This is a genomic window from Cellulosilyticum sp. ST5 (genome assembly GCF_046529625.1).
Classification (GTDB): Bacteria; Bacillota; Clostridia; order Lachnospirales; family Cellulosilyticaceae; genus Cellulosilyticum; species Cellulosilyticum lentocellum.
Map to the genome: position 1 here is coordinate 3,655,001 of NZ_CP132338.1, position 57,671 is coordinate 3,712,671.

51 protein-coding genes, 4 tRNA genes, 2 rRNA genes, 1 pseudogene and 1 riboswitch (1 of these 59 cut by a window edge) are annotated in these 57,671 nt (G+C 32.7%); of the genes and pseudogenes, 12 read left to right on the forward strand and 46 right to left on the reverse strand.

What is annotated here, in order from left to right:
* Positions 1–189: 189 nt before the first annotated feature.
* The 3 genes from QTL86_RS17695 to recQ form a co-directional block, all read right to left on the reverse strand.
* A complete protein-coding gene (locus QTL86_RS17695; protein ID WP_190283474.1) occupies positions 190–1,257 on the reverse strand; it encodes a Rho termination factor N-terminal domain-containing protein in 1,068 nt (355 codons plus the stop codon).
* 133 nt (positions 1,258–1,390) lie between these two features.
* A complete protein-coding gene (locus QTL86_RS17700) occupies positions 1,391–1,636 on the reverse strand; it encodes a hypothetical protein (protein ID WP_013655159.1) in 246 nt (81 codons plus the stop codon).
* Positions 1,637–2,077: 441 nt separating this feature from the next.
* Entirely contained in the window at positions 2,078–4,279 is a 2,202-nt protein-coding gene (gene recQ, locus QTL86_RS17705) for a DNA helicase RecQ (protein ID WP_127065167.1), read from the reverse strand.
* Positions 4,280–4,774: 495 nt separating this feature from the next.
* Positions 4,775–4,874, forward strand: a riboswitch (SAM riboswitch).
* An 80-nt stretch (positions 4,875–4,954) separates the two neighbouring features.
* On the opposite strand from recQ, the gene QTL86_RS17710 reads away from it, so the two are divergent.
* The 3 genes from QTL86_RS17710 to QTL86_RS17720 all read left to right on the forward strand — a co-directional run bounded on the left by QTL86_RS17710 (position 4,955) and on the right by QTL86_RS17720 (position 8,195).
* The gene (locus tag QTL86_RS17710; RefSeq protein ID WP_127065166.1) at positions 4,955–5,515 is read left to right on the forward strand and encodes an ECF-type riboflavin transporter substrate-binding protein; all 561 of its coding nucleotides are present in this window, start codon (positions 4,955–4,957) and stop codon (positions 5,513–5,515) included.
* A gap of 146 nt (positions 5,516–5,661) precedes the next feature.
* On the forward strand, positions 5,662–7,377 hold the full coding sequence (locus QTL86_RS17715; RefSeq protein WP_127065165.1) for an ABC transporter ATP-binding protein: 1,716 nt from the start codon (positions 5,662–5,664) through the stop codon (positions 7,375–7,377).
* The gene (locus tag QTL86_RS17720) at positions 7,365–8,195 is read left to right on the forward strand and encodes an energy-coupling factor transporter transmembrane component T family protein (RefSeq protein WP_127065164.1); all 831 of its coding nucleotides are present in this window, start codon (positions 7,365–7,367) and stop codon (positions 8,193–8,195) included. Before QTL86_RS17715 ends, QTL86_RS17720 begins: the two co-directional genes overlap by 13 nt.
* A gap of 377 nt (positions 8,196–8,572) precedes the next feature.
* Here the strand turns inward: QTL86_RS17720 and QTL86_RS17725 are convergent, their stop codons facing one another.
* From QTL86_RS17725 to QTL86_RS17835, 23 genes and pseudogenes are all read right to left on the reverse strand, one after another.
* The gene (locus QTL86_RS17725) at positions 8,573–9,931 is read right to left on the reverse strand and encodes a radical SAM/SPASM domain-containing protein (RefSeq protein WP_127065163.1); all 1,359 of its coding nucleotides are present in this window, start codon (positions 9,929–9,931) and stop codon (positions 8,573–8,575) included.
* Between the two features lie 97 nt (positions 9,932–10,028).
* Entirely contained in the window at positions 10,029–10,187 is a 159-nt protein-coding gene (locus tag QTL86_RS17730; protein ID WP_013655153.1) for a hypothetical protein, read from the reverse strand.
* A gap of 52 nt (positions 10,188–10,239) precedes the next feature.
* On the reverse strand, positions 10,240–10,422 hold the full coding sequence (locus QTL86_RS17735; protein ID WP_127065162.1) for a hypothetical protein: 183 nt from the start codon (positions 10,420–10,422) through the stop codon (positions 10,240–10,242).
* 32 nt (positions 10,423–10,454) lie between these two features.
* A complete protein-coding gene (locus QTL86_RS17740; protein ID WP_190283473.1) occupies positions 10,455–10,628 on the reverse strand; it encodes a hypothetical protein in 174 nt (57 codons plus the stop codon).
* Between the two features lie 89 nt (positions 10,629–10,717).
* Positions 10,718–12,238: a radical SAM/SPASM domain-containing protein gene (locus QTL86_RS17745; RefSeq protein WP_127065161.1), complete on the reverse strand. Its 1,521-nt coding sequence runs from the start codon at positions 12,236–12,238 to the stop codon at positions 10,718–10,720.
* A 77-nt stretch (positions 12,239–12,315) separates the two neighbouring features.
* Positions 12,316–13,689 carry a TraB/GumN family protein gene (locus QTL86_RS17750; protein ID WP_410495642.1) on the reverse strand — a complete coding sequence of 458 codons (1,374 nt, stop codon included), beginning with the start codon at positions 13,687–13,689 and terminating at the stop codon, positions 12,316–12,318.
* Positions 13,690–13,791: 102 nt separating this feature from the next.
* On the reverse strand, positions 13,792–15,321 hold the full coding sequence (locus QTL86_RS17755; protein ID WP_127065159.1) for an HlyD family efflux transporter periplasmic adaptor subunit: 1,530 nt from the start codon (positions 15,319–15,321) through the stop codon (positions 13,792–13,794).
* A complete protein-coding gene (locus tag QTL86_RS17760; RefSeq protein WP_127065158.1) occupies positions 15,305–17,539 on the reverse strand; it encodes a peptidase domain-containing ABC transporter in 2,235 nt (744 codons plus the stop codon). The genes QTL86_RS17755 and QTL86_RS17760 overlap by 17 nt, the downstream gene beginning before the upstream one ends.
* 528 nt (positions 17,540–18,067) lie before the next feature.
* Positions 18,068–18,319, reverse strand: a complete 252-nt coding sequence (locus QTL86_RS17765) for a class IIb bacteriocin, lactobin A/cerein 7B family (protein ID WP_127065157.1) — start codon at positions 18,317–18,319, stop codon at positions 18,068–18,070.
* Between the two features lie 21 nt (positions 18,320–18,340).
* On the reverse strand, positions 18,341–18,568 hold the full coding sequence (locus tag QTL86_RS17770) for a class IIb bacteriocin, lactobin A/cerein 7B family (RefSeq protein ID WP_127065156.1): 228 nt from the start codon (positions 18,566–18,568) through the stop codon (positions 18,341–18,343).
* 74 nt (positions 18,569–18,642) lie between these two features.
* Positions 18,643–19,116, reverse strand: a complete 474-nt coding sequence (locus QTL86_RS17775) for an AraC family transcriptional regulator (RefSeq protein ID WP_127065155.1) — start codon at positions 19,114–19,116, stop codon at positions 18,643–18,645.
* A gap of 1,259 nt (positions 19,117–20,375) precedes the next feature.
* Positions 20,376–20,558 carry a bacteriocin gene (locus QTL86_RS17780; RefSeq protein ID WP_127065154.1) on the reverse strand — a complete coding sequence of 61 codons (183 nt, stop codon included), beginning with the start codon at positions 20,556–20,558 and terminating at the stop codon, positions 20,376–20,378.
* 45 nt (positions 20,559–20,603) lie between these two features.
* Positions 20,604–20,771: a class IIb bacteriocin, lactobin A/cerein 7B family gene (locus QTL86_RS17785; RefSeq protein ID WP_127065153.1), complete on the reverse strand. Its 168-nt coding sequence runs from the start codon at positions 20,769–20,771 to the stop codon at positions 20,604–20,606.
* A gap of 11 nt (positions 20,772–20,782) precedes the next feature.
* The gene (locus QTL86_RS17790; protein ID WP_127065152.1) at positions 20,783–20,968 is read right to left on the reverse strand and encodes a hypothetical protein; all 186 of its coding nucleotides are present in this window, start codon (positions 20,966–20,968) and stop codon (positions 20,783–20,785) included.
* A 391-nt stretch (positions 20,969–21,359) separates the two neighbouring features.
* Positions 21,360–21,542, reverse strand: a pseudogene (locus QTL86_RS17795) (TraB/GumN family protein); the annotation flags it as partial.
* A gap of 372 nt (positions 21,543–21,914) precedes the next feature.
* Positions 21,915–22,058 (reverse strand): transposase domain-containing protein, encoded by a 144-nt coding sequence (locus tag QTL86_RS17800; protein ID WP_127067964.1) that lies wholly within the window; start codon positions 22,056–22,058, stop codon positions 21,915–21,917.
* A gap of 499 nt (positions 22,059–22,557) precedes the next feature.
* Complete coding sequence (locus QTL86_RS17805; protein WP_190283472.1) at positions 22,558–22,707, reverse strand: hypothetical protein; 150 nt, start codon at positions 22,705–22,707, stop codon at positions 22,558–22,560.
* 136 nt (positions 22,708–22,843) lie between these two features.
* Positions 22,844–23,917, reverse strand: a complete 1,074-nt coding sequence (locus QTL86_RS17810) for a sensor histidine kinase (RefSeq protein ID WP_410495643.1) — start codon at positions 23,915–23,917, stop codon at positions 22,844–22,846.
* Between the two features lie 242 nt (positions 23,918–24,159).
* The gene (locus QTL86_RS17815) at positions 24,160–24,876 is read right to left on the reverse strand and encodes a LytR/AlgR family response regulator transcription factor (RefSeq protein ID WP_127065150.1); all 717 of its coding nucleotides are present in this window, start codon (positions 24,874–24,876) and stop codon (positions 24,160–24,162) included.
* Positions 24,877–25,252: 376 nt separating this feature from the next.
* Positions 25,253–25,777, reverse strand: coding sequence for a dihydrofolate reductase family protein (locus tag QTL86_RS17820; RefSeq protein WP_127065149.1), 525 nt, complete (start codon positions 25,775–25,777; stop codon positions 25,253–25,255).
* Positions 25,778–25,903: 126 nt separating this feature from the next.
* Complete coding sequence (locus QTL86_RS17825) at positions 25,904–29,263, reverse strand: SNF2 helicase associated domain-containing protein (RefSeq protein WP_410495644.1); 3,360 nt, start codon at positions 29,261–29,263, stop codon at positions 25,904–25,906.
* Between the two features lie 92 nt (positions 29,264–29,355).
* Complete coding sequence (locus tag QTL86_RS17830; RefSeq protein ID WP_127065147.1) at positions 29,356–29,778, reverse strand: NUDIX hydrolase; 423 nt, start codon at positions 29,776–29,778, stop codon at positions 29,356–29,358.
* A 187-nt stretch (positions 29,779–29,965) separates the two neighbouring features.
* Complete coding sequence (locus QTL86_RS17835) at positions 29,966–30,100, reverse strand: TipAS antibiotic-recognition domain-containing protein (RefSeq protein WP_334295401.1); 135 nt, start codon at positions 30,098–30,100, stop codon at positions 29,966–29,968.
* A 91-nt stretch (positions 30,101–30,191) separates the two neighbouring features.
* Here QTL86_RS17835 and QTL86_RS17840 point away from each other — a divergent pair, with 91 nt between their 5' ends.
* Both QTL86_RS17840 and QTL86_RS17845 read left to right on the forward strand, forming a co-directional pair.
* Positions 30,192–30,530, forward strand: coding sequence for a transposase (locus QTL86_RS17840; RefSeq protein ID WP_127065146.1), 339 nt, complete (start codon positions 30,192–30,194; stop codon positions 30,528–30,530).
* Between the two features lie 148 nt (positions 30,531–30,678).
* Positions 30,679–31,029 (forward strand): DDE-type integrase/transposase/recombinase, encoded by a 351-nt coding sequence (locus QTL86_RS17845; protein WP_330547613.1) that lies wholly within the window; start codon positions 30,679–30,681, stop codon positions 31,027–31,029.
* 430 nt (positions 31,030–31,459) lie between these two features.
* On the opposite strand, the gene QTL86_RS17850 is transcribed toward QTL86_RS17845, so the two are convergent.
* The 4 genes from QTL86_RS17850 to QTL86_RS17865 all read right to left on the reverse strand — a co-directional run bounded on the left by QTL86_RS17850 (position 31,460) and on the right by QTL86_RS17865 (position 33,051).
* Entirely contained in the window at positions 31,460–31,660 is a 201-nt protein-coding gene (locus tag QTL86_RS17850) for a cysteine peptidase family C39 domain-containing protein (RefSeq protein ID WP_127067962.1), read from the reverse strand.
* A gap of 137 nt (positions 31,661–31,797) precedes the next feature.
* Complete coding sequence (locus QTL86_RS17855) at positions 31,798–32,418, reverse strand: hypothetical protein (RefSeq protein WP_127065144.1); 621 nt, start codon at positions 32,416–32,418, stop codon at positions 31,798–31,800.
* Between the two features lie 237 nt (positions 32,419–32,655).
* Positions 32,656–32,817 carry a hypothetical protein gene (locus QTL86_RS17860; RefSeq protein ID WP_190283471.1) on the reverse strand — a complete coding sequence of 54 codons (162 nt, stop codon included), beginning with the start codon at positions 32,815–32,817 and terminating at the stop codon, positions 32,656–32,658.
* A 24-nt stretch (positions 32,818–32,841) separates the two neighbouring features.
* Positions 32,842–33,051: a hypothetical protein gene (locus QTL86_RS17865; RefSeq protein WP_410495645.1), complete on the reverse strand. Its 210-nt coding sequence runs from the start codon at positions 33,049–33,051 to the stop codon at positions 32,842–32,844.
* A gap of 1,127 nt (positions 33,052–34,178) precedes the next feature.
* On the opposite strand from QTL86_RS17865, the gene QTL86_RS17870 reads away from it, so the two are divergent.
* Entirely contained in the window at positions 34,179–34,391 is a 213-nt protein-coding gene (locus QTL86_RS17870; protein WP_127065143.1) for a hypothetical protein, read from the forward strand.
* Positions 34,392–34,813: 422 nt separating this feature from the next.
* On the opposite strand, the gene QTL86_RS17875 is transcribed toward QTL86_RS17870, so the two are convergent.
* The 4 genes from QTL86_RS17875 to QTL86_RS17890 all read right to left on the reverse strand — a co-directional run bounded on the left by QTL86_RS17875 (position 34,814) and on the right by QTL86_RS17890 (position 39,020).
* Positions 34,814–35,584 (reverse strand): MerR family transcriptional regulator, encoded by a 771-nt coding sequence (locus QTL86_RS17875; protein ID WP_410495646.1) that lies wholly within the window; start codon positions 35,582–35,584, stop codon positions 34,814–34,816.
* A 65-nt stretch (positions 35,585–35,649) separates the two neighbouring features.
* Positions 35,650–37,056, reverse strand: coding sequence for a DUF6179 domain-containing protein (locus QTL86_RS17880; protein WP_127065141.1), 1,407 nt, complete (start codon positions 37,054–37,056; stop codon positions 35,650–35,652).
* The gene (locus QTL86_RS17885; protein ID WP_127065140.1) at positions 37,049–37,534 is read right to left on the reverse strand and encodes a DUF6323 family protein; all 486 of its coding nucleotides are present in this window, start codon (positions 37,532–37,534) and stop codon (positions 37,049–37,051) included. The genes QTL86_RS17880 and QTL86_RS17885 overlap by 8 nt, the downstream gene beginning before the upstream one ends.
* A 385-nt stretch (positions 37,535–37,919) precedes the next feature.
* Positions 37,920–39,020: a zinc ribbon domain-containing protein gene (locus QTL86_RS17890; protein WP_127065139.1), complete on the reverse strand. Its 1,101-nt coding sequence runs from the start codon at positions 39,018–39,020 to the stop codon at positions 37,920–37,922.
* A 171-nt stretch (positions 39,021–39,191) separates the two neighbouring features.
* Here QTL86_RS17890 and QTL86_RS17895 point away from each other — a divergent pair, with 171 nt between their 5' ends.
* Positions 39,192–39,575, forward strand: a complete 384-nt coding sequence (locus QTL86_RS17895; protein WP_127065138.1) for a hypothetical protein — start codon at positions 39,192–39,194, stop codon at positions 39,573–39,575.
* On the opposite strand, the gene QTL86_RS17900 is transcribed toward QTL86_RS17895, so the two are convergent.
* The 5 genes from QTL86_RS17900 to QTL86_RS17920 form a co-directional block, all read right to left on the reverse strand.
* Positions 39,572–41,617, reverse strand: coding sequence for an ABC transporter permease subunit/CPBP intramembrane protease (locus tag QTL86_RS17900; RefSeq protein ID WP_410495647.1), 2,046 nt, complete (start codon positions 41,615–41,617; stop codon positions 39,572–39,574). The two genes, QTL86_RS17895 and QTL86_RS17900, sit on opposite strands and share 4 nt — an antisense overlap.
* A complete protein-coding gene (locus tag QTL86_RS17905) occupies positions 41,614–42,432 on the reverse strand; it encodes an ABC transporter ATP-binding protein (protein ID WP_127065136.1) in 819 nt (272 codons plus the stop codon). Before QTL86_RS17905 ends, QTL86_RS17900 begins: the two co-directional genes overlap by 4 nt.
* Positions 42,433–42,748: 316 nt before the next feature.
* Entirely contained in the window at positions 42,749–43,996 is a 1,248-nt protein-coding gene (locus tag QTL86_RS17910; protein ID WP_410495648.1) for a serine hydrolase, read from the reverse strand.
* A gap of 262 nt (positions 43,997–44,258) precedes the next feature.
* Positions 44,259–44,344 (reverse strand) — tRNA-Ser (locus tag QTL86_RS17915).
* A 13-nt stretch (positions 44,345–44,357) separates the two neighbouring features.
* Positions 44,358–44,441: transfer RNA gene (locus QTL86_RS17920), tRNA-Leu, on the reverse strand.
* Positions 44,442–44,655: 214 nt separating this feature from the next.
* Here QTL86_RS17920 and QTL86_RS17925 point away from each other — a divergent pair.
* Entirely contained in the window at positions 44,656–45,522 is an 867-nt protein-coding gene (locus QTL86_RS17925) for an MBL fold metallo-hydrolase (protein ID WP_013655128.1), read from the forward strand.
* A 124-nt stretch (positions 45,523–45,646) separates the two neighbouring features.
* Positions 45,647–46,546: a helix-turn-helix transcriptional regulator gene (locus QTL86_RS17930; protein WP_013655127.1), complete on the forward strand. Its 900-nt coding sequence runs from the start codon at positions 45,647–45,649 to the stop codon at positions 46,544–46,546.
* Positions 46,547–46,955: 409 nt separating this feature from the next.
* Here the strand turns inward: QTL86_RS17930 and QTL86_RS17935 are convergent.
* A tRNA-Gln gene (locus QTL86_RS17935) sits at positions 46,956–47,027 on the reverse strand.
* A gap of 212 nt (positions 47,028–47,239) precedes the next feature.
* Here QTL86_RS17935 and QTL86_RS17940 point away from each other — a divergent pair.
* Both QTL86_RS17940 and QTL86_RS17945 read left to right on the forward strand, forming a co-directional pair.
* Entirely contained in the window at positions 47,240–47,917 is a 678-nt protein-coding gene (locus QTL86_RS17940) for a hypothetical protein (RefSeq protein WP_013655126.1), read from the forward strand.
* A 101-nt stretch (positions 47,918–48,018) separates the two neighbouring features.
* Complete coding sequence (locus QTL86_RS17945; RefSeq protein ID WP_127065133.1) at positions 48,019–48,897, forward strand: hypothetical protein; 879 nt, start codon at positions 48,019–48,021, stop codon at positions 48,895–48,897.
* Positions 48,898–49,069: 172 nt separating this feature from the next.
* On the opposite strand, the gene QTL86_RS17950 is transcribed toward QTL86_RS17945, so the two are convergent.
* A tRNA-Gly gene (locus QTL86_RS17950) sits at positions 49,070–49,140 on the reverse strand.
* Between the two features lie 89 nt (positions 49,141–49,229).
* Positions 49,230–49,347, reverse strand: a 5S ribosomal RNA gene (rrf, locus tag QTL86_RS17955).
* 342 nt (positions 49,348–49,689) lie between these two features.
* Here rrf and QTL86_RS17960 point away from each other — a divergent pair.
* The gene (locus QTL86_RS17960; protein WP_127065132.1) at positions 49,690–51,702 is read left to right on the forward strand and encodes a vWA domain-containing protein; all 2,013 of its coding nucleotides are present in this window, start codon (positions 49,690–49,692) and stop codon (positions 51,700–51,702) included.
* Between the two features lie 212 nt (positions 51,703–51,914).
* On the opposite strand, the gene QTL86_RS17965 is transcribed toward QTL86_RS17960, so the two are convergent.
* From QTL86_RS17965 to QTL86_RS17980, 4 genes are all read right to left on the reverse strand, one after another.
* Entirely contained in the window at positions 51,915–53,603 is a 1,689-nt protein-coding gene (locus QTL86_RS17965) for a hypothetical protein (RefSeq protein ID WP_127065131.1), read from the reverse strand.
* Positions 53,604–53,629: 26 nt separating this feature from the next.
* Positions 53,630–55,699, reverse strand: coding sequence for an efflux RND transporter permease subunit (locus QTL86_RS17970; protein WP_127065130.1), 2,070 nt, complete (start codon positions 55,697–55,699; stop codon positions 53,630–53,632).
* A 182-nt stretch (positions 55,700–55,881) separates the two neighbouring features.
* Complete coding sequence (locus QTL86_RS17975; protein ID WP_127065129.1) at positions 55,882–56,490, reverse strand: TetR/AcrR family transcriptional regulator; 609 nt, start codon at positions 56,488–56,490, stop codon at positions 55,882–55,884.
* Positions 56,491–56,729: 239 nt separating this feature from the next.
* Positions 56,730–57,671 (reverse strand): 23S ribosomal RNA (locus QTL86_RS17980); it runs 1,961 nt beyond the window's last position.

Here is a 57,671-nt window from a genome sequence, read left to right on the forward strand (position 1 = left end):
TAACCCTGGATAAGTTAGGATATCTCTAAAAAAGTTTGAAAGCATTCCTCTCCTTAATATACGACCAACAAATCGATTATCTTCTATTCAGTCCATATCAATCAATAAACTGTGTTTTCTAATTAACTACTTCTTATATAAAATATGCAGATTATATATCTAGTTTATAATCTGCACATTTTATACCTATTATTTATTAGAACAACACTTCTTATACTTCTTCCCACTCCCACATGGACATGGTGCATTTCTTCCAATATCAATAACTTTGATTTTTTGCCCTGTCTTTTCATCAAATACATGAGGACTTAATTCTTGAGTCGTAAATCCTTTATTAATCCACTTTCTCGTTCCATTTACAACTGTTGTAATGTGTTTAACAATTTCATTGATTTCTGCTAAATTCTTAAACTCTACTCCTAGATTAGCAAGTTCTTCAAGGATAATTTCCATCGTCTGTCCACTACGATCACAATCAACCCTAGCAATCATTGTGACTGCTATGATTGCTTCTTCTATTAGAGTTTCTTCTATTATATAGGTCTTTTTCAGATAGGCTTTTAGCTTTTCTATAGGAATACTTGGCTCATAGTACCTTTCATCATACATCTTGTCTAATAATTCTTGAGAAGGTATATAGTATTCTTTATCTATAGTAGCCTCTATAAAATCTTTAAAATTAGTTTTGTCTAATGCATAAATTGTTTCCTCGACAATATAATCTTCTATGACTTTGCATTGACATACTAGTCGCATATCCTTCTTTACAAACTGTGCTAGTTCTAGCTCATTAATTACTTGTGCGTGGTTTCTATTATAAAGTTCTACAGCCCAATTTAATTTAACAACGCCATATAAGTTTAGTATGCTTATAATATGTCTTCTCATAGCGCTATTTAGTTTTATTTCTTCCATAATAGGAACCATATCTATCTTTTTATAAGCATCTTTAACTAAATCTGCTACTATTAACTGGCGCTTTTTATCAACCTCTATAAGTTGTACCAACTCTAATTCCATCAAGTTGTAATAGCATTCTAATTCATCTTCATTATCTATTACCTTATTTTCATTAAAAAGTGCTTCGAAATTTTTAATATCTATTTCATCTAACATAGGTAGAATCTCTGGCATCTTTTGAGGAATTGCTTCAAGTAAAGCTTCTATTAATTCCGCTTTTTTTAATTTGTATGCTCCTTTGATTCCATATAATTTAGCTATTTGTTCTAGCTCCTTTTTTCCATATGATAATTCCATTACTATCTCCTCTTTAAATCCTACAATTTCACAAAGTATTTTCATTCTAACATATTATATCTCTATAATCAAAAATCCCTTATAGGATGTTTTTGGAATCTCATCTTATAAGGGACTTTATTAAGTTCACAAATTATTCGCATGCATTACTAATAATATAGTTTACATCAACCACTCTATTGTTAGAACCATTGAGCTCTGCTATGACAGCATCAAATATAAAATCTATAACTTTCTTTGTATCACAGGCATAGAGCATAACATTCTCCCCTGTTACAGTTTCTAATACCAGGCTATAAATTATTATATCTGCACGATGTGTGAATTCTATATATAATTTACATCCTTCATAAAGCACTCTTTCTTTTAAAATTAGCATTGTATCTCCCCCTCATCTTACGTTTAATATAGTTCTATGGTATCACATTTTTTAAGTTATACATATCCTATTCTTTATATTAAACTTACTTTTTTTAATCTTAAATCCTACTATGAATTAATCAATTTGTCATTGGAAACTTAATACTCATACATCTGCTAAGAGAATAGAAATAGAACGTTTATACTTCTCTCTTTTTACACTTACAATAGTATATAATTTTCAGATATACATTGTTTTTCCACAGATTTATGTTAAACAAACGCCACTTATCCACTAGTTATCCACATTTCCTCTTTGTTATGCACAATTGTATACAATCGCATTCTTAAAGTCTTTCTTTAATATAAAGTGGTTCTTTAACCATTTAAAGTATTACTTTTATTAGTTTAATATCTAACTTAAATAACTTTAGTATCAATCAAAGCATCATGTTGATAGCTATGATTTGCCATACTTTATAAGTGCAAACTTAATAGCAGTATACGTAACTTCTTCAGGTAACATTTCTTTAATCGGTTTAAGCAGGGTAGCACCACACTCTTCAATAGCTTCTATAATTTGTTCCTCATATTCTGATGGTATAAACTGTGTAAAATCTATCGGTAATCCTTCTTGGACACATTTTATAAGATGATTTTCCACTGTCATCTGAGTAAGATTTCTTTCATCAGCTATTTCATGAATTCCCTTTCCCTGCATATAAAGCTCATAGGTTAATTTATGACTATCTCTAGGTGATGATTTCTTTGGTATGGTATTTCCATCTAAAGTAGCTTCTCCCTCCAGATTAGATAGTGGTTCGGAATGTTTCTTACTTAATGAAGCTAACGCTTTACTAATATCTATATTATTCTCATCTACATAAGTTTTAATAATGGCTATAAAGTCTTGGCCATATTTGTTTAACTTATGTTCTCCTACTCCTGATACTTGAAGAAGTGCTTCATCTGTTGTAGGATATCTACTGCTCATTTCCTTTAAAGTGGTGTCTGGAAATACCATAAACGGCTGAATATGCTGTTTATGAGCAATATCATATCGTACACTTCTAAGTTTCTCAAATAAAACTAGGTCTACCTTTGCATCTAATCCAGATCTACTTCTTACTGGTGTTGTTTCTTTGACTAAAATACGCTTAATGGTGACTGGCTTTTTTCCCTTTAATACTTCATAACTCGCTTCTGTAAGCTGGATAATAGGATATTGGGTGCCTACTAATTGTAAATAGCCCTCTGCTACTAAAAATGAGATTAATTCTTTAATTGTATCTTTTGGATAGTCCTTCATTACTCCATAAGTAGTAAGTTCATTAAATTTGAAGCTTTTGATTTTTTGAGTATTTGATCCCTTCAGTACATCTGCTACCTGAGTACTACCAAAACGTTCTTTCATTCGTTTAACGCAACTCAGGATTTTTTGTGCTTCTACTGTGATGTCCGATTCTTCCGTATCATTATTACAGCTACCACAATGATGACAATCTTCTTCTAGGGTTTGCTGACCAAAATAATTTAAAATATAGTTTCTAAGGCAACTTTCAGTATTACAGTAATCAACCATGCTATTTAACTTGTCATATTCTATTTGTCTGCCCAATCCATTAGCATTTTCAATTAAATAACGATTAGTCATAATATCTTGTGTACCAAAAAGTAAAATACACTGTGCTTCTTCTCCATCACGACCCGCACGACCTGCTTCTTGATAATAGCCTTCCATATTCTTAGGCATATTATAATGTAATACGAATCTTACATTGGGTTTATCTATCCCCATTCCGAAGGCATTAGTCGCAATCATCACTGATACTCTATCATATAAAAAGTCATCTTGATTGCTACTTCGCTCAGCTTCACTTAAACCCGCATGATATTTTGTACATGGTAAACCTAACCTAAGTAGTCTTTCATAGAGATCATCTACACCTTTTCTGGTTGCACAGTAAATCACACCACTTTCACCAACATGTTCTCTTAGATACATTTCAGTTTCGTGAAGTTTATTTTCTGGCTTTCTTACTTCAAAATAAAGGTTAGGTCTATCAAAACTACTGGTTAACTCAAATGGTTTATTGAGTTCTAAAAGCTTAATAATATCTTCTTTGACGAGGGGCGTCGCTGTTGCTGTAAAAGCGGCTACAATCGGTCTCTTAGGAAGAGCGTAAAGTATTTGACTAACTCTTCTATAACTAGGTCTGAAGTCATGTCCCCACTGACTCACACAATGGGCTTCATCCACTGCAACCATAGAAACAGGAACCTCCCTTATTAAATCCATAAAACTCTCAGTCTCTAGACGTTCTGGTGCTACATATAAAAGCTTGTATGCTCCCATTCTAGCATTGGCTCTAATTTCTCTAAATTCTTTTGTACTTAGAGTAGAATTAATAAGCTCTGCTTCAATGCCGTACTCTTTAAGTGTATCTACTTGATCTTTCATCAAAGAAATAAGAGGAGAAATAACAATAGTCACTCCATCCAATAAAAGTGCTGGTACTTGATAGCATATGGATTTCCCCCCACCAGTTGGCATAATCCCTAATGCATCTTTGCCTGATAAGATAGCCTGAATCAATTCTTCTTGCCCAGGTCTAAAGGCATCATAACCATAATATTTCTTTAGTATATTTAATGGATTCATTTTACTTTCTCCTTCTTTTCTCTATTTATTGTTTCGAAATACTCTACTCTCACCCATTCTTAACAGTATAATCCACGTCTCTGAATGTGCCATAATCTTAAATATAGCCTTGTTCTCTATTTATCCATTATAACCATAATGACGCACCACTTAAACATATAAACTTTTTCCCTCTATTTTATATTGTCCTATTCATTATTTACTAGCACCGGTGAATTGTACGGCCCTCCTAGATTAAATAAAACACTCATTTGACTACTTTATAAATTTTATTATAACGGTCACTTCTATTTTTAATCATTAAAATTCGCTGTATTGCTTGCTTCACAATTTATTTTATTACTTATTTTCACTATATAATAATTCAAAAATATTTTTCACTTAGAATTCTTGATGATTATTTTAAAGCTATTTCTATTTCTTTACTTTAATTCCATAATAATTCAATTGACACTAATCACTTTACATAATATTATATTTACATATGAATATACTTGCTTATCACGAGTGGCGGAGGGACTGGCCCTATGAAGCCCGGCAACCTGTATAATATCAAGGTGCCAAATCCAACAGTAAACAAACTGGAAGATGAGTATAGACCGGTCAAAGCCTGAGTTTATACTCAGGCTTTTTTGCGTTTAAAGGAAATCATCTATTTTAAAAACAGGAGACACAATGAAAAATAACAAAACACTTTCTATACGTACAATTGTAGCCATAGGAATTGGATCAGCAGTCTTTTTAATCTTAGGACGTTTTGCTTCTATTCCTACGGGGATTCCCAATACAGAAATTCAAACAGCTTATGCTTTTTTAGCATTAATGGCTGTGCTTTATGGCCCTCTAGCTGGTGCCTCTATCGGATTCATCGGACATACATTAAAGGATATTACAGCTTATGGGTCACCATGGTTTAGCTGGATTATTGCTTCAGCCGTAGTTGGACTCATTATTGGTTTTTCAGTTAAAGCCTTAAAACTTCAAGATGGCTATTTTGGTAAAAAACAACTCATCCTCTTTAATTTATTCCAAGTTATAGCAAATGGAATGGCTTGGGGGATTGTTGCTCCTACTTTAGATATACTCATTTATGCAGAACCAAGTAATAAGGTTTATATTCAAGGAGCAGTATCTGGAATCTCTAATATTATAACTATCGGCGTATTAGGTTCTATTTTATTAGCTTCTTATGCTAAAACTAGAATCCAAACCGGAAGTTTAAAACTTGAAGACTAATATAACTTGCGTTCTAAATGTCTATTACAACTTCAAAGCTGTTTACATTTAGAGCTCATTATCCAGAGGCTACAGTTTATAATATTGTATCTTGAAGATGATTAAATATTATGAGCGATAGTCAATAGATACAGAAAGGAACAACTATGAAAAAACCTGTTATTGAATTTAATAACTTTAGCTTTCAATATAGAGTACAATATGAACCTACTTTAAAAAACATTAACTTAACTATTTATGAAGGTGAAAAGGTACTCATCTTAGGTCCTTCTGGTTCAGGAAAAAGTACCTTAGGTGCTACTTTAAATGGCCTTATTCCTTTTAGAACAGAAGGTACATCAACTGGTAGTTTAAAAATCAATGGTAAAGAAACTGCCAATCTTAGCCTATTTGAACTTTCTCAAATGGTGGGGACGGTTCTTCAAGATCCTGATAGTCAGTTTATTGGACTTACTGTAGGCGAGGATATGGCCTTTAGCCTAGAAAATAAATGTATCGCACAAAATGAGCTGAAGACAAAAGTAAGTGAAGTAGCTTCTATTGTAGAGGTAGATGATTTTCTAAATGTGGCACCTCACTCTTTATCTGGCGGGCAAAAACAACGTGTTACTTTAGGCGGTACCCTTGTAAGTGATGCCGATATCTTGCTTTTTGATGAACCTTTAGCTAGCCTCGATCCAGCTACTGGTGAAAAGGCTATTGACCTAATTCATCAAGTACATGAGCAGACTGGTAAGACTATTATTATCATCGAACATCGTTTAGAAGATGTTTTACATCGACCTATAGACCGTATCATCGTTATGAACCAAGGTCATATTCTATTAGATACAACCCCAAATCGATTATTTAAAGAAGATACCCTTAAACAAAATGGTATTCGTGAACCACTCTATATTACAGCACTTAAGTATGCGGGATGTGATCTTAAAGCTTTTGATAAAGTTGAACCTTTAGATCAAATTAATCTTAAAGGATGTAAAGAAAAACTTGAAGCTTTTATGAATAATACATTAGAAATTAAAGACAAAGTTAATGATGATGTGCTACTTGAATTTGAAGAAGTTAACTTTAGCTATGATAGAAGTAAAGCTTTACTTAAAGATATTAACTTAAAACTTTATAAGGGTGAGATGCTAAGTATCGTAGGCAAAAATGGCGCTGGTAAGTCTACACTTTCAAAACTGATTTGTGGTTTTTATAAACCTACTAAAGGTAGACTACTCCTTAAAGGACAGGATATGAAACACTTAACCATTAAAGAACGCTGCGAATCTATCGGTGTTGTACTTCAAAATCCAAATCAAATGATTTCTAAACCAATGCTTTATGATGAAGTTGCACTTGCACTTCGTAATCAAGGTTTACCTGAAGCCGAAGTAAAAGCACGAGTTTATGAAACACTTAAAGTATGCGACCTCTATCAAATGCGTAACTGGCCTATTTCAGCACTGAGCTTTGGTCAAAAGAAACGTGTAACGATTGCTTCTATTTTAGTAAGTAAACCCGAAATTCTTATTTTAGATGAACCAACTGCCGGACAAGACTTTAAGCATTATACAGAGATGATGGAATTCTTGAAGTCACTTAATGATGAAGGCATTACAATCATCATGATTACTCATGATATGCATTTAATGTTAGAGTATACAGATCGTGCTATTGTTTTAGCCGATGGTGAAATTTTAGCTGATAATACTGTGACTCATGTGCTTACAACTTCAAACATCATTACACCAGCTCATCTTAAAGAGACTTCTTTATATTCACTTGCAGTTAAAGTAAAACTTGAAGACCCTAAAGCTTTTGTTCAAAGCTTTATTAAAGAAGATAGAAGGAGAAGAAATCTATGCCAAATGTAACGCTCGGATATCTTGAGGCAGATTCCCCTATTCACCGTTTAACTGGAGCTACTAAACTAATCTGTTTAATTTTTTGCTCCTTAACTGCTATGCTTACTTATGATACAAGAGTATTAGCTATGTTACTTATATTGAGCTTAATTTGCTTTAAAGTATCTCAGATTAAGTTTAAGGATGTGGCTTTTGTAGTTTACTTTATATTAGCCTTCCTTTTAATTAATAATATTGCTATTTTTATTTTTTCCCCTATGGAAGGTTGTAAGATTTATGGTAGTACTACAGTATTATTTAAAATAGTAGGGCCCTATACCGTAACTGTAGAGCAATTATTCTATCAGCTCAATGTAACACTTAAGTATTTTGCAGTTATTCCAATTGCTTTATTATTCATTGTAGCTACTCACCCAAGTGAATTTGCTGCTTCTTTAAATCGTATTGGAGTAAGCTATAAACTTTCTTATGCAGTAGCTATTGCCTTAAGATATATTCCAGATGTCCAAAGAGATTATAGAGAAATTGCTTTTGCAGCGCAAGCAAGAGGAATTGATCTATCTAGTAAAGAAAAACTAACAAAACGTATTAAAAATATGAGCACCATTTTGATTCCACTAATTTTTAGCAGCTTAGAACGTATTGAAACCATTAGTTGTGCTATGGAACTTCGTTCTTTTGGAACTCATAAGAAACGTACTTGGTATAGCAGTAGGCCTTTTGCTAAAAGAGATTATATTGCTATTGTAGGAGTCGTTCTACTATTTTTAGCTTCTTTATGGATTACTATGAAAAATGGTAGCCGCTTCTATAATCCTTTTGTATAAAATCATTAAAAGAATTTATTCAGAGGCATAATAGCTTCTCACTGACTATATAAATACAGGTTGCCTCAAGATTTTGAGGCAACCTGTATTGTGTTTTCTTTTATATTATCCACAATTTGTTTTGTTTTAATAAGTACTTATCCCCTTTTTCTTTAGTTTTCCACTGAATAACTTGCACTCACTGCTCCGCTTACAAAAACTATTATATATATCTTTTTGTAAGGTAAATTATAGAACAGCATTTTTTCTAACCTATTAAGTCCAATATATCCATTACAAAATGAATACAAAAGAAATGATACACCTTACTCCTCTAACTTTATATATCCTGTAAAGGTATTAATATTAAATAACCTTACTAGATATTTTCAAACTTGCTAAGCTAGGAGGTCATTTCTCCTTGCCTCTCTTTGTAGATCATTAAGCTTTATTATTATCTTCTCTAGCATTTGCCTATTTAACTCACATAAGCTTTCATCTAGTTCAAACGGGCTTCCATTAGTAATAGCATTCATACCTAAGCATGCAAAACATGCTGTATGTGCAAAGCACTTACTGCACTTCTCATTTTCTATTTTATTAAACTTTAAATATCTACTTATCATATATTCAAATTGTTGCTCATCTAATACATTCTCGTTATAAATAGATCCTCCCCACTCATCTTTCATATCTGTTAATACAGAACAGGGGTAAATATCACCATTGGTACTAACAGATAATGCATTAATTGCTGCATCACAAATATACTTAGATGGTGTCTTTTTAGTGAGTGACTCCAAAATACAATCTAAAAAAGTATACGATAGCCCCTCTCCTTTTTCCGAAAGCGCCTCATCAATAGCATCTAAAAATTCATCTAGATTATCTAACATTAACTCCTTAATAGGTTCCTTTTGATTACATCCCATGGGGACAATATGAATATCTACATCCCCAATCTGTTGCTTAATACTTCTTACAATATCCATAACCTTCATTTGATTTTCCTGATGATACTTATGATAGGTTACCTCTATACTTGCTGGCTGTGAAGTGTATTGTTGAAGCTTTCTAATATTGTCCATAACAACTTGAGCCGTACCTTCTCCATTAGCAAATACTCTTGCCACATCTTGTGCTTCTTTGGTGCCATCAAAACTAATAGTTACTTGGATATCATACTTGTTAATGAGTTCAATCAATTCATCTGTTACTTGTGTACCATTAGTAACCATTCCTAAATATGTTTTTTGCCCTGTCTTTTCATTTTTTTCATATACATACTCACATACATACCTGATAACTTCCATATTTTGAGTAGGTTCCCCTCCAAAAAGAGCCACTTTTTCAATGGTATCAAAATGATTAAAAAATATCTCTAATGCGCGATGTGCCGTCTCTTGCGTCATTATTTGTCTAGATGAATGGTATTTACCTCCATTTGCATAACAATATTTACATCTTAAATTACAATCGTTACTTATATTTAATGATAATTTTTCGAGGAATAGTTTTTTAGTACTATATTCATCAACTAAATAATCATTATCTCCCAAACACACTCGTATCTTTTCATTAAATGCATCATACTGGTCCCCACTTATCTCTAATCTAGAAATAATACTTTCCCTGCTCACCCCTTCTTCTACTGCATTAATAAAATCTTTCATGGTTCCATTCACAACAAAATACCTTAATGTTCTTGGAAAATATGCTATTGTGCATGAGTCTTCTTCTATATAATGGACCCTCATAAGCTACATCCTTTCTTTAAACCATAAATTAATAGGCAGTTTAGTTAAAGTATTTTTACTAAACTGCCTTACCATTAACCTCTATAGATTGTCTTTTTTAAATTCTTTTAATAGTTGGTGAAACTGCATAAAGTGCCATGATGGGTGGTCTTTTACTTATTACTTCTTTGATTACGTCAATAATAAAGAAACCTCCATCTAACTGCATTAACTCTTCATCTGTTAATGATTTAAGTACTTTTTCATCTTCTTTCATTTTATTTTCCTCCTTATATGTTTAAAAAAATTATTAACTGCTTTACTACTTATTATACCCTCTTAACAATGCCACTAAGCGGTGGAAATGTTATTATAGGTGGCTTTGTTGGAATTTTAGAAATTCCTCCAAGTCGAGGTGGTACTATAGTTAAGATATTTCCTCCGGAGATTTCTTGTAATTCTTTAATTACAATTTCATCCATAATTAATTCTTTTTTCTGCTTATTTTCCATTTTAAACTCCCCTTTATCAACTCGATTTAGTATTACTTTTTAAGAACCTTAAATATAAAATCAATAATAGGTTTGGGATTCGGTCTAATAGCATATAATAATGTTACCATTGCACCTTTTGCTACAGCTGATTCTATAAAGCCCCCAGTTAACTCCATAAGTTCTTCATCTGTTAAAGCCATTATAAGTTTTTCATTCTGGTTCATATTTTCTCCTCCTCTCTCTAATGCTTATTTTTAACTTTCCAATATTTCATATTGATTAATATTGAAAATTAAAAATTCATAAGTCATTCTTAAGATACACCTAATTTTTCATTAAACATTTGTTGATAAATACTAAACTCTTCATATTTTAGTGTAGTTTCTTTAATAAGTGCTTTAGCTTCCTCTTCATAATTATTCTCAACTAAAATAACTGCCAAATCATAATAGGGATCCAAGAATCTATGATCTGTGTACTCAATAGCCTTTTTTAAATGCTCTATTCCTGTTTCTACTTGTCCCATCTTAGCTAATGCTAAGCCTAAGCCTTTCAGAGCATATACATCCTTTGGATTCGCCTTCAAAATAATCTCATTGCATCTTTTAGATTCCTCGTAATTCTCCAACATAAACTGAATATATCCGTAATTTTTTCGTGCCTCTATATCATTAGGTTCATATTCTAGATACAAACTTAATGCAGTTTCTGCTAATTGATGCTTTTCATTCTGTAAGAATTTCATTGCTTTTCCCAGAAGTTCCAATGGATTCTCTACATTTCTTAATACAGCTTCTGCTTGATCCATGACCATACCATATGAACAATATTGATTCTCTTCATAAATACTGCCCTTATGAACTAATCTAGAATTAGTACATCCACCTTTACAGATTGCCCCATATCTACATTTTTTGCAGTGACCTTTCAGCTTGTCCTTCGTTAATTGACGATTCCAACTAAAGGCATCTTCCCTTTCCCAAATAGATCTTAATGACTCATTTCTTATATTGCCTTCTATTAATTCTTTATCTCTAATAGACACACATCCTATAATATCTCCATTATGTAGAATGCCTAGATTATATCTTCCAGCTCCACATCCATCCCAACCATATCCTAAACTTCCTGAGTTTTTCTCCCTAACTATCAGTTCCTTAGCGTTGAAATAACCTATGCAATCAGCTAAATCAATGATGATACCACCTTTTTGGGTCTCTTCATAGGCAAAATCAATAATTTCATTGATTATTTGAGGAGGCGTCACTAACTCTTTATGATGAGCCATATTTCCCATTGGTAATCCAATTTGAAGTTGCCATCTTTCAACGCCCTTATCTATTAGAATTTCTTTCATCTGATGTAATTCCTGTATATTTTTATTATGAATTGTAGTAATGGCTGCTGTATGTACAGAAGTATGTTTTAAATGTTCGAACGCTTTCATAGAACGTTCAAAAGAACCTTGTTTTCTAATATAATCATGACTTTGTTGAAGGCCATCTATACTAATTGCTATGGTGTTAATGCCTGCTTCTTCTGCCTTACGAGCGTCTTCTTCTGAAAATGTCCAACCATTGGTTATCATATTGGGCACAACACCATTCTCATTTAATGCTTTTGCAATTTTATACCAGTCGTTTCTACTAGTAGGTTCTCCTCCTGATAATGTAATCCATTCTAAACCCAATTCCCCTATTTCGGTACATAATGCTATGGCTTCTTCTGTACTTAATTCCCCTTGTAATGCTGATGTGCAGCTAGATCCACAATGCTTACATTGCATATTACACCCCATGGTAATTTCCCACACTGCTGTGATTGGTTTTTCCATTGTTTTCCCCCATATCTTATATATAAAAAATAAATCAGTAAATCATCCAACCCTGCTTATCTTTAGTTATTACCCATCTACTTATAAAGTGGTTTAATATCATAGCCTTTTTCTTTCAGTTGATCTAACACTGTTCCCTCTACTGTAAAGTGTCCTGCTCCCACAACTACAAAATATGTATTTTCTCCTTCTTGTTCTAACATCTTTGCTATTTTTTCTGCCATATCTTTATCTCTGACACCAAATAACATTTCTGATAGTTCATCACTATCCCCTTCCATCAGTTTTGCATAACTAGCCTTAAATCCTTCAATATCTCCTGCAATCCAATCTTGTTGCCACTCAGCTATTAACTCTACTTCGCTTATTTCTTCCTCAGTTGCTGGATTTAAAATACTATCAAGTACTGCATTTAAATAATCCTCTTGATATTCGGCTGATAAATTATCAAAAAGCTTTCCTTGGTAAATAAGTCCTTCTAATTCCACAGTCCTTTTTTCTTCACCCATACCCCTTAGTAAAAAGTACATATCTACGCCTTGTGTTGCAGCTTCTTGTGCACCTTCTATGGTTCCAGTTTGGCTCGTACTGATTACATTTAAATCATTCGCAATGCTCCATGGTTTAAATTGCTGCATTTGATCTATAGGGAGTTTAAACGTAGTGAGTACTTTTACTAGCTTATCATAAGTTTCTTTTGAAACATGATCTTTAATAGTTGTTCCATCAGCATACATTGCCATCTGTATAAATTGGTTCATTTGCTCATTTTGAGTAAGTATATTAGCTTCCACCACAAGAGTATCCGCCTTACTAAATGCTTCCTTTAAAGTATTGCTCAGTGGATACATTTCTGATGTACCTACATGAATAGAGCCTAATAGATAAACAGTATTACCGCCCTTTTTTGCTTGCCAAGCAAAACCTTTTGCCCCAGCATCTAATCCTTTGTAAGTATGTTCAACAAATCTTATCGCTAATACCACCGCTTGCTGGGTTGTACATACACTATCTAGTTCTAATCCTTGTTTGGTTCCTGACAAAAGTCCTTGTTGCTTAAAGTAATCCACACCACTACTATCCTCTATACCCTCATACTTTGCTAAAGTAGCAAAAAGTGCTTCTATTACACCTCTTCTTGTTAGAGGATTATCAATTGGTTCTTCTATATAATCTTTTTTTACTTTTAATTCTAAAGATGCAAACTTATGATCAACCCCTTGTAAAAGGATTTGTAGCTTCTCTGTTGTAATTTGTCCTTGAAAGTTGTCATAGTACCACTCCATAGGAAAAATCCCATAATTTTCTCCCTCATTAAGTGTCCATAGGGCCCATTTACTGATTTGTGGTGTTTGTGGATCATTGGCATAAGTAGGTACAATAGTTGTTATGATTATGCATAAACATAGTAGCCATATATTTATTTTTTTCTTTAATTGTAAAGTTTTCATTTTCTTCCCCTTTTCTATTTACTCATTTTTAGATTTAATTTCTTATCCTTGCTCACATTAAAGTTAATATAACTCAATGTGAATAATTCCAGTTGCTCATTGTTAATCCATTAGATTTATTTTCTCCAATAAATAAAACAATATTTTCTTTCGCTCAGTAATGACATGTGCTTCACAAGTCATACCTATTTTTATTTCTGCTGGTTCATTTTTATAGCTATACACAGTTTCATTACTAATGCTTCCTTCAACAATGTAGCCACTTATTCCTTGTGCATCACTTACCTTAGCATCTGAGGATATATTTCCTATAGCTCCTTCAAGTTGCCCATATTCCTTATATGGTAAGGCATCAAACTTGTATTTAATTTGATCTCCAATCTTAAGACCAGCTATCTCACTATTAGGCATAAAAATTTCTATCTTATACATAGTGTCATTTATAGGGATAATGGTTGCAATATCTGTTCCTGAAGCTATAAGATCTCCCGTACTCACTTCTTGAGTTATATGAATCGTTCCATCTATAGGTGATTTAATGGTACAGTTGGCAATAGCTAGCTGGGTACTTTCTAATTCTCTCTTTTGTGATTGGTACAAAGCCTCTTGTTCTTCTATCTGATTATAAATTTCAACCAAGGCATCTGTTTTATACTTCTTTAATGCTAACTCCCTTTGTTCTACATTAGTCTGTATAAGTCCATCATCTATAATCAGTTTATTCATTTCTTGCTCTGCTAACTTCTTATTACTTTCTATTTGCTTTATTTCATCTTGTACGCTTTTAAGGGTAGCTGTTTTTAGCTGAATCAGCTCATTCTCTGCTAGTTCTAGTGCTTCTTTAGAAGCTTCATACTCTTTCTCTGCTACAAGATCATTTTCCTTTAATTCACTGTTAAGGTTATAAGTAAACTGTTTATCCACAATGTTTCTCTCAAGCTGATTTATTTTAATAAGATAGTTATTAAAGTCTAGAGCATATGTACACTGTTTATCCTTGAATATGTTTTGTCCTTTTTCTATTGATTGCTTATACTGTTTCAATTGCTCATAACTATTTTCATATTCATTTACTTTTTCTTGGTAACCTTCTTTACTAAACTTTGTTTGAGTTGTTGCAATCTCATCTGTTTTATTTTCAATGTTTACATTATTACTAAGACTCATATAATCTTGTTTGTATTTAACATAACGCTGATAATACTCTATTTCTGTATCCTGTGAAAAAAGATTAATATCTTGTTCTATACTACTTTTAAATTTTTTTAATAAACTTAACCTCTTCTCTGTATCTTTAAATACTTCTTCCGCTTGTAAACGTTTAATCTCTAAGTCATCATGGGCAATGGTAAAAAGTATATCTCCTTTTTTTACATTCTTACCTTCCTCTAAATCACAGCTAGCTATTTCTCCTTGGACTTTATTGCGAATCATACTAACATTTTCATTAGGTCGTACTACCCCTCTCCCCTTTGACACAATATCTATCTCTCCAAAATACATCCATATCCCTGCCAATATCATGCTCACTAGTATTATATAGATAAATATAGTAAGAAAAGGATGTGGCTTGCTTTCATACACTTCTTTACTGTCAGTAACTTCTCTTATATCCTTAATAACTGGTGTCATAACTTACCTCCTCTTTAGTTGCAGCAATTTCTTCTACTGAATCTGTTTCTATTTGCTGACTAACTTCTGGAAGTTGTTCTTGCCAAAGTTTATGATATCTACCTTTTTGTGCCATAAGTTCTTGATGACTTCCTTGTTCAATGATTTCACCCTTATCCATAACAAAGATTTTGTCACAACGTTTAATGGTACTTAGACGATGAGCAATAATGATTGTTGTCATTCCCTTACTAAAGGTATTAATTGTATTTTCAATAGCTGCCTCTGTAATTGAATCTAGATTACTTGTCGCTTCATCTAATATCAAAATATCCGGCTTTTTTAGTATTGCTCTTGTAATCGCCAAACGCTGTCTTTGACCACCTGAAAGATTAGCACCATTTTCTTCTAGGTGCGTATTATATCTAAGGGGTAATTCATTAATAAAATCATGGGCTCTTGCCATCTTGGCTGCTTCTACTATTTGTTCCATCTCTATCTGGCTAGAACCCAAAGATAAGTTGTCTATTATCGTTCCACTAAATAAAAATGTTTCTTGTGGTACATAAGCAATTCGTTCCCTTAATGATTCTCGGTTGATATCTAAGACATTATTCCCATCTATAAGAATTTCTCCTTTTTCAATAGGATAAAAATTAAGTAGAAGTTTCACCAAAGTAGTCTTCCCACAGCCACTTTCTCCCACAAGGGCAATACGTTCACCCTTCTGTATATTCATACTAATATTCTTTAATATCAGTTGCCTTGTTCCATATCTGAAATCTATATTTTTCAGCTGAATATTTCCTTCGAATTTATTCGGCTTTATTTTCTTCTCCTCATTTTCATCACATTCAATATCCAAGTCTAATATTTCCCCTAAACGCTCTGCTGCTACTATGGCAGTTTGAAGTTCTGGCTGTAAATTGATTAAATTTTTCATAGGTCCTAAAAAGTACCCTAGTAATGAATTAAATGTGATCAGACTTCCTACTGACATATTTCCTTTTAAAACTTGATAGGCTCCTATCCACAAAATGACCACTCCACCTATAAGTTCAACTAAACCTTTAAGAATAGCTTGTACATTAGTTGTAAGCGTTAATTTAAAGATGCTTCTCAGAAGTTTAATAAATTTTCCTTCTGTTTCTAGATTAACTTTCCTCTCTGCGTTAAATGCCTTCACTGTTTGTATACCATTTAAAGATTCAACCAGATAAGAGGTAAGCTGAGCATTTTCTTCCATTTGCTTTTGATTTCCCTTTTTTAGTGCTTTATTAAATCCAAAAACTATGACTGCATATAAACCAACAATAATAAATGCTACTCCAAAAAGTAATGCATTTTGCATATAAAGAATAATGCCCCCTATAAGCACCATTAACGTATCAATCATAATGGTAAGGGTAGCACCGGATATAGCATCCCTCACATGTCCAGCATCTTGAAAACGAGAAATAATTTCTCCAACCTTCCTTGTCCCAAAAAAATTCATAGGAAGTTTTAGTACATGCTCGTAATATCCTAGTAGTAATGCTATATCTAACTTTTGGCTTAAATATAACAATAGGTGAGCACGGAATCCACTTAATACAACTTGAAGAATATATAAACCAATAATTCCAAGAGATAGAATATGTAATGTCTTCATCAGACCATATGGCAGGATATTATCTAATAGTTCCTTCATATAAAATGCACCTAGTATACCTAATAAAGTATATATAAGCGATGCTAAAAATACTTGTATGAGTAAATTCTTTTGAGGTAATAGGAGATGAAAAAATCGTTCGAATAATCCTTTTGTCTCTTTCCCTTTTTTAAAGGTTTGATTTGGAACAAGCAAAATAAGTACACCCGTCCAGATCTTAAAAAAATCCTCTGGTGTGTACTTCACAATTCCCTTACCTGGGTCAGCTATAACGATTTCTTTTTGTGTAATTTTGTGTACAACTACATAATGTAGTAATGAACCATCCACTACAACATGGGCAATAGCTGGTAATGGAAATTCACTGAAAAAGGCTTCTTGATTTCCTTTAACTCCCTTGGCACTAAAACCTAATTGCTCAGCAGCTTTAATCACACCGTAAGCATTAGTTCCTTGTGTATCTGTGCCTGCTACTTCACGGATTTTAGTGATGGGCGTTTTAAGGCCATATTGCTTGCAAATAGTTGCAAGACACGCTGCTCCACAGTCTGTAATATCATATTGTTTGATACAAGAATATTTTTTCATCTGCTTAACCTCTATACTATTTTTTGTATGTTGCAATTAGTATTGTTTCTAATACCTCTAATGCATATATAATTACTCTAGCAACTAAATTATCATTATAACCTTCAGTTATTATTGCCATAGTGATTTCTCCCACTATTAAAACTAATCCAATTTTAATATCTCCCACAAAAAATAAATAGGATGTATTTCCTCTAAACACCAAATTATTTCTTTCATTATTTATCAAATTAAACTTACTTTGAAGCAACTCTATCTTTAATTTTTCTAAATAAAATCGTACTCATCTTATAGAATATATTAGACAGGATTTCTCTATGAGAAAAAACCTGTCTAATATTCTATTAAATTGAACTTTCAAAGTATAACCTTTTCGCAATATAAGCCTACTAGTTGCTTAATCCTCTATTATTTAATTCAATAGTTCTTTGCTGATATGCAACCTCTTTTGATATGTAATAGGAACTGATGCCAATTATTATGACACTCCATAAAGCAATGCTACAAATTATCATAATTAGTGCCCTCTTACTTATGGTTCTCATAGTATTCTTTATCTGCCTTATTTTTTCCGGATTGAGTTCCTGCGTATATACAAACGCCCACCACAGCTACAGCTGCTACTGCTACTATTACAGTAACACCTGCGGTAGTTGCCGCTGCTGCTGCTACTGCTTTAGCACCTACTGCTATAGTTCCTAATATAGAACCCCCTTCGATTTCTAATAGCTCATTGCTATCTAGTGTTTTAAATTCGTTAGTTATTTGTAAACTGTTCATATTATAACCTCCCTATACTATTTATTTACACTTTCCATTACAATTCCCATCATAGCAGTTCTTTGCATATGCTGCACTTTTCTTTTCATATGCATAGTCTTTTGCCATATTATAAGCACCAACTCCTGCAGCAATAATTCCTCCAACTATTGTAACTGCTCCAATTACTGTTGCTACTGTTATACTCCCACCATTAGCATCTACTAACTCTTCTTGATTTAATACTGTAAATGATACTTGTTCTATCATAATATAGTTTCTCCTCCCTTAAATATTTATATCAACGCATACTCCGTACGCTAGCATGAGTAGATAACTAAAGGTTACATTATACAAGGATTACAACCTACATATACATCAATAATCATTTTTTCTAACTCCTCTTGGTTCATTGCATCCTTTACGGTGACATTATATGTAGCTGTAATAACTTGCTTCTTATACTCAAAAATATAATCATTAAGTCTATTGATTGTCTCGTGTAATCTACCTGGATGTCCTTCATGCCTTATAAATAAGGCATTCATAATCTTAATTATTGGCTTTAAAGTATATTCTTTTGGTAAATTAACTTGCTTATCCAGTGGCACAAGTATTTCTATATCCATCAATTGTTCGTCGCATACTTCTTCTACTGAATATGTAGCTGTTGTAATTGATCCATTTTTTTGTACTCCTAATTTTTGTAATACTTGTCCTATTTTCATCATCTCTTTTTGCATCTGTTGTTGTGTCACCTTACCTCTAAAAGATAGTACATTTTCCATAATGAGTTCTTGATTTTCTTTTATTTCCATGTTTACTCCCCCTTTAATTATCATTAGAAGTATTATTATACTATATATTAAATTCTCTTAATAACTAGCCTTATCTTATATAGAAGAAACCCTATTTACACAATATATTTATTTAATACAGTTTATTGGTATTCTTTAGCCTACATTTCATTTCCCTCTTTAGCCTTTGCATAAGATCTCACTTCACTGTTAATGAACATATATTTTTATACTAAACTAGCTATTATATTTCACGTCATTCTTGTTTTTATATTTATTCATTTTTATATCCTTTTTACAAAATGTATTTTTATAGTTATATAATGTAATCTAATATGTATCACAAGATTAATATTACCTCTTATTTTCATGGCCCCCTATTACTGCCTCTAAACACTAATTAATATTATTAATTTAATTATATCAATATTTTTTTACTTTTCTATTAATAGCCATGAGATGCATCTCTATAGGCATATAATGTAAAATAACTCTATCTTTATATGATATAGTTGTAAATAGGTATACTTAATTAGTCTATCTTTAGATCAGCATACATAAGCGGTACTAAAAAACTTATATGAGTAAGCTCTTTTTTGATAACAGAAAGCAAAAATAGTTAGAACAAAACCTTTATTCTTTTCATGTTTTTAAAGGATTAATCACAATTTTCTTACCAGAGTCAGCTATAACGATTTCTTTTTGCGTAATTTTATGTACAACAACCTAATGTAGTAATGAACCATTCACTACAACATAGGGCAATAGCTGGTAATGAAATTTCACTGAAAAAAGTTTCTTGATTCTCTTTACCCCTCTTGGCACTAAAACCTAATTGTTCAGCAGCTATAATGTTTATTTAAACAAATAAAATTAAACTTAGATAAGCCATAATACTACTTCATAATTTCTTATACTTCTTTTAACATTAGACCTACTTGTCTTACTTTCATCAACGATATCACAGAAATTTATGCATTACATATCTCTAATTCTAATACAATAGATAAACCCCTTAATACTTATTTATTCATAGACTTTTAATTCGCCTAAACACTCCTAATAATAAGTTACTTTCTAAGTGGTTTATCTATGCTTTTGTTCATTTTCAACTTTAAACTAAATTAATTCATCTACTTTTATCCTATCAATGTTAAAATATCCATTACCAAATGAAATATAAAAGAAATTACAAACATAATTATTCCCAATTTCACATATCCACTGAAAGTATCTAGGTTAATATTGAAAATTTTTATTATTGTATCCATATGTGTCTCCTACTTAAAAAGATCTCCCGCAGCTTTCATCAAAAATCCACCAACTGCTGCTTCGACTGCAACTTTAGCTACCGGAAGCACTACATGTTTAGCTATTACAATTGCATAATATACTACAACAGGATTTCCACCTTCAACTTGTTGCATTTCTGATTCACTCAGTTCATAAAAATTATTATTCATATTTTATCCCTCCTTATATTTAGCTTAATCTCGAGCTATTAAAATTTAAAACCATGATTTAACTTCATCATATGCAGCTTCACCTAGCCTATAACATGCTCCACTCACCAAACCAGTTACAACAACTTTGATTCCAGCAATAACTAATGGTGCAATACCACCATCTATTGCCATCTTTTCTTCATTATTTAGTTCAACGAATTGATTATTCATCTAATCTCCTCCTACTTAATAATTTTGTCTGTAATCCAATAGCCAGCGGCAGCTGATGCTGCATATACTACTGTTTTTATTGCATATGTTACTATTGGTTTTGCAAGCCACGCAAGTAGTGGATTTCCACCTTCTATATTCATTTGCTCGCCTATACTCATTTCTTTAAATTCATTAGTTAAGTCTATATTATTCATATTAACTTTTCCTCCTTCAATAATCTATATCAAATCACACTTCGTACGCTAGTATGACAAGATACTCCCTTTAAATCACAAACCCTATGTCTACACCAAATTATCTTTATATATTAATCTACTATTCTTTGTATATTCTCATATTAAAATAAATATATTCATAATTCCTTTTCCTACATTTATTTCCCTTGTCTCTTCAACTTTAAGTTCCTTAAATTGATTAGTATTATTTACTACAAGTTTTTTTACTTTTATTCATATTATCTATCTCTATCTTTTCTATACCACTTATAATATCTATTTTTTTGAATATTTTCAATATTTAATCCCAACATGTACTTCTATGTCTATATTATGTCTATATAATGAATATTTGTTTTTATGGTTTATCTTATTTAGCGTAATTTATTACAATATGGCATCCACTTAATATAAATTGATTTATTTGCTCATTTTGAGCGAGTATATTATCCTCTACCACAAAGGTATCAGCCTTACTAAACACTTCTTTTAAAGCATTATTAAGTGGATACATATCTGATGTACCTACATGGATCGAACCTAACAGATAAACAGTATTCCCACCCTATTTTCGATCTGAGTCAAGAGTTTAGACACATTTTTAGAAAAGCATTCTAGAATTTCCGCACCTTTGACAAGAAAAACGTAAATGTACAAGATTCCTGATTGAAGGCAACAAACTCAAAATAAGTTAAGTAATCTTTGCCTTCGAAATAATGCATTATAACACTTCCTTCTTTTTCTAATCAAAGGTTCCCTTACGGTGTATATCGCCGCTCTAAATCTAAAATAAGTTAAGCTGCTTTGCATAAATCTTCTATATACTGAGGTGTTTTATAGCCTAAAGCTGAATTTATATGTAACAAAACCCTGTTAAAGTTAGAGTAAAATACTCTAGTTTAACAAGGTTTTATTTATAGATCACCTACGGTTCTTTAGCCCATGGCATAAGATTCTCCAAAAATTCAGGATGATTTTTGAAGTCCATTCCATGCATTTTTTGTAGTAAATGTCTCAAATATATAAATACATTTAGATTGTTAGCCTTGGCAGTCTCAATTAGCTGTATACAGTTGCACTGGTTTTGGAGCTTTCCTGACTATTACATAATTTTCAGTTTTTACAACCTGCTGTAAAAGGTCTAATGCTCATCTCAGCAATGTTATTGGAAACTTAATTTCATTGCTTTTTTCAAGACTAACCGCCTCCTTTTTAGCGCAACTTAGAGCAAAAAACTCTAAGAAAAATATCTTGAAGTGATTATCTCATGAATTTGAAGTCGGGAATATCTCCTTGATTATTATACTCTACCCTTACGTCCAGGGATATTTTACACTTACAATAATTCTTTTGCTATTGCCATAAAAAATACCCCCTCCTGATTAGAATTACTGATAACTAATTCTAACCAAGAAAGGGTATTTATTTCTTGAGATACAAAATTACTTACAGAGCGAATGGATTCCTCTATGGTAAAAAAACAAAAAATGATTCAAGTTTCATCTGCTATTACATGTGTTATAATTGACAATAAAACTTTGTATTCACCGCAAAAACACCTTATCATACTAACTAAATATTTCCCTTATACGCTCCTTTATTACATAAAGGAATTCCCCTATATTCCCTCCAGCTTGAATAGCTATTGATTCTTCCTTTGTTAATTCATTAAATTGGCTACTATAGTTCACTTCATTCTTATTTTTATATTTATTCATTTTCTATATCCCCCTTAGAAATGTATTATTAGTTTAACTATACCAGTATTTTCCTTACTTCTCTATCAATAGGCATAAAATGTATTTCTATGGCTATATAATGTAAAACAACTATATCTTTATATGACATAGTTGTTTATATAGTTATTACTATTTCTAATACAAATGTATCTTCTTCATAATATATACTAAAGTAACCATCGTAATTTCTAAGGCTAGTTTTTATGTTTTCCAGACCAAAGCCATGATCCTTTTTATTGTTTTTAGATGTTTTAATAGTATTATTATTAATTTTTATTTTTTCTCCTACACTATTCTCAACGGTAATAAATATATAGTTTTTGTTATATCCGATAATGACCTGAATTCTTCTTTTCGTTGGATCCGGTATACTTAAACACGCTTCAAGTGCATTATCTAGGGCATTGGAAATAATTGTACACTTATCAATAGGTTCTAAAGGAAGCTCCCCGATAAACTTTCCCTCTATCTCTAAAATAACTTCATTCTTTTGCGCTTCTTTACATTTTTGTTGTAAAACAGCATCTATGATGGTATCTCCAGTATTTATCTTCATATCCAATGTTTCTATCTGAGCAGTTATATTAGCTAGATATCTTATTGCTTGATCGTTTTTATAATTATCTAATAAGGTTTGAAGACATAGCATATGATTTTTCATGTCATGCTTAAGCGCCCTAACTCCTGCATTTATTTCTTCAATCTGTTTATAATGATCGAACTGGATTTTTAATTGTTCTTGCATATTCTTTGCCATGTACTCTGCTTCTTTATTAGCCACCTCTCTATATACTAATAGCAATAAGGCTATATTAAAGGCTAATAAACATCCCATTACTGCACTTCCCATAATAATAGCCTCTACCTTAGTCAAGTGTCTTACAACTGTATCAAAGAAGATTGTAAGTATTACCAAACTTGAGCTGGGCATAATAAGAAATATACTTGTTTGAAATTTACTTATCTTATTCATATGTCTTTTAATGTGTGTAGCTCTAGATATATATTTTACATACAGCTTAAATACTAAAAGTAACACAAGTAATTTTACGTATTGTACTACTATTTTTGATAAAAACTTACTCTCACCTATAATAAAATAGTTCTCTTTTAATACGATACTTAATAACATGGTAAAAATCTCTTCTATAATAAAAACAATACTTAGTGTAAGAAAAATAACTGCCACTTTATGTATTATTCTTCCTTTAAAAAAATAGATACAACATCCGAATATATAAAAAAAGTAAATTAAAATTCTATCATCTATATTTTCAATTTCACAAAAAGCTATTATTAAAGCATATAGTATTCCTATAACAATACAACAACCTCTACATCTATCTTTTAATTCAAAGAATAGATTAAAAGTGAAAATGAATATTATAAATTCTATGCCGCAAATAGCCCACTCACTTATAATATCTATAATTAGCGCCATACATTTATACCTCTTCTAAGAGTATTCACAAAAGCTTCTTTTAATTGTTTCATTCTTAATCGACTAACATAAATAATTTCCTCATTTTCCAAAACAACGCTATCATTAACTATTTCTTTTATGTATTCTAGATTTACTAAAAAACTCTTGTGCACTCTAAAAAAACCTTTATCTATTAATATCCTTTCAAATTCACTAACCTTTCCTCTCATGATATAATTCTTATCCAAAGTATGTATCTCTACATTTTTTCCGATACTCTCAATGTATAAAACGTCTTCATATGTCACTCTAACCGTCTTTTGTTTAGTTGTGATTATAATGTACTCTTTTTTTGTTTTAGTAATCTCTTGATTCAATAAATCCAATAGTTCTTCTAACATTGCATAGTTAATTGGCTTTAATAGATATCTAAAAGCCTTTACTTCAAACGCTTCATAAACTCTTTCTGTATGACTAGTTAAAAATATAATAATTCCTGTAAAACCTTGTTCTCTCATCTTTTTGGCAGTTTGAATTCCATCTAATTGAGCCATAGATATATCTAAGAAAATAGCATCTTGTTCTAATTTACTATCTAGCAACGCCTCCCCTGATGTATAGACTGATAAGGTAATGTCGACCCTTTTTAACTGCTTATACCTTTCTATTAGTTTTTGTAGTTCTTGTATCATAATAATCTCATCTTCACAAATAGCTATATTCATTCGTAGCCCCCTTACTTAGTATCTTTTTACATTGATACTCAAGTGAATTCTATGTAATTATACATCCCCTAGACTAATATGTTGAATAATATTTATTTTTTATCTTTTCAGTATATTTTATATCATTTTTCATGTATTTTCAATCTATTACCTTTTTTGTAATTCCATCCTATTTATGCCCTAGAAACCAGTTTTCCGTTTGAATATTCATACTAATTACTAACGATTAAGGAGCGTTGCATAATTGACTTATTTTGCAACGCTCCTTTTACTTTTATACTTCCTATAAAGTTATCCACCTTAACTTCTATTTAGTCCCTATTTTTCTTAAACCTTTTTATTTGTACATGAGATAACTTTTAATTATTCGAATAATTTACTTCCTAACGTAATGATTTTGTGTAAAACCATTAAAGGCTCTCATTTCCTTTAAGACTAACCTTATTTCAGAATTATCTCCTTTAAACAAAGAAATACCTTCTCCTAAAATAACAGGTGCAATAGTAATAATATATTCGTCTATTAAATCTGCTTTTACAAATAGATCTACTATTTCAGTACCACCAATCACCCAAATATCTTTTCCTTCTTCTTGCTTCAGGGCTTTAATTAAATCTGTTGGGTCCTGTGAGGTAAAAATAACATCTTCATTATGATCTTGCTTACTTTTTGTATAAACATATCCCTTAGTTCCTTTATAAGGGTATTCACCCCAACCCATAATTTGTTTATAAGTTGTATTCCCCATAATCACGATATCTATAGTATTATAAAAAGCTTCATATCCCCCATCTGCACTTGGATCACTATCATCTCCCTCTAGCCAATCTACTTCTCCATTATTTCTGGCAATATATCCATCTATGCTTGTGGCAATGTATAAAACAACTTTTCTACTCATGCTTTTCCTCTGACTTTCTTCTTCATTGTAATTAAAACATTATAAGTTCATTTTATATTATACCCATTGAATGCGACATCTAGCTGTCATATTTTCCATTTATTTTAGCTGTATAATCCTTCAACTTTATTGTTCACTAAACAATGCTTTAATCTCTTCTTCTGACATTCTGCTAATAAAGGCTTCTCCTTCTTGCAATACACTTTCTGTAAGACCAATTTTTTTATCTTGGAGTTCTTTTATCTTTTCCTCTATGGAATTCTTCGTAATCATTTGGAATACTTGTACTTTATTTTTTTGCCCAATGCGATAAGCTCTATCTGTGGCTTGATTTTGACTAGAAAGATTCCACCAAGGATCATAATGAATAACCACATCTGCACCTGTTAGATTGAGACCTGTCCCTCCTGCCTTAAGAGATATAAGAAATACCGGGATATCTGAGGTATTAAATTCATTAACCAATCTCATTCTTTCTTCTGCTTTAGTGGAACCAGTAAGCATGAAGTGTTCTATCCCTTCTCTATATAGACGATTACTTAAGATGTCTAGCATTGTGGTGAACTGGGAGAATAAAAGGATCTTATGCCCTGCTTCTATACTATCTTTCACAATCTCCATACATTGTTCTAGCTTACCACTTGTTTCTGTATAATCTTGAAGATACATAGCAGGATGACAGCAAAGTTGACGGAGTCTCGTAAGGAGTGCTAGCATTTTAATGTGGCTGGCTCCTACTCCTTTAGCTTTAAGTTCTTCTTCCATTTCCTTCTTTGCTAAAGCAAGGTGAGCTGTATATAACTTTTGTTGCTCTTCTTCCATAGTATTGTAAATAACCGTTTCTGTTTTATCAGGAAGTTCTTTTAGTACATCTTTCTTCAACCTTCTCATAACAAAAGGTGCAATAAGCTTTTTAAGCCTCGCTGTCACTACTTCATCTTGACTTTTTACAATAGGCATTTCATAGTGACGTCTAAACTCAGCATAACTAAATAGATACTCTGGCATAATGAAATCAAAAATACTCCAAAGCTCTGCTAAGGAATTTTCTATTGGTGTACCTGTTAAAGCAAATCTCACTTCGCTTTTAAGAAGTTTTAAGGCTCTAGCACTAAGGGTATTGGCATTTTTAATATACTGCGCTTCATCAGCAATACAATATCTAAACTGAATCTCTTCATAAGAATCAATATCTCTCTTAAGAAGTTCATAGGAGGTAATGACTACATCATAACCTACTATTTGTTCCAAAATGGTTTTACGCTCAAGAACCGTCCCCATGATAACTAGTACCTTCAAAGAAGGCGCAAAACGTGCTAGTTCTGTCTGCCAATTAAGGACTAATGAAGTTGGACAAATAACTAACGACGGCTTACACAGGCACTCTAGAGCGCCTTGTGATTTATTGCACGCCTCAGCTTCCTTAGCATCGTCTTGCTTTTTATCATCCACTTGACTAGCTAACTGATTCTGACTTAATGCCTCATTCTCTTCTTTTTCTGCTAAAATAAGTGCAATCATTTGTAGGGTTTTTCCAAGACCCATATCATCAGCTAGTATTCCCCCAAAGCCATAAGCTGCCATAGTTCTTAGCCACCTATAGCCTGTCTTTTGATAAGTTCTCAGATTAGCTTTAAGAGATTTAGGTACTTCATAATCTGCGTCCTCTACGTTTTTCACATCTCTAATGATTTGTTTAAAGTACTTATCTCTGCTAACCTCGATTCCTTCACTTTGCCTTAATACTTGGTCTAAATATAGAGCCCTGTATTTAGGAAGGCTCGCTTCACCTTCAGCTAGATCACTTTCTTTCATACCCAGCCCATCTACAATATTAGCTAGATCACCAATAGTAGTCCCTCCTGCAATATCTAAGAAAGAACCGTCCCTCAAACGATAATATTTATTTTTCATTTTATAGGCATTTAGGATAGTTGCCATTTCTTCTAATGGCATATTCACATCCTTTAGCTCTACCTTCAACATATTATTTTCAATACGAAGTCCAATACTTCCCATGGGACTTTTTACAAGATTAATGTGTCTTAACCTTTCAGTTACATGAACTTCGCCTAATTCCATCAGTTCATTAATACCTGTGCGAACAAAGGCATAGATATCTTCTTCCTCACTTAAATGAAGTCCTCCATTTTTCGTACGGAAATTATAATACTTTAAGATATTACTCACACGATATTCATTAGGTGTGTCTCTTGCAATTTGCTCAAGTTGTCTAGTCTCAGATTCATTCAGTTTTTTATAGGGATTAAAAATAAAACCTTTGTATTGAAACTGAATATCTCCTATAATATTTCCTTCACCATCTAGGTCTAGAAAGGTTTTAACATGTACATGCTCTGGCGTGATTGCCGTTTTTATATCTTCGTTCATTACAACCGGCACATGCTTTTCTATTTTTGCTAGACTAGAAAGTATAAAACGTTTAATAAGGGTTTCACTAAAGTCTAATTGCTTGTTTCCATGAACATTTCTGGCTTCGTACATATATTTAAGAAGCGGAAAAACATCATTACCAAAGCTTTTATCTAGACGGAGGAGTCTATCTTTTAGCAGGATATATTTATATCTAGAGAAAGCTATTGGTTCATACTCTGCTAAAGATGTACTTAATTCGTAATAATCGCCTTCTCCTTCAATTTTGAATTCAAATCTAGGATTTCCTTCTGCAAAGAGAACCTCTCTTGTTTCTTTTCCGTTCTCTACCTCAATACTTTGTCCTTTTATTAAGTCAAAAAACTCATCGAAGGCCTTCGGCCCTAATGGCAATGTTTTTCGATCAGCTTTAGTGAACCCTCTATACATCCCCACCTGTCTTAAGATATCTAGATACTCCTGCGTTTTGTCTACTATAAACTGAACAATAGGCTTTGCTGCTTCATCAAACACGCTTATATCATGTATAAAGTCCAAATTCTTTCCATACACAACGCGATTGCCTTGAAGCATATGCTCTGCAAATTCATATAAATCCTTAACAATATAAAATTTATTGGCCCCCACGCTAAGACCAAGGGAAAAGCTTCCTGCTCCTTCATCAATAAGCTTAATATGTGCATTAATCCTCTCATCTTCTCCAAGTTCTAAATCTTGCTCTTTAATGACTTGATCTTCATAATAGTTTAATGCATTTTGCGAATAGCGCTCCCCTTTAATACTACGTCTAATATCTGGCATGACCTCATAATAGTATTTAAGTAACATCGCCTCTACATGCTTACAAGCCCCCTCCTCTTGAAAGCTGGGTAGACAATTACACTCACACCATGCTAACTTTTCATTGTATAACTCTACTCTTGTCTGGTAGTCTCCTGTATCTCCATGAACGCAAGACATCATTTCTATATAATCTTCATCTTGTCTTAAGTGAATCTTTTCTACTTTTCCCTCTTTAAAATAGTTTAGGCCATCATCATAGGCCTTGTAACTACTGGCTACATCTTTAATTTCCCTTAAAGTTATCTTCATTCCTATAAACTCCTTATTTCTGACCTGAACTAAACTAGTTTCTAAAATGATTAACTAACTACTTTTGTGCCTTTATTATACATCCCTCAAGATTAACCATTCATCTTTAGTACTTGTTTGACCTTTTCAATTAAGAGTGGCTGTATCAAAGGATAAGTTAATGTCTCTGGCATCTCATCAAACAATTGTATTTCCTCTATTTCTAAATCTGGTAATACTCCTAACTCTTTTACTTCTGTAAAAAAGAGCATACCGAAAGTCTCTATACTATCATTTATCACCGAATATACTGTTATTTCTTCTAATTCAAAGTCTATAGCGCCTGTCTCTTCATAGAGTTCCCTTTTGGCAGTTTCTATAATTGTCTCCCCTACTTCTCTATGTCCACCTGGTATTTCAAAAGTATTTCTTTCCCTATGCCTACAATAAATCCATTGGTTCTTATATCTAGCAGCAATTACTGCAAATTTTATTTTTTCATCTTCTATTGCTTGGTGGAAACAAACCTTTAACATTCTATATTTCCTCCTATATGTCTATAAAATGATTAATAGTTAACCCTTTTATTATAGCAGATTATAGAGATTTCTATAAAAACTTCTATATAATATTATTAAAAAAATGCAAGGACTAATATCTAGTCGCTTGCATTCTCATACTTCATATTCTCTGTGTTAATAGGAGCTTAAACCTTATATGCTATTATTTCCCTGCATAGTAATGAGAAATAGCTTCATATAAGAACTGCGCAGCACCTACTGCAATTTTGTCGTAATAAGCTGTGAATCTTGGGTCATCTACATAGCCTTTGGCAAGGCCAATATGAGTCTCTTTTATATATAATGGTTCCTGTAATCTAGATAGGTAACTTCATCTTTCTTAGTGAATTCTGTTATAATAAATTCATCTAATAAAGGACGGTATTCATATGAGAAAAAGACGTAGTTTTACACTTGAATTCAAAACCCAAGTGGTATTCGAACTATTACGCGAAGAAAAAGAACTTAATCAGATCGCAACAGAACATGATATTGCACCAAGCATGCTCCGTGCATGGAAAAAGGAGTTTTTAGCTAATGCTTCTAACGCTTTCTCAAACAAGAAGGAAGATTCTTACGAACAAGAGAAAGTTGCTTACGAGGATAAAATTGAACAACTGTATAACACTATCGGTCAGCTTACAGTAGATGTAATCTGGCTAAAAAAATCTGAACAAGCTCTTGGATCTGGCTGGGAAGAAAGAACTGGTTACAAAGGACGATTCTAAGCTTTCTGTGCGTCGTCAATGCAAGCTACTAAACCTTAATCGCAGTAGTGTCTATTACAAAGAACGTGAAGAGTCAAATCAAGAAGTAGCCTTCAAGCACATGATGAACCAAATTCATACAGATCCTCCTTCATAGGGAACACGACGTATTACCGGACGTCTTAATGAATTAGGTTACGCTATAGGGCGTAAGCTTGTACGTCGTTTTATGCAGGAAATGAGGATTTATGCCATCTATCCAAAGCCAAACCTATCTATTCCAAACAAACAGCACAAGACTTATCCTTATCTATTACGCCATTTTGCAATCGACAGACCGAACCAAGTATGGTCTATTGATATTACATATATTCCAATGGGTAAGAGCTCTATGTACCTGATCGCAATCATCGATTGGCACTCACGATATATCCTCGGCTATGAACTCTCTAATACACTGCATGTAGACTCAGTTCTTTCATGTGTTCAAAAAGCTATCGTACGTTATGACTCACCTTAAATTCAAGAGGAGTGTTTCTTTTCCATCATTAATATGGAAGAAAATGGTCCATTAAGGAATTGATTTTAATTGTCTTGACAAAGGGACCACTATACTCCTTAAATTTTAAATAAACCCTTGCATTTATTATACAACTAACTTATCTATAAATCTGTACTTTCAATGATTTTTAAGATACTCAGCAGACACTAAATAAGCTATAAAACTGCTTCTTAATGCTATAGTCTATTTGTTACATAAGCATATACGCTATAGCTACCAGATTTTATGTAACTTAATCTCTTATGTCTCTTTCATTTTCCTGTTTTAAAAGTTTTATTTGGTACAAATAAAATAAGCACACCTATTTAGATTTTAAATAAATCTTTTAGTGTGTACTTCTCTGCTTTCCCCTAACTAGATTAACTATAATAATTTCTTTTGTGTCATCTTATGCATACCTATATAATGTAGCAACCAATTGTTCCACTATAACATGCAAAATAGCTAGCAATGGAAAATCTCTAAAAAAGTCTTCTTGATTTCCCTTCTCCCTCTTTGCATTAATCCCTAATTGTTCAGTAGCTTTGATAACGCCATATATATTGGTTCCTTGAGTATCTGTACCAACTACTTCCCCAATTTTAGTAATGGTGGTTTAATGTAATGATACTCCTTCATTTTGTTTATTCTTTTAGTATAAAATGTATATTCTGATTCAAAAAATACTTCTCATTTATTGCACACATCATAAAGACCATCTACCTACATAAATCAGAGCAAATTTAGTTATATTACATTAGAATTAAACAAACACCACAAATGATCATAGTCTATTTTAGAGAATTCATCCAAAACTATCCTCTTATCATTTCTATATATTTCAAATACAACAAATTCTCCACAATCATTTATTTTTCTTTTTATTTCCTTTATGTAACACTCATTATTCAATATTACTTTATCAAATCCAGAAGAAAACCCCTTATCCGAAATAACCACAACATTATCAAAAAATGTTTTTATTATATACAATAATGCTATACTTATAAGAATTACTGTAAGCTTAATATTATTCTTATCAAGAAAAAACAATATTAATAAGGGTATTATTACTACCCATCCACTCCATAAAATTCTTTTAATATTTACACTTGATATATAAGAAATAGTGTTCTCACTTTGTTTTTTCAGATTATTATGTATAGTATATGTCCTTAATACTATTATAAATAACAGTATTAATATAGAATAAATATTTATTAATACTATATATTTACTCGGAATATGAAATGTATTTGATATTAAGTTACTATCCAATATCAATAGTAATGCGACAACTTGTTTCCAAATCATATCAGCATAACCTCTTTTATATTTTTTTTGTATCTTCCCCGTAAACTTAATCACTTATACCTTCCTCCAAAAATGTATTATGATAAGCTAATTTTATTAATTTAATTTTTCAGATGAAATTTTAATAAAAATTTCATCTGAAAAATTTCTTTACACATTTTATATCCATAAAGCTTATTTACTATATGGCACTGCTCTTATAATATAGGTTGAAATATACACAGTGCCATATAGTAAATTTTATTTCATAAGAAACTAAAATTTATTAATTAATACTATGTATTATATTTCCTACTTTCCATCCTTATAATCATTATACTCTGTTATAAATATCGTAGCAAACGTTATAGGATTAGGTGCTGATACAATTGCAGCCGTATATAAAAATGCCTCAGCCCAAGTTAAACCCCCACCATTAACCATTTCTAATTCTATCTGTCTCATCTCTTGCATTGTTCTTCCTCCTTGTCGACTTGACTAATAACTAATTATATCTCTATCTCCACATGCACTAATAACAGCTGCGGCCCCTACACATGCAACCGTTACAGCTGCTGTACCAGTTACTGCAACTGCTACAATCGGTGCTGCTGCTATAGCTACTATTCCTCCAAAGGCAAGTCCTGCTTCTAACCAACCACCACCATCAATCATTTCTAATTCTTGTGTACTTAAATTACTAAACATAGTATTTCCTCCTCAGAATATTAATATTTTATATCAACCGTACTCCGTACGCTAGTACAAGTAGATAATCTAATATATTGTATTTCTTAACAAAAATATGGGCTTCACATCTTATGCTTTAAAACATATTTGAAATTATAAAATACACCGAGAATATCCTATCTAAACATTAATTGTCTTATTTTTGTCATCTCTTATTGCATTTGCAGCTGAGTTAATTTCCCCTCTAGAAGATAGGATATTCTCCATAATAAATTCTTGAGTTTCATTTAGCTACATATTTATTATTTCTTTTTATATCCGAAAAATTTGAATATTCTAAATATTAAAATAATATTTATTTCTAATCTTATCAATATTTATTACACCAAATGTATTTTTATGTCTATGTAATGTAACTATGCTTGAATTCTTATATTTCTTTGATATCTTACATCTTTACAAAGTCTTATTTGGAACAAATAAAATAAGCATACCCATCTAGATTTTTAAAATATCTTCTGACGTGTACTCATCAATTCCTTTAACCGAATTATCTACAATAATTTCTTTTTAGTTATTTTATATACTGCTATACAATGAAATAAATCCCTATATACTACCACCTATGCAATAGCCGTTGATGACATCTTTTCAAATGATAGCTCAAATAGCAATTTAATCTTTTCCATCTAGCTCAGTTAATTTATTTATTCTAAATTACTTATCTAATATTATTCTCTTAAATTCTTTATGAAATTAGCTAATACTGAAATGGTTTCTCCCGCGAATCCTTTTCATTTGTTTATACTTGATTTTTTCAAATAGATCGTTATTATAGCTTATCAAACTCTCTTCCTTTTTATCTTCTTCTCCCCTATCCTCTTATCATTTTTATGGAACCAATTGTTTTATAATATTAATCTTTCTAAATTTTTATATTAAATGTATTCTTATGTCCTTATAACGCCCCTTAATAGTGCTTTCAGTTATAAAATTTGGTATTTAGTTTATCAAGCACAGTTTATGGCGCTAAACCTATTTATCTATAGTAACGTATAATTGAAATTAAAATAACATTTACAAAATTATAACTATTCTGATATATTAATTTTGATTTATAATATATCAAAATAAGGAGGTTTTTTATGAAAGTATCCGCATTAAATTTATTTAATGAACTATCAAAAGGTGAAATGAGTATGATTCAAGGCGGAGGAACTAATATACAGACTGTTCCACAATTTTTACAAACTTATTATGAGATCCGCGCCTATGAAAAGAAATTAGAGTCAATAAATACTGCTGCTGCTGCAGTTAGTGTTAGTGTTGCTGCTACTATAGGAACGAAAAGAAGCTAACTAAAGGCTATGAGTAGCTCAAATTTAATTAATCAAGCCATGAGAAAAGCTTCATAGTAATGACCTGATTTTACATGCTGATTAAGATTCAAATTTTAGTGTATCTGTAGTTCTGTATAATAAACTTATTATTTTTTACATCCTCGCTTCAGACCTAACATTTCTGGCATTGTTAGTGATTGGTTACTGGATCGTTACTGGATCTTTGGCTATTACTAGATAGGGCTTTCACCTACAAATATAGTCTAACTTTGCTAGTCGCATTGCCGCACTGCATAAAAGTCGGGCGGCCGCCCGACTAATCTTATTGATTAATTATGCAACCACCCCATTCATCGTAGAAAGAAGTAATATTTATCTTTAACTTCCTACATCCTTTTACTTTATATTCTTTTTCATCTTAGCAAGTTATTCAACCCCTATTAATATTCCTGTCCATAGTAATGAGAAATAGCTTCATATAAGAACTGCGCAGCACCTACTGCAATTTTGTCGTAATAAGCTGTGAATCTTGGGTCATCTACGTAGCCTTTGGCAAGACCAATATGAGCCTCTTTTGTATAAGTCCCTTCTGGCCAATAACAACAAATCCATTGTTTATGAAGCTCACAGGCCTTTTTTGCTAACTCTCCTTTGGGATCTCCTGTTTCAAAGGCAGCTTTAATAGCCATATTCACCTCATGAGACAAAGCTTCTAGATTTTCATACTGGCTTTTATTCATTTGTTTTAGTTTGGCATTAGTCCCTTCCATCACTGCGTCACCATACTTTTCTCTTACTTCTTTTCCATATTTCTTTTCATTGTCATCTATAAGCTCTTTTTTAAAGGCTTCGAATTTTTCCTCGTCTGTCATTGTTATTTCTCCTTTCATGGCTCCCATAGTTTGGGTAACATTGCGTATCAGTCTATCTATTTGTTCACGCCTTTTTAGGAGGGCATCTAAGTGCTGCGATAGTGCTTTTTGCCTATCAAAATCTGGAGCCATCACAATTTGCTTAATTGTCTCTAAGTCTAACCCTAACTCCTTAAAAAACAATATTTGTTGCAAGGTATCCACTTCTTTCTCTCCATAAATACGATAACCTGACGAATTGACTCTTGCCGGCATTAAAAGTCCTATCTCATGATAGTAACGTAGAGTTCTCGTGCTTATGTGGGCAATTTGCGATAACTTATTAATGGTATACTCCATGATTTCACCTCCTAAAATAAACATAAACTATGACGCCACGTTAAGGTCAATAAGTTTTTTTAAAATTATTTTTGTGAATGCTGCCTAAGATAAATTACTAGCCAATGTTGCCATTCCTTTTTATCCTCTGCTTGATCATCTTTTATTGTTTGATGTTCCATGAGCGTTTGAATCGTATCTTCCAAACTCCCTACTTGAACTTGACCTAACTCTTCCTCTTTATCCCATAGCTCTGATTTACTATTTACTAATAAATTAATCTCCATTATGGTTAATACTTCAAATACTTTAAGGTATTCCTCTTCAAATAAACACTCTGCTTCAAGTACATCAATCAAGTCATACATACTGTGTATGTGCTCTTTAATCAATTTTACTTTATCTTTCGCTTTACTACACTGACGAATTTCATCTGTTAGCTCCTTAAAGTTTTCATTTGCCATCTTCTCGCCATCTATATAGTAGGTTTGAGCTTGTTTCGGACAATGTGGTAAAAATATATGTTGTACTTGTTGAAGTTCAAGTTTTTGTTTAAGATCAATACTTGTTTTTGAAATCGCCCTATAAATATAACTTAGTAAAGGTGTTTCCTCTATATGAAACGCCTCACAAAGCTGTATTGCTGCCATTTTTAATGTCCGCTCTAACTCCTCTGAATTATAAGATTCAAGCTGATCTTGTAATAACTTTACTTCCTCCTTCTTTAAGAGAAGATTACCCACTTTATTATTTAATAAAATATTTCCCAGGGAATTCATAAGTACACAATCAAAAATATTGAATAGCAAATGTTCATAATCCTTATCATAGCTATATAAAATCGCTTCTATCTCTTCATTATCAAAGTACCTACAAAATACATTTTCTAAATAAAGATAGCTTAAATATTTTTCTAGATACTCAACCCCATCTGCTACAATTTCTTGCCTTTCAGTATAGCTTAGAAAATAATCAATAGAACCAGGTGAATCTTGAGCTGAAAAGTCTTGATCATAGGCTTTAAAGAACAAAGGTAAACCATAGTCAATCGTATCATTATAAGCATAGTTAACTGTTATAAGCTTGGTTTTTTGTACACCTTCCAATAACTTTTTCGCCGTCTCTACTTTTTCATTAATCAACATTTTGCCTTCATTAAATAATGCCTCTATTCCCTTGTCTTTTATTAAATCAGCACTACATCCTAAGTCTTCTAAACTTTTGAAATAGATACTTAAGGTATAATAAATAGAATCCATTAATGCTTCTGCTACTTCAACTTTAATTGAACTGCTACTGTCCTTATTAAAACGCTTTACTTGCTTAGCTAGAAGTTCCAATAACTGATGCTGAACCACTTCAAATTCCGAGTTGTTAAGCACCTCCCTTTTTAGTAAAGCTTCTAGTAATTCTTCAAAGAAATGCCTGGGACTAAATTGAGTTTTAAGCAAATTAAACGTTTTTTCTAATTCCATACTCTTAGCTTTACTCATAATCCTCTTCTTCCTCCCCTGGTTCTAAAGCTTCTACTTTATCAAAATCCCATATACCATACTTAACATTATGTGAAATACGTTCTAACTCCCTGTTTTGTAAAAGCTCAATGGAGCCATAACAACGTTTATCAAATAATTCTCTCATCAATTGAATTAAATCATCATCTGAAATCTCATCTAGTGTTTCATTTTTATAATAATAAAAGGTCTCAATTAAATCATCTATGGTCTCTACATAGTTATGTTGAGAAATATACGGTGAATCATAAAAACCTAAGATGAGCTTGCTAATTACACTACCGCCAAACTCTACACGACTGTTTTTACGCAGGACTTCATTTTTAGTAGCAATGAGCATTTCTGCATCTTTTTCACTTAAAGCAAGATGATACGCTTGTGTTTTATCATTGCAATCCACAATTTCTCCTTTTTGTTCTCCAGCAAGTGCAGGCAACCTAGATATGAATTTATCCATTATTTCCTCTCCTTTTTCAATTTAACTATTGACTTTTTAATAATTATATGTTATTATAAAATTTATGATATATTTATTATATGGCATATTATACTGCTAAGTTGCTATGTCGTCAATTAGTTTCACAAACCAAAAAAAAAGGAACATTTCATATTCCTATTCGATAAAAATAAGGCCATTCAATACTCTATAAGGTATTGAGTGGCCTTTTCTCTATGTTTTTCTTGCATTAAGCATACTTCCTTCAACTTAAAACCATCCTTAACTATTGTAATGATTAATTATTACTAAAACTTGCAGTCTTTGCTTCATCATCCCAAGTTTTATCTATGTATTTCATTTCAAGCACACTTCCTATATTATTTACAGTCACTCTTTTATTCTGTTAGAAGTATAATGCATACCTGGCCATACTCATCTTTATAATCTGTAATATAATACCATTTCTAATTAATGCACTAATCAGGTAAATAAGCGGCATACTATAAATGATTAGAGCTGACTTACCAAAGAAGTTAATAAATTGAAGTATAGTAATGACTACTACTGTAAACATCATAAGTACATAAAAATAGGCAGCCAGCGTCCCACTTATAAAGCCTAATAAGAGCACTCCTATTTTACCTATTAGCAAAATAGCAAGTGGTGTTAGCATCAACCTCAGACAATCTATGAGTTCTATCCCCTTTTTTATAATGATTCTAAAAATGCCTACTACAAATATGCAAATTAAGCTAATTAAAATCAAATGCGACAATATAGGATATAAAATAATCTGCAATCCTGAATCCTGAACGAATGGCATTTCTATAATGTCCTCCACTAGTGCAGCAGAATCAGATGCACTAATGTAGGCACTTCCCAAAAGTAAAAGAAAATTACCAAATAACCCAATAAGCCCACTTACAATCTTAGCTATAATTGTATTAAAGCTAATGGCTGTTATCGCTGAACCTACTAAAACAAACACTATAACACCCTGTATCGTCCGCCTATTATCAGCGTATAACTCTAATTCATCTATTCCTAATAATGGATTTCTGACCAAAATCTTCACTAGTCCCAAAAGTGAATGAGGTACCTCCTCAATTTCTCTGCTCTTTCTTCTACTAACCGGTGTCCTTCTAGAGAGTGTCTCTTCTTGAACTCTTCTAGTATTATCTTTTTTTGCCTTAGTCACTTCTAATGCTTGCCTTTGCATATCCTCTGGGCGTTGTGCTTCCGCTTGCTTTTCTAGTCTAGCTGTCCTTTCAGCTGCTACTTGCTTTAAAAGTTGGTCCCTTTTCAGCTTTTCCTCAGCTTCTCTTATTAGTTCCTCGCTTATATTAATAACCGTAGTAGAATCTAGTCCTTGCTTAGATTCTATCTCCTGCTCGATTGGTTCTCTTTCTTCATCCTTCTCAATCATGCGTTCTACTCTTGCACCACATTGGTCACAAAAACCACTATCGTCTCTTATTGGTGCACCACACTGTGTACAATTCATCCCCACTCCTCCTCATATAAGGCCATTTCCCCTTAATTAAGCCTGTCTACACTAAGAATTATTGCACAATTCAGTATTTAATTCAATCTTTTAATGAGATTCCCATAATCTTTTTACAATTTATGGAATATACTCTTATAAAACATAACCCTATAGAGGAGGTTTATCTCTATGCAGATACATCATAATCTCACTCACTTAAAGGAAGGAATTTCTCAAACAGAGGAATTATTGACCGAATTACAAGACTATAGCTTACTAACTCTTTTCTTAGATGAGCTTAATTACCTAAAAACTAAGCTTCCCACTTCTTACCGTATTTTTACCAAGGAAGAACTCCTATATGATTATAACGGCCAAAATGGGAAGCCTCTTTATTTAGCTACTTGTAACTATGTTTTTGATGTCACCCATCATCCTTTATGGCATTTAGGAACTTATCCTACCCTCCAGCTAGGACTCTCTCCTTTAGACTATTTTCAGCTTTATTATCAAAATGACCTAAAAGCTGCTGCTGAAGCCGGACCTATCATAGGTAAATTCTTAACCTACTAAGCTACTGGTGATTCTTTATGTGATAATTCTTGTTTTCTCCATTTAAGCAGTGCTACACCTATAACGATTAGCGCTAAGCTCGTTCCTATTAAGATTAGCAAATTACTTACTTGTAATGCACCAAAATCTATCTCTAAATACTTGAAAACCTCTGCTACCATGCCATTTTCAAAATGTTGGCTCGCTATTGCTAACCCATTGTTCAAGAAATGCATTAACATCCCCACAAAAATAGATCCAGATTTATAAACTGCATAGGCGCAGGCAATTCCAAGACAGGTGGTAGGAATAATTCTAATAAAGTCTATATGCATCAAGCCAAATAATACACCACTTATGATAATGGCTCTCTTATAAGACTTTTCTCCTTTAAATGAACTAAAGATAAAACCTCTATATAAAATCTCTTCACCTATAGCAGGCGCTACTGCTACAATAAGTAAATTAAGAATAAAATGCTCCTTCATTACTATTATTTCACTTAACCCTTCTGCCACCTCTTGATTTTGAGGAAATAAAAAAATTAGTAATGCACTTATTAAATTCATTATAATAAAAATACCTGCCCAAAGGCTTATAGCTCCTAATACACTTTTTATACTAGGCATATTTAATGAATAGACCTTTTTAAAATCTGTCTTAATATAAATAGACAAAAGAATGGGTACTATAATAAAAATAATTTGATTCCCTAATAATCCTGGAAGTCCAAACTTTAATTGTATATATGATCCTATATATATGTATAACAATAAGGCTACTGCATAAACCATAATGCCATCACTTACTGTAGGCATTGTTCCTTGCTTAATGTTTGACCTTTTCTCTAAGAAAGAAAAACCTTTACCATTGCCAAACAACACTTCTTCAGAATTAAAAAGCTTAGAAAGTAGCCATACTGATAATATCACAAAGACAATATTCGAAATCATTACCATTGCCATTAAAGAGATATTATATCTAAAGGTCAATACACTTTTAATCAGAAGCACCACATTAACTACCGGAATGTTAGCTGTTACACTATTTAGCTCTAGATTAGGTATCATTGAGCTATAAGATAGAATTGTTCCAGCAAGCATAATAGGTGTCACAGCATTTTGAGCTTCTTTAAAGCTTTTTGCAAGAGAACAGACGCACATACTAACAGCAGCAATAATCATAGAAAAAATAATAAGACAAATTAAAGTGATGATAAACGGTATAATTAATGAATTGAAATTAAAATTAAAATCATTAGCTACTAGCGCCTCTTTATTGCTTAAAAACATAAATACTACACTAAATAAAATAGATAAGATACTTAGTAAAGCTGTGACAATCGTACTTAAAGCCACTGCTAAATATTTACCCATAACAAGCTCTAAATTCGTAATAGGCAAGGTTAATAAAGTCTCTAAAGTCCCTCTTTCTTTTTCTCCCGCCATTATGTCAATAGCTGGATATACAGCCCCAGTAAGAATTCCCAAAATCAGCATGAAGGGCAAGAACATTCCTATAAAATACCCTACAACCTGTTCTTTTTCTGCCACATCCACAACTTCATAGCTTATAGGCTCTAAAATCTCTTTTACATCTAGCCCTGCTGCCACAATACCTTCTTTGACTAATTCTTCTCTATGTTCATTTAAAATTGTTTCTATCCTATCAGCTGCCTCATTATCATCTTCAATCGAAGAATTCACATAAATCTTATAATCTACATCTTTCTCAGACTGTATCACTTCTACATAAGCTGATATCTTCTTATCTTCTATTGCTTTTTTGTAATCCGTCACCTCTACTATTTTAAGCTTACCATCTTCTTTGGTCAGAGCCTCTATTTTCTCCATAACCCTACTATTAGGAACTTCGCTAAAAGCTATAGATAATTCCTTTTGTGCCATGCTTGTGCTAGAAGCATTCATGATATACATCATTAAGAAAATTAAAACAGGATAAAGAAGGATAGGTAAAATCACCGTCATAAACAGCGTTTTCTTATCTCTTAGTATATCTATCATTTCCTTCTTAAAGATACTTTTGACAATGTGCGCTCTCATGCTAATACCCCTCTTTCCTTAGCAAAGTGAATAAATACGTCTCTTAAATTGCTTGCATCTGTTTGCTGTTTTAGAGTGTCTGGTGTACCTTCTGCTATAATTTTACCCTCATGAAGCATTAAAATACGATCACACAGCGTTTCTGCTTCTTCCATATAATGAGTAGAATATAAGACTGTTTTCCCCTTTGCTCTTTCCCCTTTCATAAACTCAATGATATCCTTGCTACTTAAGACATCTAATCCCAAAGTAGGCTCATCAAAAATATAAACTTCCGGAGAATGTAATAAGCATCTTGCTATAGAAACCCTCTGTGTTTGACCCGTTGATAAGTTCTCTATACGATTATCTAGGAAACTATGTAAGTTCATAATATTTGTCACTTCATTAATAGCATTTTCTATTTCTTCTTTGCTCATTTCATAGAGTTCCCCAAAGGTTCTAAACAACTCTCTTGGCGATAAGCGCCCATAAAGCTTTGTATTACCTGATAAATAGCCTATCTTCTTTTTTGCTAATTCTCTCTGAGTCTCATAATCATATTCCATAACCTTAATGGCTCCTGAAGTAGGTGTTAAAATTCCTCCTAACATCCTAAGCAAAGTGGTTTTCCCGGCACCATTAGGTCCTAATATGCCGTAAACCTCCCCTTGATAAGCAGAAAAATTAATGTCATTTACAGCTAAGAAGTCTTCTGTTTTAGTTTTAAGCTTTCCTAAACTTTTAATACTCTTTTTTCCTTCTTCCCCCGCTTTTACTGTTCTTGTAAAAACTTTAGATAAATGAGTAACTTGAACTACCGGAACTTGTCCCACTTACATAACCTCCTTTTTAGCTTTGCTTAAATAACTTATTAATATTATCTTAATCTATATATGTTTTTTATCTCATCCTATTATACTTACAAATCCTTTTACCTAAGTAATATTTACATATAATTAATATTTACGAATGTCACTTGTTAACCCATAGTTTCCATAAAACGAAAAGGCCTTCTCTTTGCCGTGGGGTGACGCCGAGAAGACCTTTTCTTTATATTATTGAGGGTTAAATAAGAAGTTTTACACTTTGTATACTACGCCCCCATTGTGTTGTTTATGTGTTGAAAATATAATTTTTCTGTGAAGATTATTAACCTATTATACTAATACAATTCTCTTGTTTTATCCAATTAATTTGAATACGGAGTAAGTCTCCTAAGTCTCTTAATTTAAAATAAGTAATTCCATTAATCTTATAAGTTGGTAACATAATCTCCTCGCCATTAATATATACTTTAGATTGAGTTGCAATAGCTTGTTGAGAAGTTTTATGATGCATTATTTCTTCTGATGATTTATATGTTTCTCCTAAATTCATTACAATTGCTTGTTTACTTTCATCCCAAATGACAGAAAAACGAGATGCTGTATCATTTATAGCCCTAGCCACTTCTCTTATACTTAAATAAGTACTCCCTTCAATGTCATAGCCTACTATATCTTTCTTCTCTTTATTAACATTTATTTCATAGGGTGATGGTGTAGCCTCCAGGTTATTATTAAGTACTTGTTTTTCTATAACTTGACTAATCTTTTTAAAACTTGCAAAGTCACCATCATGATTCGTTAAAATACAAAGTAAATATGGTCTAGGTGCCTCAACAATAGCCATATCATGAAAAGATTGATCCGCCCAACCATATTTTCTTACTACTGGATACTTAGATACAATCATGGGATTAGTAGTTGATAACATAAGCTTCCTTAGCTCAGCCCCATACGAATTTGTCTCTATGAAATTATAAATAGCTTCTATATAAACACCTGCTTCAGAAACAAGTAGATCTCCATTGGTTGCATATTTAATATCTTCCGGATGCTTTAATCCTAGTTTTTTAGCATATTCCTTATAACCATGTACCGGAAAGTTTTCTCTAATAATACTCATGGCTACATTATCACTATACTTAATAGCATATTCTAGAAGTTGTCTTAAAGTAAATGTCGTTCCTATTTTCATTTCTTGTATTTTTCCTGTACCATCAGTTTTATGTCTAGCCGCATAAGTATAAACCTTATTTAAATCACACTTTCCTTGAGATGCTAAATCATAAACATACATGCAGTAAGGCGCTTTAATAATACTTGCTATAAAGTATTTTTGATTTTCATTATATGTATATGTATATCCAGATTGTATATCTTTATAAAATACCGATACGCCACTACCACAACTCTTAATAATCTCTTCGACTTCTTTAAGACCTTCCTCACTCCATGAAAAATCATCTATCGGGCTATCTGTTTTCATCGTAATCAACAGATTTTCTTCTGTATCATCTATATTGGCATAAGCTATACCTTGCATGATTATAGTCAAAACCAATAACCACTTCATTACTTTGTTAAAAAAAGATTGCATGGTCTTTTCCTACCTTTATCTTCTTATCCATTTACTCTGTAGATTAGCCTACTACAGTTATCTCCCTAATACTATAACATTTAAACAGATTTATTAGAATGTTCATTCTTGTACATCCATTTTCTATCTAGCTTATTAGTATGACTTTTAACTTATACTCTATAAATGTGTGGTTTATATTTGGACAAAAAAGAAGCATCTATAAACCCATTCGGCTATAAATGCTTCTTTCATCAAACGGAGAGACTGGGATTCGAACCCAGGGAGGTGTTACCCTCGCCGGTTTTCAAGACCGGTGCCTTAAACCAACTCGACCATCTCTCCATATTAAATTGTATGCCCGAGACCGGAATCGAACCGGTACGAGGGTTAGCTCGCAGGATTTTAAGTCCTGTGCGTCTGCCAGTTCCGCCACTCGGGCATATAAGCCATAATGACTTATTGCTTAATCATTATAATACACCTTTTGACTTAGGTCAACACCTTTTTTTACTTTTTTATATTTATTTTTAAACATTTCCCAACTATTTATTTATGATTTTACAAATATCATTGAGTATTTTTCATACAATAAATCTCCTTTTAAGTTTAAAGTAAAACTATCAAAAAATTATTTCTTTTAAGGAGACTTTACAATGAAAAAAAAATTAAGTTTTATCTTACTCTCTCTAACACTTTGTTTAGCAGGATGTTCTAATACCGGTTCAGCTTCAACTCCTGCATCTACTCCTGCAGAAGCTACTGCTTCTCCAGAAGCCTCTGCTCCTGCTAACTCTGAAGAACCGATTGAGTCAGAACCTGCCCTTGTTCTTCCATTAGTTGAAAATACCTCTGGTAAAGTACAAATCCAAACGGTGTCTGGTAGTTCTACTTATCCTTATAACTCTTATATTATTACTTCAACTAATGGTGAGTCTATTGTCTTAGACCCTACTTCTATGCCACCTAAAGATGTAGTTGACATCAAACCTGCAGCTATTATTAGCACACACAGCCATCCAGATCATACAGATTCTTATTTTACTAAGAGTAATGATTGTCCTCATTTCACAAGTGAAGTAACTAGCTTAGATACTACATCTTTTAAGATTTTTACCATTGCTTCTTCTCACTCCGGAGATACTATTGACGATTTCCCATCAAATGTTCTTACAGTAGCTGATGTAGATGGTCTTCGTATTGTTCACATGGGTGATATTGGTCAAACAACTCTTACTGATGAACAACTGAAAGCTTTAGGGCATGTAGACATCGCTTTCATGCAGTTTGATAACAGTTATTCTGATATGAGTTTAGAAAATGAAAAGGGCTTTAAGCTTATGGAGCAACTTCAACCGACTATTATTATCCCTACTCACTACACTGATGATGCGTTACCTATTTTCGAGCAAAATTATGGTAAAATCCAGGAATTTGATAATGTACTTACTATTTCTAAAGATGATTTGCCAACCAACTCGCTTAATATATACCGTATTTTAAATAATCATATTTATCAATAATTAATACTTTATTTTCATAAATAATTATTTTAAAAAGCCTAATTGTCCCAATTTTATTTACATTGCTTAAAGAATTATATAAAATATAGTATACCTAAATAATAAAAGTGGAGAGTGAAACATTATGAACTTATCTACTATTGGCTTTAACTATTACTTAGATTATACTATGCCCATAAGTGTATCTTACGACTTAGCAGATCTCAAATTAGACCTAGCTAATGACTATTATAAACTTATATTCTTAGATGCAGGTATGAATCATATTGTGCTTAATGGCCGTGAATTCATTCTAGTAGGTCCTTACATGCTTTGTCTTAATGAGAAAGATTCTATTAATATTTCTAAAACTGCTCTGGAAACGTTTACTGTAGTATTTTTTAAACCCAGCGTTATTAATGAACGTTTTACCTTAAACAGTTGTAATGAGCCTGAATGCTTATCTATTACAGAAATACAGGATCTATTTTACTTAGATAACTTTAAAACGGCTACCCCTATTACCTCTAAAATTCTCTCTTTAAGTACTGTTGACAAACTAACCTTGCAAGAGAAATTATCAGGGATTAATGAGCAACTCACTATTCAACCTTCTTCATTTTGGCCTTGTAAGACTAGAGCCTATCTTATAGAGACTCTATTCTTTTTGATCAAACCAGAAGAAAATACTGCTTATACAGAAGCTAGTTGTATTAGTACTCACTGTTCTCAGTTAGTCCTAGATACTATTTATTATTTGCAAACTCATTATGACCAAAAGATTACTATTTCTATGCTCACTCAAACACTAAACACCAATCGTACAACTTTATTATCAGAGTTTAAGAAGTACACAAACATATCTCTCAATCGCTACCTTATGCAACTTCGTATGAGAATTGCTACTACCTTACTTCGTGATACGGAACTCCCTATTTTAGAAATCTGCGAACGTACAGGTTTTAGTGATATTAGCTATTTTAGTAAAGCTTTTAAGAAAGAAGTTAATTATACCCCTTCTGAATATAGAAAACTAAATGCCTAAAATACGCAAAAATGCCCTAGAAGTTCTATTAGACTTCTAGGGCATTTCTATTTCTCCAGCTCTTGGTTTATATCCTTTCCATTTGTATCTAACTTATAAAAGGGCATAATATAGTTCCTCAGTATATTACAACCTCTTATACTGCTTTAGCTAGCAACTGTAAAAGTTTAAACCAATGAGTGAGGAGCTCTTAAAGTCTTGGCCGGTGCACCCTACTAGGAGCTAAGTCTTCAAGACTCTGGCTTGAAACTTTATTTTTACATTACTTTATATGTAACTAGAAAGTGGACTCCCTAAACTTTTTTAAAATTTATTTGTTTTATCTTATAATCAATTCTTATCCATTCAACATGGCCTTTCCGGCATAAAAAATAGCCTATCAATTTTATCATTAATAGACCATCTTTAGCTGAGCTGGAAGGATTCGAACCTTCGAATGCCGGAATCAGAATCCGGTGCCTTACCACTTGGCGACAACTCATTAATATATATGTTATTTTACTATTAACTCCCTAATATTTCAACTCTAATATATTTTCTTTTTTAAATTTGTATAATAACTAAATAATAATTTGATTATTTCATTTAATTAAACTTTTTTATTATTATGACTCATATTTATGCTACATACCTATTTACTTCCTATAATATTGTACGATATATATATTATTATAACTAAGGAGGTTCTGTATCATGTCCCATTTTGAATATAAATTACAACAGCTTACAAACTTCCTAGGGGAAAAAAAGCTAAAGCAATTAGGTCTATTAACTTGCGAAACCTGTAATCATATTATGGCTCATGCTGAGGGACTTGTTCCTCCTACAGATTTTTCTAGCCGTACTTATTTAACCCCTAATGAATTAGCTGATATCAATAAGCAGCTTTATGATTCGGCTCTTCCTACTTCAACTACTTCCTATTTAAGCTTTCCTGAAGAAGTAATTGAAAACCCTGAAGCAGATTCAATAAATGAAATAGACAAAGTTGAAATAATAAATAAGACAACTGAAATGGTTAACTCTACCGAAGATACTGGTCCTATAATATCTTCATCCAAAGAATCCTCTCCTTCTAAACCAATAAAAACAAGATCTCCTTATCCAGATCCTCCGAAGACTGCTGAGCAACTTTTAGCTGAAATCCTTTTAGATATTACCACTGCTCATCCTCCTAAAGATATAGATTTAGGTATGGGATATATTTATAACATCTATCCACCTTCTCCACCTCATGCCTTAGCTTGTACAGAATGTAACCGTCTTTATGCTATTGCACATCCTGTGCTGCAACTTATGCCCCTTCCTGTACGACTTACTAGTACAGAATACGAGCTACTTAAAGGTGTTTATGTAGATATTCTACTTTAATCTCTATATTCCCCTAAAAATCAAAATATTTTTAAATATTTTGATTTTTTTGCATCCTCATGATACTATTAAATAGATAAAATATTATTGGGGGGCTTTAAATGGAAACAAAATATTATAAAGTTAAAAACACCTTTTCACCACTGGCTTTTATAGCCGTCTTATTAGTCACCTTAATTATAGGTTCTGCTTTAAGTTGGCCTTATTTATGGCTAGAGGATAAAATACCTTTGATTTATTTGAATCTCTTAATACCTGTAGGGGCAGGTATGATTCTAGGTGGTATTGTAGGTCAGGTTGCCAAAGTCTTAAAAATGCATTCACCCATCTTCGGGACTATTTCTATCTTAATTGGTTTTATCGGTGTTACTATCATCAAATGGGCTATGTATATCTACAACCTATTTGCTTCTAGTGAATCCCTGCCTTTCTTTTCTACTATGAAAAATATTCTTTTAAATCCCTCTGAGTTCTGGTCAACAATATGCTATGTTAACAGCGTGGGAACGTGGGGTCTTTCCAAAGGAAGTAATATAACAGGCATTTTTCTCTGGATTATATGGATCGGTGAAATTATCCTCTTCTATTTTTGCTTTTCTGTTATTTTTCACTCTGAAATTGATATTCCCTTTGTTGAAAAAGATAACACATGGGCAACTAAATATGATACTACTTTTAAATTTGCTTATTTTAATTTAGCTGATGTGTCTAGAAGCATCGAAGAAGACCCTAATGCTCTATTCCTTTACTCTCGTTTAAATTCTACTAATGCAAAAGTGAACTATGTATCCGCTGAACTTTACCGTTCCAAAGATGGAGGGCTAAATTATCTGACTCTTAGTACTCATGTATTAAATGATAAAAATAATTACTCTACTACCAAAGTTATTAAGCATCTTATAGTAGATTGGGATTTTGTTAATAATCTTGTTTCCAATACATATACCACTAATGAAGCTAATATAGCCGAATCTTTTTAATCCCTGTTCATCAACTTTTATTCATAAATAGCCTTTTAATACCTCTGGCCAAATAATTACTAATCTTCATAAACCTTATTTAATGTAGAATCTAGCTAGATATTTTCCCAGTACATAAATAAGAGCAAAACAAAAAAACCATGAGATATCCTCATGGCTTTTTGCTTGTTAGAGCGGGTGATGGGAATCGAACCCACGTAGTCAGCTTGGAAGGCTGAAGTTCTACCATTGAACTACACCCGCATTCATTTATAATTAACTCTGCTTTTGAGAGATTACTTTTACTTAGTTCCGACTAAGTAAATCTATCATCACCATTTTTTTAATTAAAAATTTGGCAGCCACCTACTCTCCCAGTCAGTCTCCCGACAAGTACCATCGGCCGTTTAGAGCTTAACCATCGTGTTCGGAATGGGAACGGGTGTTTCCTCTAATCGCATCGCCGCCAAAAATTGTTGTCGCCTTTTCCCAGCGACAAGTAATATAATAACTCAAACCGCTCCTCCTGTCAACAACTTTATTTATTTTTTTTAATATCGCTTTTATTTTTCATGCAGTATATAGCTACAAAAAAAGCATTGCTATTCATATTACACTAAATACCCTAATTAAACCTATCCTATTTAACAACCAATTCTAAGGCTTCTCTCTAAAAGAGTGTATCTTTACCACTATTTAAAAAACAGCACTTCCTTAAATTTTATTTATATATTTTCAGAATAATTGGAACATACTCAGTCTACTTACGTCTAATATATCATAAGTTAATTAATAAAAGAGGTGATTATTTCTATGAAACTAAATAATATTCAAAGATCCCCCTATTTACCACTTACTCTACTTCTAGGTCTTTCTCTGACAGGCTGCTCCTCTCATTCAGCTACTAGCCAGCCTCCTAATGCTTCTATATCTTATCTTGCACCTGCTGAGTCTGCAACTGCTGATATCGAAGAAACAGCTCCTATAGTTTTTAACTCTGAAAGCTATAACAGCTTTACAGAAAATCCTTTTATTAAAACAATAGATGAAACATTCTCCACCTTTTCTATCGATGTAGATACAGCTTCCTACAGTAACGTTAGGCGGTTTATTACCAATCAAGAGTTACCTCCTGTAGATGCTATTCGTACAGAGGAACTTATAAATTACTTTAACTATATCTATCCTGAACCTACAGACAATATTCCATTTTCACTTTCCCAAGAAATGATGCCTTGTCCTTGGAATGAATCTAGCCAACTTCTTCTTATTGGACTACAAGGGAAACATCTACAGCCTGATGAAGTTCCACCTAGTAACTTAGTCTTCTTACTAGATGTATCCGGTTCTATGTCTGATACCAATAAACTACCCTTATTAAAGAAATCCTTTAATATCCTAACCTCTAATCTTAAGGAAAGTGATTGCATTTCTATTGTTGTATATGCCGGAGCCTCTGGAGTTGTCCTAGATGGTGTAGCTGGTAATGATGAGTCTCTTATTAATGAAGCTTTAGAGTCCCTTGAAGCCGGTGGTTCTACTGCTGGTGCTGAAGGAATTGCCATGGCCTATGAATTAGCTGAAAAACACTTTATTAAAGATGGTAATAACAGAGTTATTTTAGCAACTGATGGTGATTTTAATGTCGGTCCTAATAGTGAATCTGATCTCATTAGAATTATTGAGAAAAAACGTGAAAAAGGGATTTTTTTATCTGTTTTAGGATTAGGTATGGGGAATTATAAAGATGATAAAATGGAAAGTTTAGCTGATCATGGTAATGGCAATTATGCTTATATTGACTCTTTGCAAGAAGCAAAAAAGGTATTAGGTGAACAACTAACAGGTACATTATTTACTATCGCTAAAGATGTTAAAATTCAAGTTGATTTCAATCCAGATAAAGTTGAATCTTATCGATTAATCGGCTATGAAAATAGGCTTCTTAATAAAGAGGATTTTGATAATGATTCTGTAGATGCTGGTGAAATTGGAGCCGGTCATAATGTCACTGCATTATATGAAATTATGCCTAATGCTAGCACTACCAACAAGTCTAAAGTAGTTGACTATTATGATGATACTACCATTCCCATAGCAGATGAATATGGTCTTATCAAACTTCGTTATAAGGCTCCTGATTCTAATGAAAGTCGTTTACTTTCTGCTAAGTTTTCGCCTTCACTAACACAATCTAACACCAATATTACTTTTGCTGCTGCCGTAGCTGAATATAGCATGCTTCTAAGAAACTCTTCTTATAAAGGTAATTCGTCTCTTGACCAGGTTTTATCTCTTATTAAGCCTTATGCTAACGAAGATGTTCATAAATCAGGATTTTACGATTTAGTTGAAGCAACCAAACCTTTACTTCCTTCTACTTCAAGTAGTACTTCAATTACATCTATAAATCAAGACAGTATCGTGAATGCCTATATGTCCATCATCAATAAACTCTATGAAGAAGATCCTGGACTTAACGACGAAATTTCTATCTTAGCAATAGATACTACTAAAATGTGTAATATTACCTCTTATGAAAAAACTCTTTTGTTGGAAAAGCTTAAAAATGTATATGAATTAGAAATTATAGACTCTACTTTTGAAGACTTAAAAAAAGATGGCTACATCTTAGAAGACCAACTCTACTTTCCTAATGGCATCCTCATTAATATAGAAGATACGCCTATTGAAAATGATTCCACCTTCACATTTAATGCCTCTAAATGGCGTAGTGGGCTAGGCTCTATTGGTTACAATAATTCAACTATTACCTATATGAATTCCACTTGGGAAATTACTGTTCAAAGCTCATGGATTTCATGATTTAGTCTACTATAAAAAGAATCTATTATATACATATCTCACTTAGTAGATTCTACCCTTTCTATGGCATTGTCTATCATGAAAAAGCTGTCTATAGGTTATATCTTATCATACATCATTGACTCCTTCACTCTACCTTGTTACACAAACTAAACTAAAAAAAGATAGGATTACTTGTTGATTCCAACAGTCTAATCCTATCTTTCCTTATTCTATGCTAAGCTTTCTTTAACCCATTCTTTAATACTCTCTAAGAACCCTTTCTTTTCTACAGAAACCTTAGTTTCATTTGCAGCTATATTCGTAGTTTTATCCTCTACTACCATTCTATCCACTCCTTCAATTTTAACAACAAATTCTACCTTACTATCATTGGCTTCATTATTTCCAGTAAAGGTTGTATAGTCTTTAGCTATTTCTACTAAGGCATCTTTAATCTCTAGAAATTCACTTAAACTATTAAGCTTATCTGATACTCCCTCCTTTAATTTTAATATTCCTTCCTTATTGAATTCATTCATGCCAGTAGCTAATGTTTTTGCTCCCTCTTCTAACTGACCAGTTGCATCTACTAAGGAATTCATTCCACTTGTTAGCTTTCCACTTCCTTGTTCAAGTGTTTTAGTTCCTTCCACTGCTGAATTAAGTCCTTCTACCAAACTTTTACTACCATCTTCTAAAGCTTTTGCACCTACTGCTAAATCGTTAGCTTTATTGATATACGAACTAAGACCTGTACCAAGGGTCATTGAACTTTCTTTTAATTGACTCATTCCACCACTAATTTGTGTTAAAGCCGCCTTTTGAGGTAAATCATCTGACAAAGTGGATAAAACTTGAGCTAATGCATCATTTAAACTATTGATAGCGGCTGTCTGTTTATCAACGCCTGCTACTAACTCTTTTCCTTTATTCGCATAAGCTACACTATTTTCATATAAACTATTAGCCCCTGTGTTTAACTTTATGGCTCCTCCCTGCAAACTACTAATACCAGAAGTAAGTTGTCCTGCTCCATTAATAAAATTATTCATACCACTTTGGAATTCTTTTATCTTGGTATTAAATAAACTCATCGAACTAAAAAGTGTAGTTGAGCCCTTTACTAATTGGTTACCTGAGCTGACTAATTTATTAAGGTTTTCGGTCATATTATCAAATTCTTCTAACCCTTTAATATCACTAAGTTCTGGTAAATTAGCTGATGTAGAAATGTAAATAGGTGCTAAATAAAACTCTTCTACATCTCCTTCTATTTCTATAGTATCTGATACTAGGTCTATTCCTTTATTCCCTAAATTCTCTGACATTCCAGGAAGTATAACCCCTACTACAGCTTTTCTAGAGCCATCACTTAATAATTTACCATTTGTAATCTCTATATTCTGCATTACATCTGCATCTAGCATAATCATACCAAGTGAATAAAATGGTGCATACAGTTCACGCTCTTTACCTTCTATTATTTTTTTTGCTTTAACTGTATTAGTTTGTTTAACTGTTATTTTTAAATGTCCACTTTTACCGCTTAATTCTTCAGGTGCCATCTCTTTCCCATCTAATACATAAGTCACCTCGGTCTCTACTGGTAATGCTTTTGTTGTTTCTCCTTGATAGTAAATATCCTTACCATTTGTCCGCCATGTCAGATTGTTACCATCTTTAGTAGGTACTTCATCCCCTTTTAAATTTATAATATTTTCAAGTTCAGAAATATCCTTGACTTCTGTTTCATTATTAACTTCAAGATGGTTGCTTACAATAATTTTTTGTGTTTCTCCTTGGCTGTTTGCCGTTACAAATACCATTTCATTTTTAGTTGCTGCAAAGGTAGATGGTGCAATCATTGCAGCTACCATACTCATTATTAAAACCTTTTCACATCTTTTCGCTAATTTCATAACTTACACCCCTCTTATATTTATTATTAATTTTCACACCACTTAAAGGTGGTTTTACGAATTAGTGGTTCGCATATTAAAAGTACTGAAGGTAAAATACATAAGATCACTGCCATACTAATTAATGCCCCTCTTGCCATCATACCTGTAAGAGATGAGATGATATCAATTCGTGAGATCATTGTCACTCCTACTGTCGCACCAAAGAAAGATAAGGCACTCGTTACTATTGATTTAGCAGTGGATGATAATGCTATCCTCATAGCTTCTTTCTTATCATCTGCTACGGCTAATTCTTCTTTAAATCTACTCGTCAAAAGAATGGCATAATCTACTGTTGATCCTAATTGAACACAACCTATAACAATAGAAGAAATAAAACATATAACCGTACCTGTATAAGCTGGAATACCCATATTACAAGAAATAGCTAATTCTATAACTCCTACTAAAATAATAGGTAGTGAAATAGATTTAAAGGATATTGCAATAATAATAAGTACAATTAAAACAGAAAGAATGTTAACATTCTTAAAGTCAACATTAGAAATATTAATAAGATCATCTGTTAAGGGTGCCTCTCCTGCCATATAAGCATCTTGATCATACTCTTTCATAATGTCTTTAATCTCTTTCATTTGTTCGGCAACTTCATCTGTTGCAACAGCATAAGAAGAATTAATAAATATTCTTTCATATCCACCATTATAGAAAACTTCTTTAGCTTCTTCTGGTAACATTTCTTTTGGGAGCATTGGACCCACAATATCTTCATAACCTATAACCCAGTTCACACCTGGTACTTCCTTAATACGATTAATCATTTCCTTAGCATCTGACTCTGGAACATTTTCATTAATAGCCACTAAATGTGTGGCTTGCATATCATAAACATCTTTCATTTCATTTAAAGCTACTATTGACTTCATATCCTGTGGTAAACCTCTATCTACTTTATAGTAGACTTCAGTATGTATCTGACCATATACTGCCGGAATAACAAGTATCAATCCAATAAGTACCATAATAATAGGTTTCTTTGTTATGACATCACTAAACTTATCAAACTCTGGTAAAATTGTCTTATGTTGAAACTTATGAATAAGTGGGTCAAATATTAAGATTAGTGAAGGTAATATAGTAAGTGTACAAATCACACCTAACAGTACACCTTTTGCCATAACAATTCCTATATCTTGACCTAGGGTGAGTTTCATACTAATTAGTGCTAAGAAACTAGCAATTGTAGTAAGTGCTGCTGCAGACACAGAAGTAGCAGTATATTTAATTGCCCTTGCCATAGCTTCTATATGATCATAACTTTCCCTCTCTTCTTCATATCTATGGAACAAGAAAATAGAGAAATCCATTGTTACACCTAATTGAAGTACTGCCGCTATAGCTTTAGTAATATAAGATATCTCACCCAAGAAATAATTAGTTCCCATATTATATAAAACACCAAAACCTATACCGATTAAGAATATCACTGGAATAAAAACTGACTTGAGAGCTAATGCCAGTACAATGGTAGATAAAATAACGGCAAGTAATATATACAATCCTTTCTCTGAATTGGCCACATTAATCATATCTGAGATAATGGGTGATAATCCGCTGAACTTATATGCTTGCTTACTTTCATCTACAATTTGTTCAATAGAATTTACTGCTGCTAGAGTCCTATCTTCTGCCGTTGAACCCTCTAGATTAATAGCTATTAAAGTATACTCATCTCTATAAACCATTTCAGCCAACTCATCTGGTAACATCTCAACAGGAATAACATTATCTACCAAGTCTCTTAACCATAATACAGATCCTACTCCATCTACGTGTTTAATCTTTTCTACTACCTTATCAATCTCCTTATCTGGTGCATTCTCAAAAACTAGCATACCTATACCCGTTGATCCAAAAGCCTCATCAATTACTTTAAGTCCCTGTACAGACTCTGCATCATCAGGTAAATATGCCAGAATATCATAATTAGTTCTTGTATAAATAAGTCCAAAAACAGACGGAACAGCTAAAATGATAGCTATAATCATAACTAATACACGATGTTTACTAACCCATTTCCCAAACTGATACATAAAATCACCTCTTTAAAAATATTTGGTACAACATTAACCTTTTCTCCTTATAATCTATACCACTTCAATTAATGACCAAAAGTCATTAAAGATACTTTATCACCAAACTGACTATTGGTCAATAATTAAAGTGTAAAAAAATAACCTAATTATCTTATAGATAATCAGGTTATTTTCCTTTTTTAAGCTTTTCCAGATCTAATAATTTGTCTAATACTTTCATATAAATAAGGTTTTAAAGCATCTATCTGTACCGGTTGCTCAAATAATATAGAATTATACGCTGTGCTTCCTACTAGCTCTATTATTAAAAATAAAGTAATTTCTGCATCTTTAAATTTAAAATCTTGTTTATTAGCGCTTTGCATGAAAAGATGGTAGTAACTTAGTTCCTCTTGATTCTCATCATTTAATGATTTTGAGAGAACTTTCTTATAAACCCCCCATGATAAATCTTTCGAAATCATTCTTAATAATACTTTATCCTTCTTTAATTGCTCTATTACATCATCAATAACAAAAAGTACTTGTCCTTCAAAATCTATCACTCCACTATCTCTTAATCTAGAAATAGCTTGCATAAAAAGAAAACTTGTCTTTCTTACAATAAGCTTATCTCTAATATCATATTTGTCCTTAAAATATAAATAGAAGGTTCCTTTGGCTACTCCCGCCTTTTCTACAATATCACTAATAGCCGTATTATTAATACCTTTTGTAGTAAAAAGCTCAAAAGCTGTGTTAAACAAAGCTTCCTGCTTTCTTCGTTTGTTTTCTTCTGCTTTGCTCATTTGTATCGCCTACCTTATATACTTTCTTATTATTAGTTACCTGCCTTAATTTATTTTACTTCCATTCTTATTTATATTAGTAACCGGTCATCTTAACATCTATATAGTACATGTTTCTAATAGTATACTATAAACTTCTCTCTTTGTTAATTATTTTACATAGCAAAAAAACACCCTCTCGGGTGCTCTCTTCTCATACTTTCAAAAACAAATACTACAACTATTCAACCTTTATTATCTAGGTCAAACCCTCGAACCGTTAGTATTGGTCACCTTAATGTATTACTACACTTACAGCTCCAACCTATCTACCTCATAGTCTCTAAGGGGTCTTACTCCTTTCGGATGGGAAATCTTATCTTGTGGTCTGCTTCACGCTTAGATGCCTTCAGCGTTTATCAGATCCAGACTTGGCTACTCTGCTATGCCATTGGTATGACAACAGATGCACCAGTGGTCCGTCCATCCCGGTCCTCTCGTACTAAGGACAGCTCCACTCAAATTTCCTGCGCCCACGACGGATAGGGACCGAACTGTCTCACGACGTTCTGAACCCAGCTCGCGTACCGCTTTAATGGGCGAACAGCCCAACCCTTGGAACCTGCTTCAGCTCCAGGATGCGATGAGCCGACATCGAGGTGCCAAACCTCCCCGTCGATGTGAACTCTTGGGGGAGATAAGCCTGTTATCCCCGGGGTAGCTTTTATCCGTTGAGCGATGGCAATCCCACTTTCATACCACCGGATCACTAAGTCCTACTTTCGTACCTGCTCCACCCGTCGGTGTCGCAGTCAAGCAACCTTATGCCTTTGCACTCTTCGAATGGTTTCCGACCATTCTGAGGTTACCTTTGAGCGCCTCCGTTACTCTTTAGGAGGCGACCGCCCCAGTCAAACTGTCCACCTGACATTGTCCCAGACCCGGGTAACGGGCCATGGTTAGAAGTTAAGTATTACAAGAGAGGTATCCCACCGGCGACTCCACCTAGACTGGCGTCCAGATTTCTCAGTCTCCCTCCTATCCTGTACATGTAATACCCAACCTCAGTATCAAGCTACAGTAAAGCTCCACGGGGTCTTTCCGTCCTGTCGCGGGTAACCAGCATCTTCACTGGTACTACAATTTCACCGGGTGCGCTGTCGAGACAGTGCCCAAATCATTACGCCTTTCGTGCGGGTCAG

Bases quoted from the DNA above. Each gene is read 5' to 3' on its own strand.
- QTL86_RS17825 (WP_410495644.1), bottom strand. From the start codon at position 29,263: ATGAAGATAACTTTAAGGGAAATTAAAGATGTAGCCAGTAGTTACAAG.
- QTL86_RS17870 (WP_127065143.1), top strand. From the start codon at position 34,179: ATGAAAGTATCCGCATTAAATTTATTTAATGAACTATCAAAAGGTGAA.
- QTL86_RS17710 (WP_127065166.1), top strand. From the start codon at position 4,955: ATGAAAAATAACAAAACACTTTCTATACGTACAATTGTAGCCATAGGA.
- QTL86_RS17880 (WP_127065141.1), bottom strand. From the start codon at position 37,056: ATGAGTAAAGCTAAGAGTATGGAATTAGAAAAAACGTTTAATTTGCTT.
- QTL86_RS17945 (WP_127065133.1), top strand. From the start codon at position 48,019: ATGGAAACAAAATATTATAAAGTTAAAAACACCTTTTCACCACTGGCT.
- QTL86_RS17840 (WP_127065146.1), top strand. From the start codon at position 30,192: ATGAGAAAAAGACGTAGTTTTACACTTGAATTCAAAACCCAAGTGGTA.
- QTL86_RS17970 (WP_127065130.1), bottom strand. From the start codon at position 55,699: ATGTATCAGTTTGGGAAATGGGTTAGTAAACATCGTGTATTAGTTATG.
- QTL86_RS17925 (WP_013655128.1), top strand. From the start codon at position 44,656: ATGAAAAAAAAATTAAGTTTTATCTTACTCTCTCTAACACTTTGTTTA.
- QTL86_RS17760 (WP_127065158.1), bottom strand. From the start codon at position 17,539: ATGAAAAAATATTCTTGTATCAAACAATATGATATTACAGACTGTGGA.
- QTL86_RS17695 (WP_190283474.1), bottom strand. From the start codon at position 1,257: ATGGAATTATCATATGGAAAAAAGGAGCTAGAACAAATAGCTAAATTA.
- QTL86_RS17830 (WP_127065147.1), bottom strand. From the start codon at position 29,778: ATGTTAAAGGTTTGTTTCCACCAAGCAATAGAAGATGAAAAAATAAAA.
- QTL86_RS17755 (WP_127065159.1), bottom strand. From the start codon at position 15,321: ATGACACCAGTTATTAAGGATATAAGAGAAGTTACTGACAGTAAAGAA.
- QTL86_RS17725 (WP_127065163.1), bottom strand. From the start codon at position 9,931: ATGAGGGTCCATTATATAGAAGAAGACTCATGCACAATAGCATATTTT.
- QTL86_RS17940 (WP_013655126.1), top strand. From the start codon at position 47,240: ATGTCCCATTTTGAATATAAATTACAACAGCTTACAAACTTCCTAGGG.
- QTL86_RS17740 (WP_190283473.1), bottom strand. From the start codon at position 10,628: ATGAACCAGAATGAAAAACTTATAATGGCTTTAACAGATGAAGAACTT.
- QTL86_RS17730 (WP_013655153.1), bottom strand. From the start codon at position 10,187: ATGAAAGAAGATGAAAAAGTACTTAAATCATTAACAGATGAAGAGTTA.
- QTL86_RS17720 (WP_127065164.1), top strand. From the start codon at position 7,365: ATGCCAAATGTAACGCTCGGATATCTTGAGGCAGATTCCCCTATTCAC.
- QTL86_RS17885 (WP_127065140.1), bottom strand. From the start codon at position 37,534: ATGGATAAATTCATATCTAGGTTGCCTGCACTTGCTGGAGAACAAAAA.
- QTL86_RS17975 (WP_127065129.1), bottom strand. From the start codon at position 56,490: ATGAGCAAAGCAGAAGAAAACAAACGAAGAAAGCAGGAAGCTTTGTTT.
- QTL86_RS17715 (WP_127065165.1), top strand. From the start codon at position 5,662: ATGAAAAAACCTGTTATTGAATTTAATAACTTTAGCTTTCAATATAGA.
- QTL86_RS17775 (WP_127065155.1), bottom strand. From the start codon at position 19,116: ATGGAAATAAAAGAAAATCAAGAACTCATTATGGAAAATGTACTATCT.
- QTL86_RS17930 (WP_013655127.1), top strand. From the start codon at position 45,647: ATGAACTTATCTACTATTGGCTTTAACTATTACTTAGATTATACTATG.
- QTL86_RS17860 (WP_190283471.1), bottom strand. From the start codon at position 32,817: ATGCAAGAGATGAGACAGATAGAATTAGAAATGGTTAATGGTGGGGGT.
- QTL86_RS17890 (WP_127065139.1), bottom strand. From the start codon at position 39,020: ATGAATTGTACACAGTGTGGTGCACCAATAAGAGACGATAGTGGTTTT.
- QTL86_RS17700 (WP_013655159.1), bottom strand. From the start codon at position 1,636: ATGCTAATTTTAAAAGAAAGAGTGCTTTATGAAGGATGTAAATTATAT.
- QTL86_RS17865 (WP_410495645.1), bottom strand. From the start codon at position 33,051: ATGTTTAGTAATTTAAGTACACAAGAATTAGAAATGATTGATGGTGGT.
- QTL86_RS17900 (WP_410495647.1), bottom strand. From the start codon at position 41,617: ATGAGAGCGCACATTGTCAAAAGTATCTTTAAGAAGGAAATGATAGAT.
- QTL86_RS17790 (WP_127065152.1), bottom strand. From the start codon at position 20,968: ATGAATAATATAGACTTAACTAATGAATTTAAAGAAATGAGTATAGGC.
- QTL86_RS17745 (WP_127065161.1), bottom strand. From the start codon at position 12,238: ATGGAAAAACCAATCACAGCAGTGTGGGAAATTACCATGGGGTGTAAT.
- QTL86_RS17960 (WP_127065132.1), top strand. From the start codon at position 49,690: ATGAAACTAAATAATATTCAAAGATCCCCCTATTTACCACTTACTCTA.
- QTL86_RS17770 (WP_127065156.1), bottom strand. From the start codon at position 18,568: ATGATAGAACAAGTATCATTTACAGTATTAAATCAAGAAGAGTTAGTA.
- QTL86_RS17895 (WP_127065138.1), top strand. From the start codon at position 39,192: ATGCAGATACATCATAATCTCACTCACTTAAAGGAAGGAATTTCTCAA.
- QTL86_RS17750 (WP_410495642.1), bottom strand. From the start codon at position 13,689: ATGAAAACTTTACAATTAAAGAAAAAAATAAATATATGGCTACTATGT.
- QTL86_RS17965 (WP_127065131.1), bottom strand. From the start codon at position 53,603: ATGAAATTAGCGAAAAGATGTGAAAAGGTTTTAATAATGAGTATGGTA.
- QTL86_RS17805 (WP_190283472.1), bottom strand. From the start codon at position 22,707: ATGAATAAATATAAAAATAAGAATGAAGTGAACTATAGTAGCCAATTT.
- QTL86_RS17820 (WP_127065149.1), bottom strand. From the start codon at position 25,777: ATGAGTAGAAAAGTTGTTTTATACATTGCCACAAGCATAGATGGATAT.
- QTL86_RS17735 (WP_127065162.1), bottom strand. From the start codon at position 10,422: ATGGAAAATAAGCAGAAAAAAGAATTAATTATGGATGAAATTGTAATT.
- recQ (WP_127065167.1), bottom strand. From the start codon at position 4,279: ATGAATCCATTAAATATACTAAAGAAATATTATGGTTATGATGCCTTT.
- QTL86_RS17815 (WP_127065150.1), bottom strand. From the start codon at position 24,876: ATGAATATAGCTATTTGTGAAGATGAGATTATTATGATACAAGAACTA.
- QTL86_RS17875 (WP_410495646.1), bottom strand. From the start codon at position 35,584: ATGGAGTATACCATTAATAAGTTATCGCAAATTGCCCACATAAGCACG.
- QTL86_RS17765 (WP_127065157.1), bottom strand. From the start codon at position 18,319: ATGAACAGTTTACAAATAACTAACGAATTTAAAACACTAGATAGCAAT.
- QTL86_RS17780 (WP_127065154.1), bottom strand. From the start codon at position 20,558: ATGAATAATAATTTTTATGAACTGAGTGAATCAGAAATGCAACAAGTT.
- QTL86_RS17785 (WP_127065153.1), bottom strand. From the start codon at position 20,771: ATGAATAATCAATTCGTTGAACTAAATAATGAAGAAAAGATGGCAATA.
- QTL86_RS17910 (WP_410495648.1), bottom strand. From the start codon at position 43,996: ATGAAGTGGTTATTGGTTTTGACTATAATCATGCAAGGTATAGCTTAT.